Annotated in this window: 45 protein-coding genes and 1 pseudogene (1 of these 46 running past the window's edge); 37 read left to right on the plus strand and 9 right to left on the minus strand. The window is 41.2% G+C overall.

What is annotated here, in order from left to right; genetic code table 11:
• Window positions 1-138: 138 nt before the first annotated feature.
• Complete coding sequence (gene sdaAA, locus E4T79_RS06350; RefSeq protein ID WP_135028721.1) at window positions 139-1,014, minus strand: L-serine ammonia-lyase, iron-sulfur-dependent, subunit alpha; 876 nt, start codon at window positions 1,012-1,014, stop codon at window positions 139-141.
• 12 nt (window positions 1,015-1,026) lie between these two features.
• Window positions 1,027-1,698 (minus strand): L-serine ammonia-lyase, iron-sulfur-dependent subunit beta, encoded by a 672-nt coding sequence (sdaAB, locus tag E4T79_RS06355; protein WP_135028723.1) that lies wholly within the window; start codon window positions 1,696-1,698, stop codon window positions 1,027-1,029.
• A 430-nt stretch (window positions 1,699-2,128) separates the two neighbouring features.
• Between sdaAB and mnmA the strand changes: the two genes are divergently transcribed.
• The 14 genes and pseudogenes from mnmA (at window position 2,129) to nrdI (ending at window position 20,207) form a co-directional block, all read left to right on the plus strand.
• Window positions 2,129-3,250 (plus strand): tRNA 2-thiouridine(34) synthase MnmA, encoded by a 1,122-nt coding sequence (gene mnmA / locus E4T79_RS06360; protein WP_167752641.1) that lies wholly within the window; start codon window positions 2,129-2,131, stop codon window positions 3,248-3,250.
• 716 nt (window positions 3,251-3,966) lie between these two features.
• Entirely contained in the window at window positions 3,967-5,883 is a 1,917-nt protein-coding gene (gene mnmG / locus E4T79_RS06365) for a tRNA uridine-5-carboxymethylaminomethyl(34) synthesis enzyme MnmG (RefSeq protein ID WP_135028727.1), read from the plus strand.
• A 442-nt stretch (window positions 5,884-6,325) separates the two neighbouring features.
• On the plus strand, window positions 6,326-8,287 hold the full coding sequence (locus E4T79_RS06370; RefSeq protein WP_135028729.1) for a DHH family phosphoesterase: 1,962 nt from the start codon (window positions 6,326-6,328) through the stop codon (window positions 8,285-8,287).
• Between the two features lie 11 nt (window positions 8,288-8,298).
• Complete coding sequence (rplI, locus tag E4T79_RS06375) at window positions 8,299-8,751, plus strand: 50S ribosomal protein L9 (protein ID WP_135028730.1); 453 nt, start codon at window positions 8,299-8,301, stop codon at window positions 8,749-8,751.
• Window positions 8,752-8,782: 31 nt separating this feature from the next.
• The gene (dnaB, locus tag E4T79_RS06380) at window positions 8,783-10,138 is read left to right on the plus strand and encodes a replicative DNA helicase (RefSeq protein ID WP_135028732.1); all 1,356 of its coding nucleotides are present in this window, start codon (window positions 8,783-8,785) and stop codon (window positions 10,136-10,138) included.
• Window positions 10,139-10,140: 2 nt separating this feature from the next.
• A complete protein-coding gene (locus E4T79_RS06385) occupies window positions 10,141-10,407 on the plus strand; it encodes a Veg family protein (protein ID WP_135028734.1) in 267 nt (88 codons plus the stop codon).
• A gap of 103 nt (window positions 10,408-10,510) precedes the next feature.
• Window positions 10,511-10,663, plus strand: a complete 153-nt coding sequence (locus E4T79_RS11055) for a hypothetical protein (protein ID WP_167752642.1) — start codon at window positions 10,511-10,513, stop codon at window positions 10,661-10,663.
• Window positions 10,664-11,192: 529 nt separating this feature from the next.
• Window positions 11,193-11,804, plus strand: a complete 612-nt coding sequence (rpsD, locus tag E4T79_RS06390; protein WP_067087439.1) for a 30S ribosomal protein S4 — start codon at window positions 11,193-11,195, stop codon at window positions 11,802-11,804.
• Between the two features lie 749 nt (window positions 11,805-12,553).
• Complete coding sequence (locus E4T79_RS06395; protein WP_135028736.1) at window positions 12,554-14,068, plus strand: flavocytochrome c; 1,515 nt, start codon at window positions 12,554-12,556, stop codon at window positions 14,066-14,068.
• Between the two features lie 778 nt (window positions 14,069-14,846).
• Entirely contained in the window at window positions 14,847-15,860 is a 1,014-nt protein-coding gene (locus E4T79_RS06400; protein WP_135028738.1) for a glycosyltransferase family 2 protein, read from the plus strand.
• A 9-nt stretch (window positions 15,861-15,869) separates the two neighbouring features.
• Entirely contained in the window at window positions 15,870-16,784 is a 915-nt protein-coding gene (locus E4T79_RS06405) for an aldo/keto reductase (RefSeq protein WP_194183798.1), read from the plus strand.
• 201 nt (window positions 16,785-16,985) lie between these two features.
• The gene (gene aspS / locus E4T79_RS06410) at window positions 16,986-18,737 is read left to right on the plus strand and encodes an aspartate--tRNA ligase (protein ID WP_135028742.1); all 1,752 of its coding nucleotides are present in this window, start codon (window positions 16,986-16,988) and stop codon (window positions 18,735-18,737) included.
• Between the two features lie 61 nt (window positions 18,738-18,798).
• Window positions 18,799-19,665, plus strand: a pseudogene (locus tag E4T79_RS06415) (YitT family protein); the annotation flags it as partial.
• Window positions 19,666-19,757: 92 nt separating this feature from the next.
• Window positions 19,758-20,207: a class Ib ribonucleoside-diphosphate reductase assembly flavoprotein NrdI gene (gene nrdI / locus E4T79_RS06420; RefSeq protein ID WP_135028746.1), complete on the plus strand. Its 450-nt coding sequence runs from the start codon at window positions 19,758-19,760 to the stop codon at window positions 20,205-20,207.
• A 57-nt stretch (window positions 20,208-20,264) separates the two neighbouring features.
• On the opposite strand, the gene pulA is transcribed toward nrdI, so the two are convergent.
• From pulA to E4T79_RS06450, 6 genes are all read right to left on the minus strand, one after another.
• Entirely contained in the window at window positions 20,265-22,316 is a 2,052-nt protein-coding gene (gene pulA / locus E4T79_RS06425; protein WP_135028748.1) for a type I pullulanase, read from the minus strand.
• A gap of 17 nt (window positions 22,317-22,333) precedes the next feature.
• Window positions 22,334-23,317, minus strand: a complete 984-nt coding sequence (locus E4T79_RS06430) for a LacI family DNA-binding transcriptional regulator (protein WP_135028750.1) — start codon at window positions 23,315-23,317, stop codon at window positions 22,334-22,336.
• A gap of 9 nt (window positions 23,318-23,326) precedes the next feature.
• Window positions 23,327-24,076, minus strand: a complete 750-nt coding sequence (locus tag E4T79_RS06435; protein WP_245168066.1) for a hypothetical protein — start codon at window positions 24,074-24,076, stop codon at window positions 23,327-23,329.
• Between the two features lie 356 nt (window positions 24,077-24,432).
• The gene (locus E4T79_RS06440; protein WP_135028754.1) at window positions 24,433-25,275 is read right to left on the minus strand and encodes a sugar ABC transporter permease; all 843 of its coding nucleotides are present in this window, start codon (window positions 25,273-25,275) and stop codon (window positions 24,433-24,435) included.
• Between the two features lies 1 nt (window position 25,276).
• On the minus strand, window positions 25,277-26,569 hold the full coding sequence (locus tag E4T79_RS06445; protein WP_135028756.1) for a sugar ABC transporter permease: 1,293 nt from the start codon (window positions 26,567-26,569) through the stop codon (window positions 25,277-25,279).
• Window positions 26,570-27,048: 479 nt separating this feature from the next.
• Entirely contained in the window at window positions 27,049-28,302 is a 1,254-nt protein-coding gene (locus tag E4T79_RS06450) for an extracellular solute-binding protein (protein ID WP_135028758.1), read from the minus strand.
• 298 nt (window positions 28,303-28,600) lie between these two features.
• On the opposite strand from E4T79_RS06450, the gene malQ reads away from it, so the two are divergent.
• Together malQ and E4T79_RS06460 are read left to right on the plus strand one after the other, a co-directional pair.
• Window positions 28,601-30,127, plus strand: coding sequence for a 4-alpha-glucanotransferase (malQ, locus tag E4T79_RS06455; RefSeq protein WP_135028760.1), 1,527 nt, complete (start codon window positions 28,601-28,603; stop codon window positions 30,125-30,127).
• A 142-nt stretch (window positions 30,128-30,269) separates the two neighbouring features.
• Complete coding sequence (locus E4T79_RS06460; RefSeq protein ID WP_135028762.1) at window positions 30,270-30,716, plus strand: hypothetical protein; 447 nt, start codon at window positions 30,270-30,272, stop codon at window positions 30,714-30,716.
• Window positions 30,717-30,757: 41 nt separating this feature from the next.
• Here the strand turns inward: E4T79_RS06460 and argS are convergent, their stop codons facing one another.
• Window positions 30,758-32,446, minus strand: coding sequence for an arginine--tRNA ligase (argS, locus tag E4T79_RS06465; RefSeq protein WP_135028764.1), 1,689 nt, complete (start codon window positions 32,444-32,446; stop codon window positions 30,758-30,760).
• A gap of 116 nt (window positions 32,447-32,562) precedes the next feature.
• Between argS and argR the strand changes: the two genes are divergently transcribed.
• The 21 genes from argR to glf form a co-directional block, all read left to right on the plus strand.
• A complete protein-coding gene (argR, locus tag E4T79_RS06470) occupies window positions 32,563-33,003 on the plus strand; it encodes an arginine repressor (RefSeq protein ID WP_135028766.1) in 441 nt (146 codons plus the stop codon).
• Window positions 33,004-33,013: 10 nt separating this feature from the next.
• Window positions 33,014-35,545 (plus strand): DNA mismatch repair protein MutS, encoded by a 2,532-nt coding sequence (mutS, locus tag E4T79_RS06475; RefSeq protein WP_135028768.1) that lies wholly within the window; start codon window positions 33,014-33,016, stop codon window positions 35,543-35,545.
• Between the two features lie 678 nt (window positions 35,546-36,223).
• Window positions 36,224-38,164, plus strand: coding sequence for a DNA mismatch repair endonuclease MutL (mutL, locus tag E4T79_RS06480; protein ID WP_135028818.1), 1,941 nt, complete (start codon window positions 36,224-36,226; stop codon window positions 38,162-38,164).
• 13 nt (window positions 38,165-38,177) lie between these two features.
• Window positions 38,178-38,768: a Holliday junction branch migration protein RuvA gene (gene ruvA, locus E4T79_RS06485; protein WP_135028770.1), complete on the plus strand. Its 591-nt coding sequence runs from the start codon at window positions 38,178-38,180 to the stop codon at window positions 38,766-38,768.
• A gap of 11 nt (window positions 38,769-38,779) precedes the next feature.
• Window positions 38,780-39,331, plus strand: a complete 552-nt coding sequence (locus tag E4T79_RS06490) for a DNA-3-methyladenine glycosylase I (RefSeq protein ID WP_135028771.1) — start codon at window positions 38,780-38,782, stop codon at window positions 39,329-39,331.
• Window positions 39,332-39,833: 502 nt separating this feature from the next.
• On the plus strand, window positions 39,834-42,716 hold the full coding sequence (locus E4T79_RS06495; RefSeq protein WP_135028773.1) for a SpaA isopeptide-forming pilin-related protein: 2,883 nt from the start codon (window positions 39,834-39,836) through the stop codon (window positions 42,714-42,716).
• 489 nt (window positions 42,717-43,205) lie between these two features.
• Window positions 43,206-44,408, plus strand: a complete 1,203-nt coding sequence (locus E4T79_RS06500; RefSeq protein WP_135028775.1) for a competence/damage-inducible protein A — start codon at window positions 43,206-43,208, stop codon at window positions 44,406-44,408.
• A gap of 35 nt (window positions 44,409-44,443) precedes the next feature.
• Window positions 44,444-45,589 (plus strand): recombinase RecA, encoded by a 1,146-nt coding sequence (gene recA, locus E4T79_RS06505; protein WP_135028777.1) that lies wholly within the window; start codon window positions 44,444-44,446, stop codon window positions 45,587-45,589.
• A gap of 201 nt (window positions 45,590-45,790) precedes the next feature.
• Entirely contained in the window at window positions 45,791-46,189 is a 399-nt protein-coding gene (gene spx / locus E4T79_RS06510) for a transcriptional regulator Spx (protein WP_075099515.1), read from the plus strand.
• 186 nt (window positions 46,190-46,375) lie between these two features.
• Window positions 46,376-46,642 (plus strand): IreB family regulatory phosphoprotein, encoded by a 267-nt coding sequence (locus E4T79_RS06515; RefSeq protein ID WP_135028779.1) that lies wholly within the window; start codon window positions 46,376-46,378, stop codon window positions 46,640-46,642.
• Window positions 46,642-47,061 carry a Holliday junction resolvase RuvX gene (gene ruvX / locus E4T79_RS06520; RefSeq protein WP_135028781.1) on the plus strand — a complete coding sequence of 140 codons (420 nt, stop codon included), beginning with the start codon at window positions 46,642-46,644 and terminating at the stop codon, window positions 47,059-47,061. Before E4T79_RS06515 ends, ruvX begins: the two co-directional genes overlap by 1 nt.
• Before the next feature lie 10 nt (window positions 47,062-47,071).
• Window positions 47,072-47,383, plus strand: a complete 312-nt coding sequence (locus E4T79_RS06525) for a DUF1292 domain-containing protein (protein ID WP_135028784.1) — start codon at window positions 47,072-47,074, stop codon at window positions 47,381-47,383.
• 1,068 nt (window positions 47,384-48,451) lie between these two features.
• On the plus strand, window positions 48,452-49,363 hold the full coding sequence (locus tag E4T79_RS06530) for an XRE family transcriptional regulator (RefSeq protein WP_135028786.1): 912 nt from the start codon (window positions 48,452-48,454) through the stop codon (window positions 49,361-49,363).
• Window positions 49,364-49,662: 299 nt separating this feature from the next.
• Entirely contained in the window at window positions 49,663-50,112 is a 450-nt protein-coding gene (locus tag E4T79_RS06535) for a GNAT family N-acetyltransferase (RefSeq protein ID WP_167752643.1), read from the plus strand.
• Between the two features lie 382 nt (window positions 50,113-50,494).
• A complete protein-coding gene (locus E4T79_RS06540; protein ID WP_135028790.1) occupies window positions 50,495-51,745 on the plus strand; it encodes a folylpolyglutamate synthase/dihydrofolate synthase family protein in 1,251 nt (416 codons plus the stop codon).
• A gap of 192 nt (window positions 51,746-51,937) precedes the next feature.
• Window positions 51,938-53,485 carry a quinol oxidase gene (locus E4T79_RS06545; RefSeq protein WP_135028792.1) on the plus strand — a complete coding sequence of 516 codons (1,548 nt, stop codon included), beginning with the start codon at window positions 51,938-51,940 and terminating at the stop codon, window positions 53,483-53,485.
• Window positions 53,486-53,764: 279 nt separating this feature from the next.
• Window positions 53,765-55,975: an anaerobic ribonucleoside-triphosphate reductase gene (gene nrdD / locus E4T79_RS06550; RefSeq protein WP_135028794.1), complete on the plus strand. Its 2,211-nt coding sequence runs from the start codon at window positions 53,765-53,767 to the stop codon at window positions 55,973-55,975.
• Window positions 55,953-56,090, plus strand: a complete 138-nt coding sequence (locus tag E4T79_RS11060; RefSeq protein WP_167752644.1) for a hypothetical protein — start codon at window positions 55,953-55,955, stop codon at window positions 56,088-56,090. The genes nrdD and E4T79_RS11060 overlap by 23 nt, the downstream gene beginning before the upstream one ends.
• A gap of 48 nt (window positions 56,091-56,138) precedes the next feature.
• Complete coding sequence (locus E4T79_RS06555) at window positions 56,139-56,642, plus strand: GNAT family N-acetyltransferase (protein ID WP_135028795.1); 504 nt, start codon at window positions 56,139-56,141, stop codon at window positions 56,640-56,642.
• Window positions 56,639-57,235 (plus strand): anaerobic ribonucleoside-triphosphate reductase activating protein, encoded by a 597-nt coding sequence (gene nrdG / locus E4T79_RS06560; RefSeq protein WP_135028798.1) that lies wholly within the window; start codon window positions 56,639-56,641, stop codon window positions 57,233-57,235. The genes E4T79_RS06555 and nrdG overlap by 4 nt, the downstream gene beginning before the upstream one ends.
• A gap of 250 nt (window positions 57,236-57,485) precedes the next feature.
• Window positions 57,486-57,671: the start of a UDP-galactopyranose mutase gene (gene glf, locus E4T79_RS06565; protein WP_135028800.1), read on the plus strand. Its footprint extends 918 nt past the window's final position; only the first 186 of its 1,104 coding nucleotides appear in the window; the start codon lies at window positions 57,486-57,488; its stop codon lies off the right edge, out of view.

The raw sequence follows: 57,671 nt of genomic DNA on the forward strand, positions 1-57,671 counted from the left end.
TATTGAGTTTTACAATACACGACGCTATCAGACCAAATTAAATAACCTGACTCCTATAGAATTCAGGAATCAGGTTGCTTAATATCTTTTATTATTTGACTGTCTACTTGACAGGGAGCCGTTCATATTCCAACCTTTTTAGTCATTTCCAAAGATATGTTGAGCGAGGCGTTTTCCAGTCGGAGTAATGGCAAGTCCACCTTCTGCTGTTTCTCGAAAGGCAGTGGGGAGGCTAGATCCAACTTGGTACATGGTAAGAATGACCTCGTCTGCAGGAATTTTTGACTCGATACCGGCTAGTGCCATATCAGCTGCAACGAGCGCATAACTTGCCCCCATGGCATTTCGTTTAACGCAAGGAACTTCAACGAGTCCAGCGACAGGATCACAAATCAGACCGAGCATGTTTTTGATGACAAGGCAGATAGCCTGGCTCGCTTGAAAGGCATTCCCACCTGCGGCTAACGTGAGTGCTGCAGCAGACATGGCTGCTGCAGATCCCACCTCAGCTTGACAGCCTCCCTCTGCTCCAGAAATTGACGCATTATTTGCGATGACCAGTCCAAAGGCTCCTGCGGCAAAGAGAAAATCAAGTTGTTCTTTTTCTGTTAGTCCAAGTTTATCAATAGCTACCCCTAAGACAGCAGGTAAGCAACCAGCAGAACCAGCAGTTGGTGTGGCACAGACCAATCCCATTTTGGCATTTAATTCATTCACAGCGATAGCATTGCGAGCGGCAGAGAGAATCGTTTTGTCTGATAGGGTTTTACCATACTGGATATAGCGTTCGAGTTTGGCTGCATCGCCTCCTGTTAGCCCAGATACAGATTTACTTTCGGATAGACCATCGATAATAGAAGATTTCATAACTGTCAAGTTTCTTGACATAATTGTCACTATTTCTTCACGAGAGCGCCCTGTGAGTTCAATCTCAGTTGCAATCATGAGTTCAGCAATGCTTCCTGAAAATCTTTCATCAGCCTGCATGATCAGTTCTTTAATTGTATAAAACATAGTTTTCTCTTTCTAGTTAAAGAAGTTGACATTGTGTAAATGTGGAATTTCTTCAATTTCAGCGATGGAGTCACCACATTGTCTAGAATCGACTTCAATAATCATAATCGCTTTTTCTCCAGCACTTTCACGGGTCACATTCATTTGTGCGATATTGATGTCATATTTTGAAAGAATATCTGTCACTTTTGCAATCATTCCAGGAACATCTTGATGGACAATGATGATAGTTGGTGTATTCATATTGAGGTTCACTGCAAAGCCATTTAGTTCAGTTACCTGGATATTTCCTCCACCAATAGACACACCTGTTGCAGAAATGAATTTGTGATCATTTTTGATGATAATGCGGGTCGTATTTGGATGTGGGGCATTGCTGTCCTTCTTGATTTTCCAGTAGACCTTAATTCCTCTTTCGCGGGCAATATCAAGAGAGTCTGGAATACGAGAATCATCGGTATCCATTCCTAAGATACCTGCTACCAGAGCAACATCTGTCCCATGCCCCCGATAGGTTTTGGCAAATGAATTGTAGAGTTGAAATTCGACCTCTGTCGGTGTTTCTCCAAAGATTGATGAGACAATTTTTCCGATGCGGACAGCTCCTGCTGTATGGCTAGATGACGGGCCAATCATGACAGGTCCAATAATATCAAATACAGATTGAAATTTTAAATTTGTCATAGGTTTTCCTTTAGTTTTTCTTATCTGTATTATACCAGATAAAGGTGGGAAAATCTGCTTCTTGATTTTATTTAAATAGAAAATGCTTTGGGATATGGTATAATACTGTCTGTGCCGTGAGGTACTTCAAAATCGACCTTCAATCGTTTTTTGAAAATAGCAGATACTCTATAAAAATCAGCATCTGACTAGCTTTTATACTTGAGAATTGTAAAAGGTTGGAGATAGGATAATAAGGCTCTTCTCCTCTAAATCAAAGGTAGAACAGAAGTTCAGTAAGGTGAGCTAATGACAGAAAAAGTTGATTTTTGGCGAGTATAAGGTTAGGGTAAAAGTATCTAACCTTGTGGGAAGTGGGACTATAAAATCAATTTCTCAGAAATCATGATTGTGCCCTACTCCGTAGATTAAATTGATGGGAGAATAGATAATGGATGATAACGCAAAGATACGTGTCGTCGTTGGGATGAGTGGAGGGGTTGATTCCTCTGTCACGGCCTTGTTGCTAAAAGAGAAAGGCTATGATGTGATTGGTATCTTCATGAAAAACTGGGATGATACAGATGAAAATGGCTTTTGTACGGCGACAGAAGACTATAAAGATGTGGCAGCTGTTGCGGATCAAATTGGAATTCCGTACTACTCTGTTAATTTTGAAAAAGAGTATTGGGACCGAGTGTTCGAATATTTTCTTGCTGAGTATCGTGCAGGACGGACACCAAATCCAGATGTCATGTGTAATAAGGAAATTAAGTTTAAAGCTTTTTTGGACTATGCAATGAATTTAGGAGCTGATTACGTGGCGACAGGCCACTATGCTCAGGTCAAACGAGATGAGAACGGTGTAGTTCACATGTTACGTGGTGTGGATAAGGGGAAGGATCAGACTTATTTCCTTAGCCAATTATCACAAGAGCAACTGCAGAAAACGCTGTTTCCTCTAGGACATTTGCAGAAGTCAGAAGTCCGTGAAATTGCAGAAGGTGCAGGTCTTGCGACAGCTAAGAAGAAAGATTCGACAGGGATTTGTTTTATTGGTGAGAAGAATTTTAAAGCATTTCTCAGCCAGTATCTGCCAGCCCAGAAAGGACGCATGATGACTGTTGATGGTCGAGATATGGGCGAGCATGCAGGACTCATGTACTATACAATCGGTCAGCGTGGGGGACTTGGTATCGGTGGACAAATTGGTGGCGACAATGCCCCTTGGTTCGTTGTTGGAAAAGATTTGTCGCAAAATATTTTATACGTAGGTCAGGGATTTTACCATGAATCATTAATGTCAACGAGCTTGACAGCTAGTCAAGTTCACTTTACACAAGCCATGCCTGAAACCTTTACACTGGAGTGTACAGCTAAGTTTCGCTATCGTCAACCGGATAGTAAAGTTACAGTAAAGGTCAGAGGGGACAAGGCAGAAGTTATCTTTTATGAACCACAGCGTGCTATCACACCAGGTCAAGCTGTCGTTTTCTACAATGGAGAGGAATGTCTAGGTGGTGGCATGATTGACTTGGCCTTTAAAGATGGAGAAGTGTGCCAGTACATTTAATTTGAAGTAACAAGTATAAAAATCCTCATATTACACTATCATTCTATTGAAAAATAAAGAAGTTTTTGCTAAACTGAATCTAGCAATATTCATGATGGTCAAAGCTCATGGGAATTGTACGTCTTTTGGTGTACAATTTTCGAGGGTTTTGGCTCTTTTTGTGTAGAAATGAGGTATGGTGTGGATGTGCAAACAAAAAACGAGTATCGGATTTTGGATGCTTGAACGATAAAGCGGACTATGAAACATAACAAACTCTTTCTTGCCTGCTCTTGAGAACGGTAAGAATACTACACGGATTGGTTTGGTTATCAAAGTTGAGGGCTTCCCAGAAGCTGTGTTTATTCGTGAAAGAGAGTTATTTAGTTTATCTTTTACTACTTCGTTCACTCGCTTTGCCGTACTCTAGTACAAGCTGCAGCTCGTTGTCTAGTACTAAAAGACTATAGCGGAAGACTTGGACCTTGTTGTAGCAGTGAAACCCGTAGACTTTACTTTTGAAAAATAGTTTACAGAAGTTGACAAGAAATGGTTGATTTTCATGCCCTTGAATAAGTGTCGGGTGGACGTAGAACTCCTTTCTTATCAGTTAGTCCACACCATTTATTCGGCAACGGTTGACAAGTTTGTCAACATAGATGTAGTTATGGTTTTTTACACACTCACCAAATTTCGTCGGAAAATATTGAATAGATTTGATTAAGGAGATTGAGGAGATGACAGATAGATTTACAGAAGAATATGATGTAATTGTAATTGGTGCAGGACATGCTGGTGTAGAAGCAGGTCTTGCAACCAGTCGTATGGGGTGTAAAACCTTGCTTGCGACAATCAACTTGGATATGGTGGCCTTTATGCCTTGTAATCCATCGATCGGTGGTTCGGCGAAGGGCATCGTGGTTCGCGAAATCGATGCCCTTGGTGGTGAAATGGGTCGTAATATCGATAAGACCTACATTCAGATGAAAATGTTGAATACAGGAAAAGGGCCTGCTGTGCGAGCTTTGCGAGCTCAAGCGGATAAGGCAAAATATTCGCTAGAGATGAAACGGACGGTCGAACAGCAGGAAAATTTGACCCTGCGCCAGACCATGATTGATGAAATTTTAGTTGAAGAGAACCGAGTGATTGGGGTTCGGACAGCAACCGACCAGTATTTTGCGGCAAAAACCGTGGTGGTGACAACGGGGACTGCCCTGCGTGGCGAAATTATTATCGGTGATTTGAAGTATTCGTCTGGTCCAAACAATAGCTTGGCCTCTGTCGCTTTGGCAGATAATTTGAAAGATTTGGGACTTGAAATTGGGCGGTTTAAAACAGGAACTCCGCCTCGTGTGAATGCGCGAACGGTTGACTATGCAGCGACAGAAATTCAACCTGGAGATGAGGAGCCGAATCATTTTTCCTTTTTATCAAAAGATGAGGATTATTTGAAAGAGCAGATTCCGTGCTGGCTGACCTATACCAATGTGACTAGTCATGAAATCATCAATAGCAATCTGCATCGTGCGCCCATGTTTTCAGGTGTGGTAAAGGGGGTTGGACCGCGCTATTGTCCCTCTATTGAGGATAAAATCGTACGCTTTGCTGATAAGGAACGGCATCAACTATTCTTAGAACCTGAAGGGTACGACACGGATGAGATTTATATCCAAGGTCTTTCAACCAGTCTTCCAGAAGATGTGCAAAAGGACTTGGTTCACTCTATCAAGGGGCTTGAAAATGCTGAGATGATGCGGACAGGCTATGCGATTGAGTATGATATGGTTATGCCACACCAATTACGGGCTACTCTTGAAACCAAGAAAATTTCGGGATTATTTACTGCAGGCCAGACCAACGGGACTTCTGGTTATGAAGAGGCTGCTGGTCAGGGAATTGTTGCAGGAATAAATGCAGCACTTAAAGTGCAGGGCAAACCTGAATTGATTTTGAAGCGTAGTGATGGGTATATCGGTGTGATGATTGATGATTTGGTGACCAAGGGAACGGTTGAGCCTTATCGTCTTTTGACCAGTCGGGCAGAATATCGTTTGATTTTGCGCCATGACAACGCAGATATGCGTCTCACAGAGATTGGTCGTCAGGTTGGTTTGGTTGATGATGAGCGCTATCAAGTCTTTCAGATTCACAAAAATCAATTTGAAAATGAAATGGCTCGCCTGGCTTCAATCAAATTGAAGCCAGTTAAGGAAACCAATGAGAAAGTTGTTGCTATGGGCTTTAAACCCTTGACCGATGCGTTGACAGCCAAGGAATTTATGCGTAGACCTGAGGTAACCTATGCGGATGTGGTTCAATTTGTCGGAGCAGCAGCTGAGGAGTTGTCTGATAAGACCATTGAACTGATTGAAACTGAGGTCAAGTATGAGGGCTATATCAGTAAAGCCTTGGATCAGGTTGAGAAGATGAAGCGTATGGAAGAAAAACGGATTCCAACGGATATTGACTGGGATGATATTGATTCGATTGCAACAGAAGCTCGTCAGAAATTTAAGCTGATTGCTCCTGAAACGATTGGACAAGCTAGCCGTATATCAGGAGTCAATCCGGCAGATATTTCCATTCTAATGGTTTACTTAGAGGGGCGGAGCCGCTCTATTTCAAAGAATAAGATGAGCAAGAATGAGTAAAGGTTGGACGGTTGTCTGATCTTTTTTATTTTGAGTAAACTATAAGGACCTGCAAGCGCTAAAGCTGGAATAGTCGCCTTTTCTAAGAGCAACTCAGTTGTAACTACTACCCTATAACAATCAACCTCTAATCGGGAATTGTGAAAGGCTGGGGGTATAGCTAGCTCGGTCAAACTGCAGTTCACTAGGGTGAGCAAATGACGGAAGAAGTTGATATTTGACAAGTATAAAATGGTTGTTTCTTTCTTTTTTAGGTTCGAGGTTCAATTTTGCATCTTAGTGGAAACGGAATGACGATTTTTCTTTTACCTCGAGGTATAACACTTGTAAATACAGGTTCTATTTTTCTGCCTAGGAATACAGGTATTTTGTAAACTCTGTTTGGAAATAGAAGCTAGCATTTTCAGCGGTTTTATGGTAAAATGGCAAGCAGAGGTTAGTGATGAAAAAATTTCGATTTTCAACGATTCATTTTGTGATGATTGGGGTAATCCTTTTTGGATTATTAGCGTTCATCCATGGTTTATATCCTGAGTCAACAATTACCTATTTATCTATATTTGTAGCTTTCTTTTTGTTGATATTACTTTTTATTTTTCAAAAGCATTCCTACGAAGTGAGTGAGGTAGAGCAGATTGAGTATTTAAATGCTCAAGCGGGTTCTGGGCTGATGCGTCTTTTGGCTCACATGCCGGTCGGGGTGATTAGAGTTCGTTTAGAAAATAATCAAGTAGAGTGGTTTAATCCTTACGCAGAACTTCTTTTTGTCAAGGAAGACGGAGAATTTGATCAGCAGAAATTGCGAGAAATCATTGAAGCGGGCTTGGATGAGGACAGAACTTATGTTACGCTTGCTGACAAGCGTTATGCAGTCTATGTCGATTCTGAGCAAGGGCTCTTTTACTTTTTTGATGTCTCGACAGAATATTATGCCACTTCTAATCTAATCGGTAGTAGACCCGCAATTGGGATTATTTCTATTGATAATTACGATGAACTAGAAGATACCTATTCCGATTCCCAGATTAGTCAGGTGAATAGTTTCTTGGCTCAGTTTGTGTCTGATTTTGCAAATGAAAATGGGATTTACTATCGCCGTGGGACCATGGATCGCTTTTATTTCTTCACAGACTATGCGGTTTTAAAAAGATTGATTGAGGATAAATTTTCAGTTATCAATCGTTTTCGTGAAGAAGCTAAACAGCTGGACTTGGCTTTGACCTTGAGTATGGGAATTGCCTATGGGGTCAATAATCATCAACAGATTGGTCAGATTGCCCTACAAAATCTCAACATGGCTGAGGTGCGCGGTGGTGATCAGGTTGTTGTCAAAGAAAATGATGAGCGTAAGCAACCCCTCTTTTTTGGCGGGGGATCTGCTTCGTCGGTTAAACGGACAAGAACCCGTACTCGCGCGATGATGACAGCTGTCTCTGATAAGTTAAAGACGGTCGATGCGGTATTTGTCGTTGGACACCGAAATCTAGACATGGATGCTCTGGGATCTGCTGTCGGAATGCAGTATTTTGCACAGAATATCATGAATAATGCCTATACTGTCTATAATGAAAAGGACATGGGAGCCGATATTCAACGTGCGATTCAGAAATTGAGTCAGGAAAATTGTTCCAACTTGATAACCGTTGAGGAGGCGAAAAAGCAGGTAACAGCACGATCGTTATTGATTATGGTTGATCACTCCAAGATTGGTTTGACCTTGTCGAGAGAATTTTATGACTTGTTTAGTCAAGTAGTCGTGGTTGACCATCATCGCCGTGATGTAGACTTCCCAGACAATGCAGTTTTAACTTATATTGAAAGTGGTGCAAGTTCTGCAAGTGAGTTGGTAACAGAGCTGATCCAATTTCAAAATGATAAGCATCATAAGCTCAATCGAATTCAGTCCAGCCTTTTAATGGCAGGGATTATGCTAGATACTAAGAATTTTACATCTCGTGTGACGAGTAGAACCTTTGATGTGGCTAGCTACTTAAGAAATCGCGGTAGCGATAGTTCAGAAATTCAGCAGATTGCTGCAACAGACTTCAGCGAATATCGCCAGATCAATGAGTTGATTTTAAGAGGCCAGAAGACCTCTGAGCATATTGTTATTGTTTGTGGTGATGAGGAAGCTGTCTATGACAATATTGTTCCAAGTAAGGCAGCAGATACGATTCTTGAGATGGCTGGAATTGAAGCAGTATTTGTCATTACGAAAAATATCAATGACTATGTTGCTATTTCAGCGCGGAGTAGGAGCAAGGTCAATGTTCAGCGGATAATGGAAGAGATGGGCGGAGGCGGTCATTTTAGTCTTGCAGCAGCTCAGATTCACGATCAATCGCTCGAACAGGTTCAGGCAAGATTACGTCAAGTGATTCAGGAACAATTAACAGAAGAATAGGAGGAGTTCTCATGAAAGTTATTTTTTTAGCAGATGTTAAAGGCAAGGGAAAAAAGGGGGAGATTAAAGAGGTTCCAACAGGTTATGCCCAAAATTTTTTAATTAAGAAAAACCTTGCCAAGGAAGCGACCAACCAAGCGATTGGTGAATTGCGCGGGAAACAAAAGTCTCAAGAAAAAGCACATGCTGAGATGTTGGCCGAGGCAGAAGCTATCAAAGCTACATTAGCAGAAGACGCAACACTTGTGTCTTTTGTCGAAAAAGTAGGTCCAGATGGGCGGACTTTTGGTTCAATTACGAGCAAGAAGATTGCTGAAGAATTGGAAAAACAATTCGGTATCAAGCTTGACAAGCGCAATATTCAATTAGATCATCCGATTCGTGCAGTTGGTTTGATTGATGTACCTGTTAAAATTTATCAAGATGTGATAGGTGTCATTCAGTTGAGCATCAAGGAAGCTTAGTGGAAACGCACAGAGATAGGAGGTGAGAATCTTGGCAGAATTAGATGAATTGCGTGTGCAACCGCAGGATATTTTAGCGGAGCAGTCGGTTCTCGGTGCGATTTTCATTGACGAGGGGAAGCTGGTTTTTGTCCGTGAATATATTGAGGCCGCTGATTTCTTCAAATATGCCCACCAGTTGATTTTTAAAGCCATGATTGCCTTATCTGATCGACATGAGGCCATTGATGCAACGACGATGCGCAACCATCTGGCTAACCATGGTGATTTGGAAAATATTGGTGGACTCAGTTATTTAGCCGAGGTCATCAATTCGGTGCCGACTTCTGCCAATGCGGAATACTATGCCAAGATTGTTGCTGAAAAATCTAATTTACGCAAATTAATTGCTCGTTTGACAGAATCGATCAACCAAGCCTATGATGGTGCGGAAGAATCTGATGAAATCATTGCGCGTGCAGAAAAAGCCTTGATTGATGTCAGCGAAGGGACTAGTCGGAGCGGTTTCAAACAGATTGAAGATATTTTGAATATCAACTTTGAAAACCTTGAACTTCGTTCGCGCCAGACGTCTGATATTACAGGAATTGCGACAGGCTATCCAGCCTTAGATGCTATGACGACGGGTTTGCATGAAGAAGAATTGATTATTCTGGCAGCTCGTCCTGCGGTCGGAAAAACAGCTTTTGCTCTAAATATTGCGCAAAACATTGGTACAAAATTAGGCAAGACGGTTGCAATCTTTTCTTTGGAAATGGGGGCAGAAAGTCTAGTTGATCGGATGCTAGCTGCTGAAGGGATGATTAACTCGCGCTCTATTCGTACAGGTCATTTGACAGATGAGGAATGGCAGAAGTTAACCATGGCGCAGGCTAATCTGGCCAATGCCAGTATATATATAGATGATACGCCAGGTATTAAGATTACAGAGATTCGTTCTCGCTCCCGTAAATTAGCACAGGAAACAGGGAATCTAGGTTTGATTTTGATCGATTACCTGCAGTTAATTACAGGAACCGGTCGGGAAAATCGTCAGCAGGAAGTTTCTGAAATTTCACGACAATTAAAAATTTTAGCCAAGGAATTAAAAGTACCTGTCATTGCCCTCAGTCAGCTTTCGCGTGGCGTGGAACAACGCCAGGATAAGCGACCTGTCTTGTCAGATATTCGAGAGTCAGGGTCAATCGAGCAGGATGCAGACATCGTTGCATTCTTGTACCGTGATGACTACTATGAACGTGGAGAGCAAGAAGACGGTGGCATTCCCAATAATACCGTTGAGGTTATCATTGAAAAAAACCGTTCAGGAGCGCGTGGGACTGTTGAGTTAATGTTCCAAAAAGAGTATAACAAGTTTTCAAGCATTTCAAAGAGAGAGGATGGATAAGAATGAGTGATGCATTTACAGATGTTGCGAAGATGAAGCAAATTAAAGAAGATATAAAAAACCACGAGGGACAAATTGTTGAATTAACCCTTGAAAATGGTCGTAAACGTGAGAAAAACAAACAAGGTCGGATTACCGAGGTATACCAATCCCTCTTTATCGTGGAATATCAAGATCCCAACAATACCTATGTGGAATCCTACACCTACTCGGATGTGCTAACGGAAAAGATTTTGATTCATTACTTGAATGACGGGATGGGGGAATAAGTTCTTTCAAAAAAACTTCCTAATGCCTCAGTGTTTGTTAGTTTGAAACACAAAGGTAATATCATTGATGAATTTCAGTGATACTAGGATGTTCATTTAACAGATGACTATCTTAATAATCTGGGGGGAGAGCCAGAAAGAGGCAGGAGAGTTGTTAGAACGCGTATTCTATGAATATTCTGTTCCTGAACTGACAGAGCTTCAAAAGATAGAAGGTGTGAAAGTTGACGTTTCTTTTCCTAGAGATAGGGTCTGACAACGGATGATTGCAATCACCCCTAAAACGACTGATTTTATAGTCATTTAGTTTATATTTTTATTATTTCGTTCACTCGTCTTGCTGTACTATTGAGAAAAGTTACACTTTTCTTATCTGTCACTTGAAATAGTTATCAACTATTTCAACTACCTGCGACTCCTTGCCTAGTACTAAAAAGAAACGAAACGGCTATAAGAAAATTTCACAGGCTGTTGGAGATGGGAATTTGGAAATGTTAGGAGATATTGGAACACACTCCCTAAGCGACTATGCAATAATATAGGACATTCTCGGATTAAAAAAGTAAGGAAGTAATCCTTGCGATCAAAAAAATAAAAAGGCTTTACAAAGCCTTTTTTCTATGCTATACTATCTTTCGTGTGAAATAGCAGCAGAGAAATATGAAGCTCGTCAACAGGTACTTTGAAATAGAAGTAACCTTAGCTGTTTAGGCGAAGGGTATCTGCACGAATCAGGATTTCTCAAAGACTATTTCCATAAAATACATTTTATGGAGGACATTATTATGTCACGTTATACAGGACCATCTTGGAAACAAGCACGTCGTCTTGGTTTATCACTTACAGGTACAGGTAAAGAGCTTGCTCGTCGCAATTATGTACCAGGTCAACATGGACCAAACAACCGTAGCAAGTTATCAGAATATGGCTTGCAGTTGGCTGAAAAGCAAAAACTTCGTTTTTCCTACGGTGTAGGTGAAAAACAATTCCGTAACTTGTTCGTACAAGCTACTAAAATCAAAGGCGGAATCCTTGGTTTCAACTTCATGCTTCTTCTTGAGCGTCGTTTGGACAACGTTGTATACCGTTTAGGTCTTGCAACTACTCGTCGTCAAGCACGTCAATTTGTTAACCACGGTCATATCCTTGTTGACGGAAAACGCGTTGACATTCCTAGCTACCGTGTTGAAGTTGGTCAAGTGATTTCAGTTCGTGAGAAATCATTGAAAGTTCCTGCAATCCTTGAAGCTGTTGAAGCAACTCTTGGCCGTCCAGCATTCGTATCATTTGATGCTGACAAACTTGAAGGATCATTGACTCGCCTCCCAGAACGCGACGAAATCAATCCAGAAATTAACGAAGCACTTGTCGTTGAATTCTATAACAAAATGCTTTAATTTCAAAGATTATCTTTCAAAAAGCCTACTTTGGTGGGCTTTTTTGCTGCCATAAATACATCATTTCAGAGCGTCTTTGGTCTGTAGAAAAGTTGTTATAGTCATTTCGTTTACTTTTAGTACTAGGCAAGGAGCTGCAGGCTGTACTAGAGTACGGCAAAGCGAGTGAACGAAGGAACAAAAGATAAACGAAATGACTATATAGCCGTTTCGTTTATTTTTAGTACTAGGCAAGGAGTCGCAGGTAGTTGAAATAGTTGATAACTATTTCAAGTGACAGATAAGAAAAGTGTAACTTTTCTCAATGGTACAGCAAGACGAGTGAACGAAGTAATAAAAAATAGAAACTAAATGACTATATACTCGACCACCATCACCTTTTTCCGTCGTTTGTTCATCTTGCGGGACCTCCCTTTTACCTTTTCGTTTAGAGGAGGCTAGCTTGGCCATTCTTATCTCCAATCTTTCACCATAGAGAGTTGCAAAAGTTCGTCAGATGTTGATGGGTATAGAGTGGGGGATGAATGATTGCCTCATTTCAAGTAGCAGCCTATCCTGTTTGAGGAAAAGGTGGGCTTTAGGCAGTAAATTTCGGATAGTTGATGTCTTTACTTATTTTTTGATGTCATCAATGGATACGGATAAAAGTCTAGATTCATTACTTGTGAAAAATTTTACAAAATTGTTGCAACTGTTTCTCAAATAGGGTACAATAGGACGGTAACCAAAAGAAAAGGAGACGGTTTATTATGAAGAAGAGAGTTTGGCTAAGTGCCTTACTTAGTTTGCTTGCTGTAGTTTTTTTGATTGCTTGTGGAAGTAAAGCAACCAATACAGCAGAATCATCAATTTCTGCTTCATCTTCTAAAGAAGATGCAGTTTCAGGAGCATCAGAGAAGGTCTATACAGATCCAGCAGAATTGAAAGATAGCTATGATGTTGTCATCATCGGTTCAGGTGGTGCAGGTATGGCTGCAGGAGTTTCTGCCCATGATGCAGGAGCGAGTGTAGCTATTTTTGAGAAAATGGGAGAAGTCGGAGGTAATACTGCGAAGTCCTCAGCAGGTATGAATGCCTCTCAAACAAAATTCCAAGATAAAGAAGGAATCAAAGATTCAAACGATAAGTTCTATGAAGAAACCCTTAAGGGTGGTGGCGGAACAAACAACCCAGAGTTGCTTCGCTACTTGGTAGATAACTCTGCTTCTGCGATTGACTGGTTGGATGGAATGGGAATTACCCTCAGCAATATTACAACCACTGGTGGTATGAGTGAAAAGCGTACTCACCGCCCAGCAGACGGTTCAGCCGTTGGTGGTTACCTTGTAACAGGTCTTTACCACAACTTGGTAGAGCGTAAAATTCCAATGTTTGTCAATGCAGATGTGACAAATCTTGAGGAAAAAGACGGCAAGATTTCAGGGATTGAAGTAGTAATTGACGGCAAAACCAAAAAAGTTGCAGCAAAAGCAGTTGTAATTGCAACGGGTGGTTTTGGTGCTGACTTAGATAAGGTTGCACAGTTGAATCCAAAATTAAAGGGTTACGTCACAACAAACCAGCCGGGATCAACTGGTGACGGTATTGCCCTTGCAGAAGCAAAAGGTGCCGCAACAGTTGACATGGAACAAATCCAAATTCACCCAACTGTAGAACAAGAAAAATCTTACTTGATTACAGAAGCAATTCGTGGTGAGGGTGCTATCTTGGTTAACTCAAAAGGTGAGCGTTTCTTTAATGAATTGGAAACTCGTGATAAGGTTTCTGCAGCAATCAATAGTTTAGAGCCAAATTACGCTTATGTAGTCTTTGATTCAGCCTTGAAAGATCGTGTAAAGGCTATCGCTCAATATGAGAAAAAAGGTCTTGTGAAATCAGGTGATACGGCAGCAGATCTTGCAAAAGCTATCGATGTTCCAGCAGACGCTTTGCAAACAACCTTGGATACATGGAACAAGGCTGTTGCAGATAAAAACGATTCAGCTTTCGGTCGCTCAAGTGGTATGGATCATGCTCTAGATACAGCTCCTTACTATGCAATCAAAATTGCACCAGGGGTACACCATACAATGGGTGGTCTTAAAATCAATACCAATACAGAAGTATTGAATAAAGAAGGTCAAGTAATCTCTGGTCTTTACGCAGCAGGTGAAGTTACAGGAGGTGTTCATGGGAACAACCGTATCGGTGGTAACGCTGTTGCAGATATTATCGTATTTGGTCGTCAAGCAGGTGAACAATCTGCCAAATTTGTGAAACAATAATCTATGAAGAAGCTGAGGGAGCGATACCCTTAGCTTCTTATTTTTATAGTTAGTCATCAATTAACTGCCGTTATCCCTACCGCTCGTTGCTTATCCCTGTAAAAAAGAAAATGTGAATGCCGATACCAAGGAAATAGAAGATTGTTCGGAGGATAAACAAACCTACTGGTCGAATTCTGAAAGGAAAAGCTGTGATTGCTTTGGGTAGAAACGTCATTGGTGATGTATTGCAACCCTTTAAGAAATAAGAGAGTATAGTCATTTCGTTTATCTTTGATTACTTCGTTCACTCGCATTGCCGTACTCCAGTACAGCCTGCAGCTCCTTTCCTAGTACTAAAAGTAAACTAAAAGACCATAAAAATAAGGATAGAAAACTCTTTGTATCCACAAGTTATCCACAGATTGTGGATAACTTGTGGATAGCGTGTAAGGGAAGTGATGAGTCTTGAGCTATTAAAGATTTTTGTGGGACAAGTAAACCTGCCATTTTTTAGTCGGGAATCTGCAGGAGGTAAATGGACACACACTTCAGTAGGTAGGGATGGATATGCCGACTGTTCAAAAGAGAATGGGAAATTATTTCGCAACTAATTAAGTGAGAATTTCTATAGAGGATTTGTAAGTATTAACGGATATTTGATCATAAATGTTGGTCAAATATGGAGCTTCTTTCGTGTTAAACAAAGTTATCAACAGCAACTTTCCTAAAATTGTGGTAAAATAATAAAAAATTTGTCAGCTGAAACTGGCAAATAGTCGTTGATAGGGAGTAGGAGATGACCTTATTAAGTATTGCAATTCCAAGCTATAATGCAGAAGCATACCTACAGTATGCAGTGACATCACTGGTCGTGGGTGGCGATCAGGTAGAAATTTTAATTATCAATGATGGCTCAAGCGACAGTACACAAGAAATCGCTGAGCAGCTGGCTGCTAAGTATGCCAATGTCCGGGTCATTGAGCAAGAAAATAGGGGGCATGGTGGTGCGGTCAATACAGGCATTCAGGAAGCCCAGGGACGCTATTTCAAGGTGGTAGACAGCGACGACTGGGTGGATACCAGAGCCTATCTTAAGATCATTGAAACCTTAGCCAGTTTAGAAGAACACGGGCAGTTAGTTGATGCTTTCATTTCAAATTTTGTCTATGAAAAAGAAGGACAATCTCGCAAAAAAAGCATGGATTATCAGAATGTCCTACCGACGAACCGGATTTTTACATGGGATGATATCGGTACTTTTTCAAAGGGTCAATATATGATGATGCACTCGCTCATTTATCGTACAGACTTGTTGAGAGAAGTAAATTTGGTCCTACCAGAGCATACCTTTTATGTAGACAATATTTTCGTCTTTACCCCATTGCAAGCAGTTGAGACAATGTATTATCTACCAGTGGATTTTTATCGTTATTTTATCGGTCGAAATGACCAATCGGTCAATGAATCAGTTATGATTAAGCGAATTGATCAACAGCTCAAAGTCAACCGGATTTTGGTGGATAGTTTGGATTTGAATGCGATTCACCAGCCCGATTTGCGTAGCTATTTACTCAATCATGTGGAAATTACGACCATCATTTCTTGTGCTTTGCTCAATCGAGGTGGAACGGCTGAGCATATGATGAAAAAGCAGGAATTGTGGCAGTATATTCAAGAACACAACCCAGCCCTCTTTAAGATTGTTCGTAGCGGGTTACTAGGACAGTTGACCAACTTATACGGCTATCCAGGACGGAAGATTTCAAATGCTGTTTACAAGATTGCAAAGAGTATTTACGGATTTAATTGATAGGAGATAATCGTGCAAGAATTAGGAAAGACAGGTCTAGGGGTATCACGGATCGCCTTAGGTTGTATGCGTATGGCGAGCTTAGACGACAAAGCAGCGCAGGCAGTTGTAGAAACAGCCTTGGAACAAGGTATTACCTTTTTTGATCATGCTGATATTTATGGCGGTGGTGCATCAGAACGCCGATTTGCAATGGCTATGAAAGGGTTAAAAGTAGACCGTGAAGCTATCATGCTCCAGTCCAAGTGTGGCATTCGTAAAGGGTACTTTGATTTTTCAAAAGAACACATTGTAGCTTCTGTAGATGCGATTCTCTCGCGCTTAGAAACAGATTATCTGGATGTCCTAGCTCTGCATCGTCCAGATGCTTTAATGGAACCAGAAGAAGTAGCAGAGGCTTTTTCAGAATTAAAAGCAGCAGGAAAAGTTCGCTATTTTGGTGTCAGCAATCAAAATACCTACCAGATTGAGTTACTCCAATCCTATCTGTCAGAACCCTTGGTGGTCAACCAGTTGCAGTTGTCACCTGTCCACACTCCACTGATTGATGCAGGCTTGCACGTCAATATGAAAGAAGCAGCTGCAATAGTTCGAGATGGTAGTGTCCTAGATTATTGTAGATTGAAAAAAATGACCATTCAGGCTTGGTCACCGTTTCTGATTGATTTACAAAAAGGGACTTTTATGAATCATCCAGACTATGGTCGACTAAATCAGACCATAAGTCGCTTGGCAGATCAATACCATGTTTCACGTGAAGCAATCGTTGTCGCTTGGATTATGCGTCACCCCGCCAAGATTCAGACAGTTGTAGGTTCGATGAATCCAGCGCGGTTAGAAAAGATTGCAGAAGCAGAAAAGATAGTGCTCACTCGAGCAGAATGGTATGAGATTTACACTAGCGCAGGAAATAGTTTACCTTAAACAAGCCTATAATAAGAGGAGCGAGACCAAGGCTTTTAGCTCCTTTTCTATCGAGCAAGGATTTTCGAGAAAATTCACTCGAATTGTTCCCGATTTACCTGCTTTTGTGATAGAATAGTTAGGGTATAAACTAGGAATAGATGGAATGCGGAGGTGTCTAGTTTTCACTTCGGTTTTCCAAACTATCAAAGAGAGGAAAATATGAAACGTTCGATGTATGCAGGATGTGTTCGGAAAGAACATATGGGTCAGGAACTTACTTTGAAAGGCTGGGTTAGTCGTCGTCGTGACTTGGGTGGCTTGATTTTCATTGATTTGCGAGATCGTGAAGGAATCATGCAGTTGGTCATCAATCCCGAAATTGTATCAAAGGATTTGATGATACAAGCTGAGAAGGTGCGGAGTGAATTTGTCCTTGAAGTAACAGGTCAAGTTGTAGCGCGCGAACAGGCAAACTCTGCTCTACCAACAGGTGAAGTGGAGTTGCAAGTGTCTAACCTAACAATTTTAAATACAGCTAAAACAACACCGTTTGAAATCAAGGATGGAATTGAAGCGAGCGATGATACCCGTCTTCGTTACCGTTATTTGGATCTGCGTCGTCCTGAGATGCTCGCCAATTTTAAATTGCGAGCTGCGGTAACACATAGCATTCGAAATTACCTGGATGAACTTGAATTTATCGATGTAGAAACACCGATGTTAACCAAGTCCACACCTGAGGGAGCACGTGATTATTTGGTGCCAAGTCGTGTCAACAAGGGGCATTTTTATGCCTTGCCACAAAGCCCACAGATTACCAAGCAGTTGCTGATGAATGCGGGTTTTGATCGCTACTACCAAATCGTGAAATGCTTCCGTGATGAGGATTTGCGAGGGGATCGTCAACCCGAGTTTACACAAGTTGACTTGGAAACCTCATTTTTGTCTGAACAAGAAATTCAAGATCTAGTAGAGGGGTTACTTGCCCGTGTTCTGAAAGAAACCAAGGCAATAGAGGTGAGCTTGCCGTTCCCGCGTATGAGTTACGACCATGCCATGAATACCTACGGAAGCGATAAGCCGGATACCCGTTTTGATATGTTCTTGCAAGATTTGACACATCTTGTCAAGGATGTTGACTTCAAAGTCTTTTCGGAAGCGATGGCTGTCAAAGCGATTGTTGTCAAAGATGCTGCAGATACCTATTCACGAAAAGATATTGATAAATTAACGGATTATGCCAAACAATTTGGAGCAAAAGGTCTAGCCTGGATTAAAGTTGTAAACGGAGAGTTGACAGGTCCGATTGCTAAATTCTTGACAGATATTGCAAGTAAGTTGACAGATACTTTACAGTTGTTAGATAATGATTTAGTCTTGTTTGTCGCGGATGAATTAGAAGTTGTAAACAATACCCTTGGAGCTCTTCGGACTCGTCTTGCAAAGGAACGAGGTCTGATTGACGAAAGCAAGTTTAATTTCCTTTGGATTGTTGATTGGCCGATGTTTGAATGGTCGGAAGAAGAGGGTCGCTTTATGAGCGCTCACCATCCATTTACACTTCCGACAGAAGAATCAGCTCATCACCTGGAGGGTGATTTGGCAAGTGTTCGTGCAGTTGCTTACGATATTGTCTTAAATGGTTATGAGTTGGGTGGAGGAAGCCTGCGAATCAATCAAAAAGATATGCAGGAGCGCATGTTTAAAGCACTTGGCTTTAACGCTGAACAAGCTCATGAACAATTTGGTTTCCTTTTGGAAGCCATGGACTATGGTTTTCCGCCACATGGTGGGCTAGCGCTTGGTTTGGATCGCTTAGTGATGCTCTTAGCAGGTAAGGATAATATTCGTGAAGTTATTGCCTTTCCTAAGAATAACAAGGCCAGCGACCCGATGACCCAAGCCCCAAGTATGGTGGCTGATAGCCAATTAGAAGAATTAGCACTTCATATCCAAACAACTAATGAATAGGTATTTTAGAAAACTTCGAATTCAGTTTTTGAGAAGGGCTAGACGGAATCGTTTTTGGTCTGTTATCTCAAGTGTTTCACGGGAGAGGTATGCCGAGCGTATCTCAGGCTCCATTATCTACGGGATTTTGTCCAGTATAGCCGTTAACTTCTTTTTTCAGTCGGGAAATGTTTACTCGTCAGGGGTGACAGGAATTGCGCAGATTATTTCTGCTATTTCTGTCACCTATTGGGGGGTTAAAATTCCCCTTGCGCTGGTTTACTACGGCTTGAACCTCCCCTTGCTCATCATTGCTTGGTATAAGATTGGTAATAAATTTACTATTTTTACCTTTATCACGGTTACCTTTAGCTCTTTCTTTATCCAGTTTATGCCTCATATTACCTTGACGACAGATCCAATAGTCAATGCGATTTTTGGAGGTCTTATGTTGGGAACAGGGATTGGATTTGCCCTCCGTAACAACGTGTCAAGCGGTGGAACGGACATCGTCAGCATCTTGATTCGGAAAAAGACAGGACGTCAGGTAGGGAGTACTTCTTTCATTATCAATGTCTTGATTATGTTTGTAGCAGGTATTACCTTTGGCTGGAAATATGCTCTTTATTCCATGATCTCCCTCTTTGTGTGTAGCCAGATGACGGATGTGATTTATGTCAAGCAAAAACGTATGCAGGCTATGATTATCACCAGTCATCCCAATCGTGTCATTAAGATGATTCAAAAGAAATTGCACCGGGGCGTTACCATTATCAACGGTGCAGAGGGTGCCTACAATCATGAACAAAAGACCGTCTTGATTACCATTATCACGCGAGCTGAATTTAATGATTTTAAGAGCATTATGAAAAAGACAGATAAGACCGCCTTTGTATCTGTCGCAGATAATGTCAATATTATTGGACGCTTTGTAGAAGCTGATGAATAGTGAGATGTTAGCTATAAATTGACAAACACAACATATAGATTATATAATGGTATATGTAATCTATATGTTGTGTTTTTTTGAATGGAGAAGAGATGAAGAAAGTATATCTTGTTTATATCAGTTTGAGTGGAAATACGGAAAGTTTTGTGAAACGCTTGACAACCTTTTTACAGTTTCAGTCCGATCTGCAGGTGGAGCAGGTTCATGTGAAGGACTTGGTCAAACAGGACATTCCATTTTATGAACTTGATGCACCTTTTGTGGCTTTTTTACCGACCTATTTAGAGGGTGGAAATGGTGTAGATAATGGTGACGTTGAGATTCTAACGACACCGTTGGGGGATTTTATTGCTTATGGCAACAATGTGGCGAAATGTCTCGGTGTTGTTGGATCTGGCAACCGTAATTTTAATAACCAATACTGTCTAACAGCTAAGCAATATGCTGAACGCTTTGGCTTTTCAGTCCTTGATAATTTTGAACTCCGTGGTCTTACGAATGATATTGAGCGGGTAGGGAAAAAGATTATAGACTTGGTCTAGTGCGGCGAGATAAAAAACTCAAATCAGTTGAATACTGGTTTGAGTTTTTTTGGATTATTAGGCGTTACTTTCTAAGATACACATACTCTGACCTGCGATGATAATCTGATGACGATCATCGACCATTGGTGGGAAAGTAAAGCGGACGATTTGATTCGCTTCTTTTTCATAGGTGAAATCACTATTTGAGAAGTTGATAAGAAATTGAATTTTCTCACCATTTGATATGACCGTGTAGCGCAGGACATATTCTGTCAACCAATAAAAGTCGCACGTTTTTTGAATCGTTGCATAATTGCTCTGGCTCAAGATTGGGTGTTCTTTACGAAAGGCAATCAAGTCACGGATAAACTGGATATGTTCGCGATAGCGAACTGCCCGTGTCCAATCAAGGCGGTTAATACAATCAGGGATATTATAGGTGTTGTCGATTCCATCCTTGGTACGGAAAAATTCTTGACCACTGTGGATAAAGGCCATGCCTTGCGAAATGAGGATCAGTTGGAGTCCGAAGCTGGCGGCACGTTTTTGCTGATGCAGTGACCAGTTAGGATTTTCGATGTGGAAATAGTCAAAGGCAGTTGCATTATCATGGCATTCAATGTAGTTGACGGATTGTGTCGGACTGAGGAAGTGGCTGAAACGGCTCCCTGTCAGCAAATGCTGGATTTTCTCATGGAGTTGTTTCTCCACCAAACTTTGTGGGTCCAGCAGGACTTTTTTGATAGTATCGCGGTAATCATCGTTGAAAAAGCCGAACGTTGGTAGCTTTTCAGCATTGTATTGGTGGGCTAGCTCGTCAAAATCAAGGGCAGTTGCCATTTTCCAACCCTCGCCATAGAGATAAATATTGTCATGAAGTGCACTTAATTCTGCTTCAATTTGATTCATAGTTTCCACATCAAGAATCCCCATGAGGTCAAAGCGGAATCCGTCAAATCCATAGAGCTTGGTCCACTGGCGGAGGGATTGCTTGATATAGTTGCGAACCATGCTGCGTTCGCTTGCTACATCATTTCCACAAAAGGTACCGTCTGTACGAAGCCCATTTTCTTGATAACGATAGAAATATCCAGGAACGATGCGCTCAAAGGCATACTCTTCAGCATGGTAGACATGATTGTAGACAACGTCCATAATGACGCTGATATTGGCATCGTGGTAGGTTTGAATGGCTGTTTGCAATTCGCAAATTCGTACGTAAGGATCGTCTGGTTGGCTGGCAAAAGAGCCTTCGGGGACATTGTATTGTACAGGGTCATACCCCCAGTTATACACAGCTTGTGGATAATTTTCATCTACACTTCCAAAATCATAAAGAGGCATGAGTTGAATGTGGGTCACACCAAGCTCTTTGATATAGTCTATCCCAAGTTTCATCTCTTTTTGTTGAGGAGATTCTGTCAATCCAAGGAACTGGCCGGCATGCTTGAAACCTGCGTCTGCTTGTTGGGAGAAGTCACGAACACTCATTTCATAGATGATAGCTTGTGCAGGCGGTAGCTGGGTGCGCGCACGGCGGGGGATTGAGAGTTTAGCAAGATTGATGACATAGCTATCTCCTGCGTTGGCTTTAGAAGAAAGTGCGTAAGGATCGTGGACAGAAATCCATTGTCCATTGACCTTGTGGAGGTAGTGGTAACTGGCTCCGTCTAAATCGCCCGCTACCGCCACCTGCCAGACCCCTTTTTCTTGCTTTTTCATTGTGTAGGGTGTGCCGTCAAGGATTAAAAAGACTGCTTTTGAAATTGGAGCCCAGAGTTTGAACTGGGTTTCAGTAGGGGTGTAGTGAGAGCCTAAATCTTGACCGTCATAGGTAAAGGTCTGCTCAAATAGACGAGAGCGGACAATGTGTCCATAAGCTAGTTCAGATGTGTTTCGATCTTGATCATAAATGATGTAGTCGCTTGTTACATTGAGCTGGTGAAGACTAGAGAGGTGATAGATGATTGTTTGTTCTTGCTCAATACGGTTTTGGAGAAGGAGTTTTTCTTCTCCAAGCTCAGATGTAATAGTGAAAATCATGTCTGGATGATCGAAGCGTTTTTCAAGAAGAACTCGAATGCTTGTCTCGTCATCAAGATAGGCTTTAAATTGTCGTAAGGCCATGAGCCAAAGGCTCCTTTCTAAAGTTCAGTAATGGTGTGCTGAATGACACGGCGATAGCAAATCTGTTTGTCTTCCTTGCTATCATTGATAATTTGAAGTAGGGTATCGCATGCGACACGTCCTAATTGAATGGCATGAACATCTACATAGGCATCAATTGCGAGTTTTGGTTTGACAGAGTCAAAGGAAATGATTGGTAGTCGCGCATTGACTTCATTAAGATAGTGTAAGATTCCCTCTGCTACCATAGTATCGGTTGTGACAATAGCGTCTGGTTTTTGCTTCATGAGTTTTTTCATAACCTTGTAACTACTGTCCTCTAGGAGGAAGCCAGAGCTGAATTTGACCTTGCTGTCATCAAGAGGGATATGATAGGCTTTGAGAGCTTTTTTATAGCCCTTATAGCGGTCTTGAGATACCACAAGTTCCTTGTTTCCGGCTACAAAAGCGAGATTTTTATAGCCTTTTTGGATGAAATAACTGGTTGCTTCAAAGGCTGCTTGGATATTGTCATTATCTACTAGTGAGATAAAAGGGGAGGCAGCTTTTCCTAAGATGAGAAAGGGGAAATTGTGCTGAATTGCCAGTTGTACCAACGGATCATCCGGTTTGGAGTAAAGGAAAATCAATCCATCAACTCGTCTGCCGTATACCATTTGGGAAATGGCTTCTAGCCGCTGTTTTTCATCTTTTCCAGTGCTGATTTGAATAGCATAATTATGGTCAGCTGCTACCTGTGAAATACCGCGTAAAGCAGTTGGGAAGAATGGATTTTGATAGAAAATATCCGAATCATCTGGTAGGACTAGCCCAATCACTTGGGTGTAGCTACTAACTAAGCTGCGGGCGTTAAGATTGGGATGATAGTTGAGTTCTGCCATAGCCTTGCGGACGCTATCTTTGGTCTTTTGGCTAATAGCAGAGCTGTTTTGAATGACACGAGTGACGGTTGAGGGAGAAACCCCCGCTAATTTTGCAACATCTTTGATGGTAGCACGCATACAAACCTCCTAAGCATAGTCCCGAAATTTTGTGGTGAAAAAGACCCAGAGTAGGACAAGTATAAACAAGACATTTTGCACGGTCATGACGGTTGTCACCGTTTGACCAAAGAGACCGACAAAACAAGCTATCATTGTTGGTAAACCAAGACAGTTGAGAGCTAGATTGTAGCACTCTTTGACGGATTGTAGATGAAAGAGTGCAGATTTCTTCGTCAGATAAAGGAAGAAAGTGGCTCCAAGAACAATAAATAGCAGATTAGCGCCCAAGAGGCAGGTGGAAATGAGAGTAAGAGTGAGACTAATCGGAAGCCGATTTTGCTGGTACCAAGCCTGCGAAATCGTAGCTGTTAAGCTTTGTTTATCTTGGAAGCTATCGGCATTAAAGCCTTGATAAGTCATGTCAACCAAGGTCGTTTTACCTTTCCGAACGGTCAGCTGTTCAGTAGCGAATTGATAGGTGAAGCCAGTTCCTTGAGGCACCTCTTTACCGAATGTGACATCTTGATGGTGCCTTGATCCTGTATAGGTCAACTGTCCGTTTGCAAACTGGCTATGCTGCGCTAAATCCATCACGACTTGCTCTGTCAAGGGGGCATAAATTCCGTCAATGAAATTCTCTAGAGGGTAGGTGGTTAGCTGAGTGGTTTGTAAAGAGGAAGGAATGACCAAGAGAGCAATCAGAAACACAGTTGTAAACAAGCGCTGCCAAAGGGTCATGGCATGACGATTGGCAAACATTTTTTGCGGTTTTATCATGCTTGAAAAATAAGAAAAGGGATAGGGTAACATAGGGACCTCGTTTCTGCTGTCTGTTTGATTGGAATATTCGTTTTCTGCTGAGCGATGTTAACGTTTCCATTTTTTGAGCCTTACAAGTGCATATAATCAGTAGTATCTTTGGGTTTTAGATTTCAAAGATGCTTCTCTTAGTTATTTTTTCACTCTTGGTAAGAGTGCTACTTGCTGCGAAAATACAATCGTTAAGCCCATTCGGGATGTTCTTTCTCTAAGCTGAAAAGCAAGGATATCAATGAAACGTCATTGTCAGTATGTTCACTCGGCTTCCTCGTACTTGTTCATCACTGCGACTATAAGAAAAGGTGGGACAAAGACTATCCCTTGTCACCACCACTCGTTAAACCAGATACAAAGTTCTTTTGGAGGAAGAAGAATAGGGTACAGATGGGTAGAGCAATGAGAATTGCACCAGCTGCGAAGTATGCGATTTTCAAGTTTTTCGCGTCGTTGACAAAGGTCTGAAGACCAACAGCAACGGTATAATATTCTTTCTCACGAAGCAAGAACTTAGATAAGATGTAATCGCCAAACGGTCCCATAAATGCCCAGAGAGCTTGTACTGCAATCATTGGACGAACGAGGGGAAGAACGATTTGCCAGAAACGTCTGAAGTGTCCAGCACCGTCTAGTTTTGCTGATTCATCAAGAGAAATTGGTACCGTATCAAAGTAGCCTTTCATCAACCATGCGTTCATAGGAATTCCACCACCGACATAAAGGAAGATGAGGAACCAGCTTTGGTTGAGGGCATTGAGCATCAAGGCCATGACAAAGAAGGCTGTAAGGGCAGCCATGGTTGGCACCATTTGGATAATCAAGAAGAAGACCAAACTTTGTTTACGAGCGAGGAAGTTGTAACGACTATAAGCGTATCCTGCTAGTACCACTATACTGGTTTGGACAATCATTGTCAAGAGAGCAATGACTAAGGTGTTGAGATACCAAGTGCCATAGAGGGTTTCGCTGAAAAGTTTGCTAAAATTCTCGAAAGTAAAGTTGGTATTTCCATCCAACTTGAAAGCCACAACGTTGCCGGATTTGAAAGCAGAGGTAATGGTAATCAGGAGTGGATAGATGATAACAACAGACAAGACAATCAAATAGAGATAGGTCAAGGTCTGACTGAGACGACGTTTAAATTTTACGGAAAGTTTCATCTTACACATCCTCCATGTCAAATGCATTTAATTTTTTGAAAGCAATCATGGAGATACTGATGACAATCATCGAAATGATCAAGGTCACGGCTGCTGCCATTGAATATTGAGGAGATGTTCCTGTGGTCAATTTATAAATCCATGAAATGAGGATATCTGTTGAACCAGCTCCCCCACCAACACTGCCCGGTCCACCATTGTTAAAGAGGTAGATAATCGAGAAGTTATTGAAGTTGAAAGTGTATTGGCTGATGAGCGTTGGTGCAGCAACCGCAAGAATCATTGGGAAAGTGATATTGCGGAACTTCTGCCAAGGGCTAGCCCCATCAATATAAGCTGCTTCGTACAGATCGTTTGGAATGGATTGCAAAATTCCTAAGGTCAATACGTAGATATAAGGGAAACCAAGCCAAGCCTGCATCATAATCAAAGCGACTTTTGTCCAGAAAGGGTCTGTTTTCCATGGAATGAGGAAGTTGTCAATAAACGGTAAGAATTTGCTCAAGAATGGGAGGACCTGCGTGTTAATCGCACCGACACTATCGTTGAACATGTTACTAAAGGTCAAGATTGTCACGAAAGCAGGAACTGCCCACGGAAGCAAGAAGATAACACCGAAGAGGCGCTTCCCCTTGATAAATGGCTGGTTGGCTACAATGGCTGTCAAAATACCAATCACAATTTGTGCGGTTGAGGCACAAAGAGCCCAAATGATGGTCCACGACAAGACAGAACCAAAGGCACTACGGAAAGTGCTTAATTGCCAGATGTTAGAGAAGTTTGCTAACCCTACCCAGTCTAACAAGGAACCCGGTGGTAAATGCTGGAAGTCGTAGTTGGTAAAGGCAATTAAGAGCGTTACTACAACAGGGAAGATAATCGCAAAAGTCATTGCGATGTAAGAAGGAATAATCAAGAGATAAGGAAAACCATTCTCGTAGATATTTTGAACCATTCCTTTTAGGCTTGTAGTAACAGGAATGCCACTGTTCCAACGTTTTGCGGTGTCCTTTGCATCTTTCAGGTTTAAGATATAAAAGAAAAGATAGACTGCAATGATAATGAGGTGGAAAGAGCCACGAATCAGCATAAAGAGGGAGTTATCGCGTCCGCGTTGGCTTCCAAGTGTGATAAGATTGGCAATCTCTCCAGAAGCAATGGTGATTAAGTAGAGGAGAAAAGCAATGGCTACTCCGAGGAAAATCCCCCCTTTTGCTTTTTGTTTGTTATACAACTGTCCAAGACCAGGAATCAGGGACAAAAGTAGGGCTTTACTAGGATTTTGTTGGGTCATCCTAAAATTTCCTTTCTAGTAAGCGATAGTTGAGTATCTGTTTTGAACAAAAGAGGTTGGGATTAAGTTCCCGACCTCGTTCATTTTTATCGATTGAACTGTTTGACGCATATCCATCGTCAGGGAAGTGATGAGGGATACCTGAGCCTAGAACTCAAAAAGCGAGGATTATCTAGCCTGTAAAATACTGCTACAGCAACATTTTGCTAGAAGATATCAGCTCTATTTCCAAGGTCAACAGCATTACTAGAGCTATTGAACTAGCTTTGCTAGCTCCATTTCTAACTTTCATAAACGTTGTAAGGCATGAACTGTCAGGGAAGTGATGGTTCATATCAAGTTTAAAAACTGGAGAGTAAGGGTTAAAATAATCCTATAGATTATTTTAACCCGAACTTTAGAAACAAAGGAGTGAGGAAAATCGAGACCTTTTCTAGCTATTTCTGTTTCATTCCGCCGTCAGTCAATCTACTTACTGCTTATTGGCCGTATTTTTGTGAAATAGTATCTTGAATTAATTTCACAGCATCGTTTGCAGCTGTTTTTGCATCTTTTTTACCGCTTGCAGCTTCAAAGAGCATATTGGCAGCTGGTTCCCAAACTGTACTCATTTCAGAGATGTTTGGAAGTGGTTGTGCAGAAGTGAATTGGGCTACAACAGCACTTGTCAATTCATCGTTTTTGCTGACTGCATATTCACGAGCTTCCGTATTTGCTGGAACTTCGTTTGTCATATCGTAAAGTGCTTTTTGTTGTTCGGTTGAAGTCAAGTAGTCCACGAAGTTTTGTGCCATATCAGGATTTTGTGATCCAACTGGGATAACCCACGCCTTACCACCACCAAATGCTTGGTAATCTTTTCCGTTTGGAAGAGTTGGAATCGTTGCAACACCATAATTCACTTTTGCCTCTTTGTAAGAAGCTGCTTGCCATGGTCCATCAATGATGGCTGCTGTTTTACCCTCAGTGAATTGTGTTTTAATCAAGTTTGCAGCAGCAGATGTATCTTGCAAACCTTGAGGCCATTGACCATACCATGTTTTTGCATATTCGATGGCTTTGATTGCGCCGTCATTGTTCAAACCAATATCTTTTGGATTTGTACCATTGTCACCAAAGACATAGCCACCATATCCAGCCAGCAGACCATAAGTATAGTAGAAGTTTGTCCAGTCAGCAAGGAAAGCAGTTGTTTTACCGTTTTCACCTTCAAAGGCATATTTGCTGTCTTTTGCCATTGCTTCTAAGTCTGCAAATGTTTTGGGTGCTTCTGTGATAAGATCCTTGTTGTAATAAAGAACGAGCGTTTCAATCACAGCTGGCGAACCGTAGACTTTTCCACCGTTTGTTACGAGTGCTTTGGTAGTGTCATCTGTCATGCTCGTTTCAGCAAGTTTTACCTCTGACAACTGACCTTCTGAACCAAGGCTACCGACACGGTCGTATGGAGCCATCATCACATCAGGGGCGGATCCTGATTGGTTGTCAAGAGAAAGATTATCAAGTCCTCCGAGAGCGTCACCTGTTTTGACTGTAACTTTGACACCCTTATCTTCTTCAAACTTTTTAGCTGCGGACTCAATGTAGTCTTTGTATCCTTGGTCAACATAGACAGTCAGTGATTTTCCGTCAGCAGATGAATCATTAGAAGCTGATTTATTTGAAGAACAAGCAGCTAATACGCTTGTTGTGGCAGCAAGAAGAGCAACGCTCTTGAGCAATTTGTGTTTCATATTATCCCCTCCAAGAATAAATATAATAAGGTGAGAAACGCCTGCATACAGCGAAAACGTTTGCTTTTGATATTATTATATCTCAAAATGAATGCGTTTGCAAGTCTTTTTATCAAAAATTTTTAAAATTTCGAAAGAATATGTAAATTCTCTAATTTACGGATAAAAACAGAGAAAAGAGAGATTATTTTTGAATAAGCCTTGATTTGTGAACGTTAACATTATATAATGTTAGCGAGAAAACGTTTGCGGTTAAAGCTGCAAATAATGACTACATTATTCAAAAGGAGTTAGTGATATGAAAGAACGACAAAGTGGAGTCTTGCTCCACATCTCCTCCTTACCAGGAAAATATGGAATTGGAACCTTTGGGCAGTCAGCTTATGATTTTGTTGATTTTTTGGTGCGCACTAAGCAGCGTTATTGGCAGATTTTACCATTAGGAACAACGAGTTATGGGGATTCGCCTTATCAGTCTTTCTCAGCTTTTGCGGGTAATACTCATTTTATCGATTTTGATTTCCTAATAGAAGAGGGATGGCTAGAAGTTCATGAAGTAGAGGGGATTGATTTTGGAGAGAATCTGACAGAAGTGGATTATGCCAAGATTTTCCATGGTCGCCGTCCAGTCTTAGAAAAGGTAGTTGCTCGTATGAAAGAGCAAGGATTACCAGTGGACTACCAGACTTTCTTAGAAGAACAGGCTTCTTGGTTGGATAATTTTGCGGAATATATGGCAATTAAGGAGCATTTTAATCTCAAAGCCTGGACAGAGTGGGAAGATGTGGCTGTTCGTAGACGAGAAGAAGTGGCTTTAGCCTCTTATCGTGAACAATTAGCAGACAGAATCGATTATCACCGTGTGACCCAGTATCTGTTCTTCCGTCAATGGCATGCCTTGAAAACTTATGCCAACGACCGTGGTATTGAGATTGTTGGAGATATGCCAATTTATATCGCAGCAGATTCATCTGATATGTGGGCTAATCCACAATTCTTCAAGACAGACGAAGAAGGACGTCCAAGTGTTGTGGCGGGTTGTCCACCAGATGCCTTTTCAGAAGTCGGTCAGTTATGGGGCAATCCAATTTATGATTGGGATAGAATGAAAGCAGATGGTTTTTCCTGGTGGATTGCACGCTTACGTGAGAGTTTTAAATTGTACGATATGGTGAGGATTGACCACTTTATCGGCTTTGCTTCTTTCTGGGAAATTCCAGCCGGTGAGGCCACGGCTGTCAATGGCTCTCGCATCGAAGCACCTGGTTTTGAATTATTTGCAGCTATTAAAGAAGCTTTAGGTGATTTGAATATCATTGCCGAAGACTTAGGTTCGGTGACCGACAAGGTGATTGAATTGCGTGAAACGACAGGTTTCCCTGGTATGAAAGTGTTGCAATTTGCCTTTGATCCGTATGGAGATAGCATTGAAATTCCGCACAACCACCGCCACAATGTCGTTGCGTATACTGGGACGCACGATAATAGCACCATTCGTGGCTGGTATGAAAATGAGGTCAGTGATGAAGCTAAGGCATACTTAGATTCCTATAGCAATCGTCATCCTGATGAGTCTATCAACCATGCCATGCTCCGCATGTTATTTGGTTCAGTTGCCTTTATGGCTGTTGTGACCATGCAGGATTTACTCGAGTTGGACGCTTCAGCGCGAATGAATTTGCCCAATACACTAGGTGGCAACTGGACCTGGCGCATGACAGCGGAGCAGCTAACTCCAGATGTAGAAGCTAATTTGCGGGACTTAACGATTACCTACCGCCGTCAGAATGTGAAACACTTAGAAAATAATGAGAAGAATCGTTAGTAAAAAACAGTAGGATAACGATTACATTTCTTGAACACAGACGGAGAAAGCGCTCTAAAATTTCTGAAATTTAGTTGACAAGTCAGAAATAGAGGAGTATAATCAACTGTAACAACACAATCATACAAAAGGAGATAGTGCTATGAAAAAACCGATTCATTTATATATCTTAGTAGTATTGTCAGTGATTTCTACTTTGGTTAAGGTGTGGATGACATTTATTCTTAAATTTAACGAAGAGAGTATGAGTGCAGCCTTTGATGCTGAAACAGTCAATTCGTTAAGAACAGCTTTTGCCTTTGAGACAAATCTGGCGAACAAAGTTCTCGTTATCATCTTATTTGCACTTCTTGTTCTAACAATAGTCTTTCTTTTCCAAAAGAAAAACCAGTATGCTTCCTATAGCTATATTGCTTATCTTTTTGGCACTCTCTTGCGTTCAACTTATTTTTACATTGGGGAACACATTTTAATGAATTATATCATAGGCATCGTCTTCTTTGCGATTTTCCTCGGCGTAACTGTCTTCTTCTTGCTTCATAAGCCAAAAGAAAAACCGTCTGTGGCACAGACAGCTACCGATATTTAACGAACAGAAAACTCCTTGAACATTCAAGGAGTTTTATTTGTTTACATTTTCTCAGGAGCTTCAACGCCAAGAAGCCGAAGGGCTTCTTTTAGGACGATGCCTGTCGCATAGGCCAAGGCAAGGCGGCTATCGCGTTCAGGGCTTTCATCAAGAATGCGGGTGTGTGCGTAGTATTTGTTGAAAGCTTGGGCAAGGTTGATGGCGTATTTTGCAATCAAGGATGGGTCGTACTTGTCTGCTGCTTTTTCGATGACGTTTGTGAAGTGCTGGAGATGTTTGATAATCTCCCAGCTTTCTGTATCGGTCAACTGGTACTGGTTGTCAACAGCAGGTGCGAAGTTAGCCTTGTAAAGAATGGATTGGATTCGTGCGTAAGCATATTGGACATAAGGTCCAGTCTCACCTTCAAAGGATACCATGGCTTCTAAGTCAAAGTCATACCCGTTTTCGCGATCTGATTTGAGGTCAAAGAATTTCACAGCACCAATTCCAACAGCTTCTGCGACTGCTTCCTTATTTTCCAAGTTCGGATTCTTTTCTTCGATTTGGCTGAGGGCACGAGAGACAGCTTCGTCAAGGGTTGGTTCTAAGAGGATGATATTGCCTTTACGGGTAGACAATTTTTTCTTATCTTTTGTTACCAGACCAAAGGCAATATGGAGCATATCATCGCTCCAGTCAAATCCCATTTTCTTAAGAACAGCTTTTAACTGTTTGAAGTGATTGGCTTGTTCTTGTCCAACAACATAGATATTTTTCACGAAGTGGTAATGCTCTTTGCGATAGAGAGCTGTTGCAATATCGCGAGTAATGTAGAGGGTTGCACCGTCTGATTTCATGATGAGGGCTGGTGGCAGATTGTAGTCGTCAAGGTCGACAATCATCGCTCCTTTTGATTCTAGCAAGAGGTTTTTCTCTTTAAGAATCTCAATCCCTTGGTCCATTTTATCGTTGTAGAAAGCTTCTCCTTGGATATAGTCAAAGCTAATGTTTAGCTTGTCATAAATCCGGTTAAACTCGACCAAACTCTCATCGCGGAACCATTGCCATAGGGCAAGAGCTTCTGCGTCACCGTCTTCTAGTTTCTTAAACCATTTGCGTCCTTCTTCATCCAATTCAGGATGTTCGTCGGCTTCAGTATTGATGCGAACGTAGAGTTTGAGCAATTCAGAGATTGGATTTGCTTCAACAGCAGCCTTATCTCCCCAACGTTTGTAGGCAACGATTAAGAGACCAAACTGCTTACCCCAGTCACCCAAATGGTTGATACGAAGTGCTTTGTAGCCTATTTTTTCATAGATGTTTGCAAGGGCATCTCCGATAACGGTAGAGCGCAGGTGACCAACAGAAAAAGGTTTTGCGATGTTTGGGCTGGACATATCAATCGTGATGTTTTCTCCCTGACCACGATCTTGTTGTCCATAGTGTTCTTTTTGTTCGATGACCTGGGTCAAGGTTGTGTGTGAAATGGTAGCCTTGTCTAGGAAAAAGTTGACATAAGGTCCAGTTGCAACCACCTTTTCAAATCCCTCAGTGTCAAGCTTTTCAACGATAGCAGCAGCAATGGCTTGAGGTGCCTTGCGTTCGACTTTTGCTAATGAAAAAGCTGGGAAAGCAATGTCTCCCATTTCAGATGATTTTGGTTTTTCTAATAGTGCGTAAATGGTTTCTAGATCGAGACTAGGAATGGTCGTTGCCAGTTTTTCAGCAACAAGCATTTTTTGATTCATAATAAACCTCCAGACTTATTCACTCTATTTTAACATATTTCTGCCTTTACGCATGAGAAAACGGCTAAAATTTGTTATAATATTCATAATGTATCGAGTTAGTTAGAGGTAGATGAGTGAATAAGGCAGAACGACAACAGTTAATTCAAACGATGATTCGTCAGGAAAAGATTCGAACTCAGGCGGAAATCAAGCAGGGGCTCGAACGGCACGGAATTTCTGTGACCCAAACTACCCTGTCGCGAGACTTGCGAGAGTTGGGCCTGGTGAAAGTACATGAAAAGGGAAGTTCCTATTACAGCTTACCAACGAATGAAGCAGAAGTGGCTTTTAGTCAGTTACTGGCCCAGTATGCCTATAAAGTAGAGCGGGCAAGCTTTATTTTAGTGCTTCATTCGGAATTGGGAGAGGCAGCCTTAATGGCAAATATCATTGATATTGAAAAGCCTGCGACCATTTTAGGGACCTTGGCAGGTGCAGATACCTTGCTTGTCATCTGTCGTGATGAAGAGGCAGCTAAGCAGGTCGAAGTTGAGATAAATTCTTATTTGGATTGAGAGGGGCGAGATGATAAAAGAAAAAATTTCACCCGGTATGCAGCAGTATCTGGATATAAAAGCTAATTATCCAGATGCTTTTTTGCTATTTCGTATGGGTGACTTCTATGAATTATTTTATGACGATGCGATAGAGGCGGCACAGATTTTAGAGTTGGCCTTGACTAGTCGCAACCGCAATGCGGAAAATCCGATTCCAATGGCAGGTGTACCTTATCATGCGGCTCAGCAGTATATTGATACCTTGGTTGATTTAGGGCATAAGGTGGCGGTCGCAGAGCAGGTGGAAGATCCAAAGACAGCCGTTGGGGTTGTCAAGCGGGAAGTGGTACAAATTATCACTCCTGGAACCGTTGTGGACTCATCAAAGATTGGCTCTGAGAGTAATTTTTTAGTTGCTATTGAGCGGCAGGGAGTAACCTACGCTCTGTCTTATATGGATGTAGCGACAGGTCAATTCTTTGTGACCAGCTTAGATGATTTTATGAGCTTGTGCGGTGAGGTTCGCAATTTGCGGGCGCGTGAGTTGGTCATTGGCTACCAACTATCAGAAGAGGAGGAGCAAATCCTGACTAGTCAGATGAATCTTCTCTTGTCTTATGAGGATACGGTGGCAGATGACGTTCAGTTGATTGATGCCTCTCTGATTGAAGTGGAAAAAAATGCCGCAGGAAAGTTGCTTAGCTATGTTTTGCGGACGCAGTTGCGTGATTTGGTGCATTTGCAAAGGGTCCAACACTATGAGATTAAGGATTATCTGCAAATGGATTATGCAACGAAGTCCAGCCTTGATTTACTGGAAAACGCTCGGACAGGGAAAAAACACGGTAGTCTTTATTGGCTCCTTGATGAAACTAAGACAGCTATGGGCTTACGCTTGTTGCGTTCTTGGATTGACCGTCCCTTAATTGATCGGACGAAAATCGAATCACGCCAGCGTGTTGTGCAGGTCTTCCTTGATTACTTTTTTGAACGTAGTGACTTGATTGAGGGGTTAAAGGGTGTTTATGACATTGAGCGCTTAGCCAGCCGCGTTTCCTTTGGTAAAACCTTGCCTAAAGATTTGCTGCAACTGGCTCAGACATTGGCAAATGTTCCTGCGATTAAGAACATTTTAGAGCAGATAAATGAGCCGGCTCTTGCCCCATTGATTGCAGGGCTAGATTCTATTCCAGAACTGCATACTCTGATTAGCGAAGCGATTGATCCAGAAGCACAGGGCTCGATTACAGACGGCGACATTATCAAAACGGGCTTTGATGCGACTTTAGATCAATACCGTCTGGTCATGCGGGAAGGGACAGGCTGGATTGCTGAAATTGAAGCCAAGGAACGGGCAAATTCAGGCATTAACAATCTGAAAATCGACTACAATAAAAAAGACGGATACTACTTCCATGTGACTAATTCAAATCTTCATAATGTTCCAGACCATTTTTTCCGTAAGGCGACTTTGAAAAATTCGGAGCGTTATGGCACAGAGGAATTAGCGAAGATTGAAGGACAGATGCTGGAAGCACGGGATGAATCGGCTCATCTAGAGTATGAAATTTTCATGCGTATCCGCCAAGAGGTGGAAAAATACATCGGTCGCTTACAACGTTTGGCACGGGTCATTGCGACCATTGATGTGCTTCAATCCTTTGCGGTTGTAGCAGAGAATCAGCGCTATGTGTGTCCGCATTTTACAGATAGTCGCCAGTTGACCATTGAGCAGGGACGGCATGCAGTCGTTGAAAAAGTCATGGGCAAGCAGACCTATATTCCCAACTCGATTGTCCTTGATGAAGCAACCAATATGCAGCTGATTACAGGACCCAATATGAGTGGTAAGTCTACTTATATGCGCCAGTTAGGTATGATGGTTATCATGGCGCAAATGGGGTCTTATGTACCTGCAGAACATGCGACCTTACCGATATTTGATGCTATCTTCACTCGGATTGGGGCAGCAGATGATTTGGTTAGCGGTCAATCTACCTTTATGGTCGAGATGATGGAGGCTAATAAAGCAGTTCGTTTGGCTAGTCAACGTTCATTAATTCTCTTTGATGAATTGGGACGCGGGACTGCGACCTATGACGGAATGGCACTAGCTCAGTCCATTATTGAATATATCCATGACCGTATTGGAGCCAAGACACTTTTTGCGACCCATTATCATGAATTAACGGACTTGAGTGAAACCTTGCTTCATTTGGAAAATGTCCATGTTTCGACTTTGGAAAATGATGGTCAGGTGACCTTTTTACATAAGATTGCAAAAGGACCAGCTGATAAATCCTACGGGATTCATGTGGCGAAAATTGCTGGTATGCCTGATGATTTGTTGAAGCGTGCAGATACTATTTTGAAATACTTGGAAAACCAAGTTCAAGTACCACAGGAAGTTGAGAAAGTAAATCAGGCAGAAACGGTGGGACAATTAGATCTCTTTACGGAGCAACATCCAGCACTAGAGCAGTTAGCGACACTTGATGTTTACAGCATGACCCCGCTTGAGGCCATGAATGCTTTAGCGGAGCTAAAGAAATTACTGTAAGGGCAGAAAAAGCGAAGAAACCTATCGTTTTCACGAATCATCTGAATAGGGCTAAAACGGTCTATTCCCAGACCGTTTTAGCCCCCCGCATAGCTCCAACAGGCAGAGTGGTGCCTGTTGGAGGTTGGAATTGAAGCCAACGAGTTTGCATCAGTCGTAGAGGTCAGATGTGGAGTGGGAAACACGAACAAATACGACTAAAAAGCTCCACTGGAGCTTTTTAGTCTGCTCCCTGAAAAAGAGCAGCATGTCATTTCCAACCGTCAACGGCATGATAGCTATTGAAGCCATCAACCACTGTGTCAACGTCATTCGGTTCATAAAGTGAGAAAGCTGGGACTTTTTGTCCATGGAGTACGGCAAAGCGAGGTAACGAAGTAATAAAAGATAAACTAAATGACTATATCTTTTAATTGTTATAGGTTTAATGGGTGTGTTTGCCTTGGGGCTACAACTGATGAAAGGTCAAGTTGACTACAGCCTGTTAGTTCCTGTTATAGGAATGTTAGGAGTTGGAATTTCTTTCAGAATTTTGCATCTAGCTTATCAGCAAATGAAGCACATGGCGGGTGTTGATGATGAATGCTAGTTTAGAAAGGTATAGTAGGGACTCCTACCTGTGGGTTAAACGATGGACTTTATGGTATAATAGGGTCATTAGAAAGGCAGGAATAGATGATGGCAACTATTATTGAATTACCAGAAGTCCTAGCCAATCAGATTGCAGCAGGAGAAGTCATCGAGCGCCCGGCTAGTGTGGTCAAAGAATTGGTAGAAAATTCGATCGATGCAGGTTCTACCCAAATTAGCATCAGTATTGAAGAATCAGGACTTAAAAAAATTGAAATTAGCGACAATGGGGAAGGGATAGCGCCTGATCAGGTATCACTGGCTCTCCGTCGTCATGCAACCAGTAAAATTAAAAGTCAATCCGACTTGTTCCGCATTCGGACCTTGGGTTTTCGTGGGGAGGCTCTGCCGTCTATAGCTTCTGTCAGTAGGATTCGGATTGAAACTGCGACAGAAGCAGCAAGTCATGGCCTTGTCCTTGAGGCAGAAGCAGGGCAGGTAACGGGAGAAGAGGCCATGAGTCGTCCTGTCGGTACACGAATTGCTGTGGAGGACTTGTTCTATAATACACCTGCACGGCTCAAGTATGTGAAGAGCCAGCAGGCGGAATTATCCCATATTGTGGATGTTGTCAATCGGTTGAGTTTAGCTCATCCGGAGATCGCGTTTAGTTTAATCAATGAGGGGCGGGAATTGATTCAAACAGCGGGTACGGGAAATCTCCGTCAGGCTATTTCAGGTGTTTACGGTATCGCATCCGCTAAAAAAATGGTAGAGATTGCCGCTGAGGATTTAGATTTTAAAGTGTCAGGTTATGTGTCCTTGCCAGAATTGACGCGAGCCAACCGCAATTATATCAGTATCTTTATCAATGGGCGCTACATCAAGAATTTTTTACTCAACCGTGCTATTTTAGACGGATATGGAAGCAAACTCATGGTGGGTCGTTTTCCGTTAGCTGTGATTGATATTCAGATTGATCCCTACTTGGCGGATGTCAATGTTCATCCAACTAAGCAGGAAGTGCGGATTTCTAAAGAAAAGGAATTGATGGCTCTCATCCGTGAGGCAATCGCAGCAGCGCTCAAAGAGCAAGACTTGATTCCAGATGCCTTGGAAAATCTTGCTAAATCAAGTACCCGAACCAAGGTCAAGACCGAGCAAGTAACCCTTCCCCTAAAAGAAAGTAATCTGTATTATGACACGGTTCGGCAGGATTTCTTTGTCAAGCCTCAAACGATTTCTGAAGAGACCAAGGAATTTGAAGCTGTCAAGCAAATTGACGAGAAAATGGACACAGAAGTTGACAAATCAGTCAACATTAAATTTGCCCAAAGAGAAGAAATTGTAGTAGATGACGTAGAACATCCAAGTCTCGGGAGAAAAGAAGTCGCAAAATTAGCTGACCGATTAGAAAATGAGGAGAGCTCAACCTTTCCGGAATTGGAATATTTCGGCCAAATGCACGGGACCTATCTGTTTGCTCAAGGTAAGGCAGGACTTTATATCATTGACCAGCATGCAGCCCAAGAACGGGTCAAGTATGAAGAATATCGTGATAGTATTGGAAATGTAGACAGTTCTTCTCAACAGCTTTTGGTTCCTTATATCTTTGATTTTCCAGCAAATGATGCTCTGCTGCTCAAGCAAAAATTGGAAGCCTTGTGTCAAGTTGGTGTCAACTTAGAGGAATATGGTGTTCACCAATTCATTCTGCGGGAACACCCGATTTGGATGAAAGAAGACGAGATTGAGTCAGCGGTCTATGAGATGTGTGATATGCTTTTGTTAACAGATGAGGTATCCATCAAGCGTTATCGAGCAGAACTGGCGATCATGATGTCTTGTAAACGGTCGATTAAGGCCAATCATTCCTTGGATGATTATTCGGCTCGGCATTTGTTGAGCCAATTAGCGACCTGTAAAAATCCTTATAATTGTCCGCACGGGCGACCAGTTCTTGTTCATTTTACAACGTCAGATATGGAGAAAATGTTCCGACGCATTCAGGAAAATCATACCAGTCTGCGCGAACTAGGTAAATACTAAAGAGAAAGAACATATGTACGATTATATCAAAGGAATATTAACAAAAATAACTGCCAAGTATATTGTGGTTGAAGTAGGGGGGATTGGTTTTACCTTGCAAGTTGCCAATCCCTACACCTATTCGGGATTTATGCATCAGCAGGTAACGGTTTATATCCATCAAGTCATTCGAGAAGATGCCCATCTCTTATATGGATTTCGGACAGAGGTAGAAAAATCAGTTTTTTTGAGCCTGATTTCTGTTTCAGGGATTGGTCCGACAACGGCTCTAGCTATTATTGCAGTTGATGATAATGATGGTTTGGTAGGGGCAATTGAACAAAAAAATATTACCTACTTGACCAAGTTTCCAAAGATTGGCAAAAAAACAGCCCAGCAAATGGTGCTAGATCTGGAAGGCAAGTTTGTGCTTTCCAATCAGACAGAAAGTCCAAGCTTGGCTGTGGAAGAATCGGCCAATACTGCTCTTGATGAAGCAATGGAAGCAATGGAGGCTCTGGGATATCGTCCAGCTGAATTGAAGAAAATCAGGAAGTTCTTTGATGGAACAACAGATACGGCTGAAAATTATATCAAGTCAGCCCTCAAGATGTTACTGAAATAGGTGGAAAACGAATGAAACGATGTGGCTGGGTCAAAGAAAGCAACCCCTTATATGTAGCCTACCATGATCAAGAATGGGGGCGAGTGGTTAAAGAAGATCAACCCCTTTTTGAACTCCTCTGTTTAGAAAGTTACCAAGCTGGCCTATCTTGGGAAACCATTCTCAATAAGCGACTAGCTTTTCGCCAGGTTTTTTATGAATATGATGTGGAAAAAGTTGCACGAATGACCGACCGTGAATTGGACAAGCTACTAGAAAATTCAGCTATTATTCGCCATAGAGCCAAGATTTTTGCTACTCGGCAGAATGCTCAAGCCTTTCTTGAAGTTCAGAAAGAATATGGTACGTTTGCAGAGTATCTCTGGTCTTGGGTTAACTTTACACAGATTGACAATCTTGTAAAGGATTATCGACAAGTTCCTAGCAGGACAACCTTGTCGGAGCAATTATCTAAAGACTTGAAAAAACGAGGTTTCACCTTCGTTGGACCAGTCTGCATATACTCCTACATGCAGGCGGCAGGCCTTGTCAACGATCACGAAGTGGCATGCTTTGTCCATTAATATAGTTTTGGAAAAGCATGTTAGCATGGACTGCCGTAGGATTTTAGCTCGACAGTTTTTTCTGACTACTGTAAGCTGAGGAGGAACCATGACGATAGGTCAAGCGATTAGAAGCGGGGCATTCTTACGATCCTCATGAATTTTTTGTTGGTAGAAAGAATTATTTTCGGAATGTATATGTATCTATTGTTTTGAAAAAATATTTTCAATATTGTTACTTTATTTCTTTAAAGAAACAAGCTAATATGGTAGAATGGATACTTAGGTGCAAATTTACTGATTGTTATGCCCTCTCAGTGATAGCAGAGTAAATTTTTCTAAACAATCTTTATTATTTTTATGAATAATAATAGGATTTTTTATAGAGGGAGGTATTTTTAGAAATAGGGATTTTATCCTTATTGGATAGTCTATTTCTTTTTTGTTGCGATTTTGAGAGGGATAGCAGCAGAAAATGAAATGTTTAATATAGTAGAAAGTAACACATTATGAAGGAGAAATAATGAACAAAGGTACAACGAAAAATGTTTACACTTGGTTAAGCTTGTTGTTGCTCTTTATCGGTCAAATCGTGCCACTAGGTAGCCTGAAAGTCTCTGCTGCTGATTCGGGAGACTACAGTTATGAAGCCTATGTGAAGCCTACAGAATATACAGACTACAGTAATCCTATCTATGTCAGAAATATAGCAACAAGTGAAGAACGAGTTGTTTACTGTTTTAATTACCATTCTGAATGGCCGAATAACGAAGGAACAACCCCTTATCCTAAATATAAAAAAGAATTAGGAAATGCTGATAATTTTGCTGAGTTAGCGACTTCAGAAGCATTGACAGGTGCTGATTTAGAGGCGGCCATTTTAAAAGTTATTTACAATGGTTTTGGAAATGATGCAGCTCGTTTACAAGCAAAATACGGTCTAAGTAACGGTGTTTTCCGTCGGGTGACCCAATACGCTATCTGGTATTTTACAGATCATACGGATTTTCCATCTGCGGATGTATCACCAATCACTAACTTTACAGCTGAAGAAAAGCTTGTATTTAAAGCTTTGATTGGTCAAGGCGATGCTTTGGAAACTCCACCGGCAAATTCAACCTTGGAAGTCTATCGTACAGACGGATCTAAGCCAAATAACGACAGTGCCAAGGCAAAATATCAAAATCTTCTTGGCGGTCATTTTGTAAGCAAAGACACAGGAACAGATGTACCAGTTGTTAAGAAAAAAATTTCTATTTTTGCAAAAAAAGTCTGGGATAGGGCAGACGACGTTGCCAATAAACCAGAAATTAGCTTTCAGTTGAAAAATAAACAAACAGGTGAAGCTGTTGGTGAAGCTAAAGTTATACAAACTCAAGCTGGACAGAGTGAAGCAACTGTTCAATGGGATGACTTGGCAGGAGAAGTTTCTGACTATACCGTTGAAGAGCTAACACAACTGGATGGATATACTACATCACCTACTCAAGGAAGTGGTACAGAAGACAATCCATTTACCATTACAAATACGAAACGTTCTACAGTTCCAGAGTATGTTCAGACTATTCAAGTAAATAAAGCATGGACAGGAGAGGGTCTCCCAGCAGCCAAACCAGATGTTTATTTTGCTCTTTATAAACGGACAAACGGGGCTGAATCACTGGTAACAGCTACGGATGTTCCGGCTGTTAAAGTGAACCCACAAAAATGGCAAGGTAGTCCAGTTGTGTGGAGAAATATCTATGCTCCTGGTCAAGACCAAGTAACAGGAGCTACCATTGAGTACTTCGTTAAGGAAGTTAATGCAGACGGTAGTGACTGGTCTGCACCAAATTACTTAGCTCCTACTTCAACATATGCGCTTTCAGGAACAAACTCATTGGTGTTTAACTTTACAAATACATACCAACCAACAGCTCCGAAACCGACGACCCATGATGTTGTTATCAGTAAGACAAACCTCGGTGGCCAAGAAATTGCGGGAGCACAAATCGAAATCCGCAAAGGCGATCAAAAAGTCGAAAGTTGGACCTCCGAAGCGGATAAGTCCCACACTGTGAAGTTGGAAGCAGGCGAGTATGTCTTCCATGAGGAAGCTGCACCAGCAGGATACTTGAAAGTGACAGATATTACATTTACTGTTGACGATGATGGCAATGTGACTGTCAAAACAGATACGACTACAACAGAAAAATCAAAAACAGAGGGTAACAAGCTTACTGTCGTTGATGAAGCTGAAGTTGTAAAACCGGTGACCCACGATATTATTATCAGTAAGACAAACCTCGGTGGCCAAGAAATTGCGGGAGCACAAATTGAAATCCGCAAAGGCGATCAAAAAGTCGAAAGTTGGACCTCCGAAGCAGACAAGTCTCACACTGTGAAACTCGAGGCTGGTGAGTATGTCTTCCATGAGGAAGCTGCACCAGCAGGATACTTGAAAGTGACAGATATTACATTTACTGTTGACAACGACGGCAATGTGACTGTCAAAACAGATACGACTACAGCAGCCAAATCAAAAACAGAGGGTAACAAGCTTACTGTCATTGATGAAGCTGAAGTTGTAAAACCGGTGACTCACGATGTTGTTATCAGTAAGACAAACCTTGGAGGCCAAGAAATTGCGGGAGCACAAATTGAAATCCGCAAAGACGGTCAAACAGTTGAAAGTTGGACCTCTGAAGCAGACAAGTCCCATACTGTGAAATTGGAAGCAGGCGAGTATGTCTTCCATGAGGAAGCTGCACCAACAGGATACTTGAAAGTGACAGATATTACATTTACTGTTGACGATGATGGCAATGTGACTGTCAAAGTAGATACGACTACAGCAGCCAAATCACAAACAGCAGGAAATAAATTGACTGTCGTTGATGAAGCTGAAGTTGTGAAACCGGTGACTCACGATGTTGTTATCAGTAAGACAAACCTTGGAGGCCAAGAAATTGCGGGAGCACAAATTGAAATCCGCAAAGACGGTCAAACAGTTGAAAGTTGGACCTCCGAAGCAGACAAGTCCCACACTGTGAAACTCGAGGCTGGTGAGTATGTCTTCCATGAGGAAGCTGCACCAGCAGGATACTTGAAAGTGACAGATATTACATTTACTGTTGGCACCGACGGCAATGTGACTGTTAAAACAGATACGACTACAGCAGCCAAATCACAAACAGCAGGAAATAAATTGACTGTCGTTGATGAAGCAGAGTCTCAACCGGTTGAACCAAAACCAACCCCTACTTCAAAAGAAGAGGCGCCAACACAAAACGGTGGTACGAATACGACTACTACGAAGAAGATTTTACCACGTACTAATTCAGAAAATGCGACCATCTTAACAATGGTTGGTTTCGGATTATTAGTTGTACTAGGTTTCTCTTATTTGAAAAAAGTAAACGACTAAGTCGTTGTATGTAACATGAAGACACTAGGTTTCTAGTGTCTTTTTTATGTCTATGTTATAATAGCACTGTGAGTGAATATATTGCATTTAAAGAACCGTTTGGTTCTTTTTTGTGTTATGATGGTATCATGAAGTATTCGAAAAAAATCAAAGACAAACATATTGAAGATGGGCAAAAATCTTGGAAAAAGAAACATGGCTGTTGAAGATTGGGAATAAAGGGAGTGGGAAAGAACTTGATAGGTCAAAAAAAGAGTTGGTTTTTACCTTATTTCCTGCATTCTAGCTTCAGGCTGAAACGGTCTATTCCCAGACCGTTTCACTCTCCCCGCATAGCTCCAACAGCATGATAGCCATTGAAGCAAGTAACTACTGCGTCAAGGTAATTCGGTTCATAAAGTGAGAAAGCTGGGACTTTTTGCCCAACCTCGTCTTGGTTTGAATGTGATTTTTGTAGCATATTACGAATAATAAGATGAGGAGGTTTACATGAAAGCAGAGTTGATTGCAGTTGGGACTGAAATTTTGACAGGGCAAATCGTGAACACCAATGCTCAATTTTTATCGGAAAAATTTGCCGAAATGGGTATAGATGTCTTTTTCCATACCGCAGTGGGAGATAATGAAACGCGCCTCTTGTCTGTTTTAGATATTGCTAGTAAGCGCAGTGATTTGGTTGTTCTCTGCGGTGGATTAGGACCGACTGAAGATGATTTAACAAAACAAACGTTGGCCATTTTTTTAGGGAAAGAATTGGTCTTTGACCAGGTGGCCTTGGATAAATTAGACCGCTTTTTTGCAAGCAGAAAAGGTCGGATTCGGACTCCGAATAATGAACGACAAGCCCAGTTAGTAAAAGGAAGTACCGCACTCCACAATCCAGCAGGTCTAGCAGTGGGTGGTTTGATTGAGCAGGATGGTGTGACTTATATTGTCTTGCCTGGTCCGCCTAGCGAATTAAAGGCCATGTTTACAGAAAGTTTACAGCCGTTGCTAGTTCATTCAAGCGAGAAATTGTACTCTCGCATTCTACGATTTTTTGGAATTGGTGAAAGTCAGTTGGTAAGCATTTTAGCTGATTTAATTGAAAATCAGACAGATCCAACTTTGGCACCTTATGCCAAGATAGGAGAGGTTACCTTGCGTCTATCTACAAAGGCTGAAGAGGAAGCCACAGCCAATCAGAAATTAAATCAATTAGAGCAAGCAATCCTAGCTCGAGAACACCTTGCTACGTGCTTATATGGATATGGTGAAGATAATAGTTTATCTAGGATTGTAGCTCGTGAATTAGAAGTACAGGGTATTAGCTTTGCAGTTGTAGAAAATGTAACGGCTGGAGCATTGCAAGCTGACTTGACACTTGCTTTACACAGTTGTCACCTATTTGCAGGTGGTTTAGTTGTTAGAGATGAGATGATAACTGCTAAAAGAGCAGAGGAGCTGTCACGTTTTATATGTAAAGACCTAGAAGCAGGTTTAGGTCTAGCCCTGTTAGGGCAAGTAAAGCCAGAATCTCAGATTGATAATGTTGTGGCAAGCTATTTTATTGCTATTTGTTTGAATGGTCAAGTGACAGTCACGGAAGTTGATTTAGGTGGTTATACAGAACAACACATGCGTCACATTGCTTGTTTACATGCCTTGAATGTTATGCGTAATATTTTGTCAAACCGTAAAGTTTTGCTATAATGGGTTAAGAAATTAGAAGTAGAGGAGAAAGAAAGTTGGCAAAAAAGTCAAGTAAAAAATTAGAGGACATTACTAAAAAATTTGGAGATGAGCGTAAGAAAGCTTTAGATGATGCTTTGAAAACGATTGAAAAGGATTTTGGTAAGGGGGCAATTATGCGCCTTGGAGAGCGTGCTGAACAAAAAGTGCAGGTTATGAGCTCAGGAAGTTTGTCTATTGACATTGCCTTGGGAGCGGGTGGTTATCCGAAAGGACGGATCATCGAAATCTATGGTCCAGAAAGTTCGGGTAAGACGACAGTGGCTCTCCATGCAGTCGCTCAAGCGCAAAAAGAAGGTGGCATTGCAGCCTTTATTGATGCAGAACATGCACTTGATCCCGCTTATGCCCAAGCCCTTGGTGTCAATATCGACGAATTGCTCTTGTCTCAACCGGACTCTGGAGAGCAGGGACTTGAAATCGCTGGTAAATTGATTGACTCAGGTGCAGTTGATCTTGTGGTTATTGACTCAGTTGCCGCTCTTGTTCCGCGTGCAGAGATTGATGGTGAGATTGGCGATAGTCATGTTGGTTTGCAGGCACGTATGATGAGCCAAGCGATGCGTAAACTATCTGCTTCTATCAATAAAACGAAGACGATTGCCATTTTCATTAACCAACTGCGTGAAAAAGTCGGAGTGATGTTTGGGAATCCTGAGACAACTCCTGGTGGGCGTGCGCTTAAATTCTACGCATCTGTTCGTATGGATGTACGTGGAAATACCCAAATCAAAGGTAGTGGTGATCAAAAAGACACCAATGTCGGAAAAGAAACGAAGGTTAAAATTGTTAAAAACAAGATTGCTCCTCCGTTCAAGGAAGCTGTTGTAGAAATCATGTACGGTCGAGGTATCTCACAAACAGGCGAATTAATTGAGATTGGTAGCAATCTGGGGATCATAAAAAAAGCTGGTGCTTGGTATTCGTATAACGATGAGAAGATTGGTCAAGGATCAGAGAATGCCAAAAAATACTTGGAAGATCATCCAGAAGTATTTGCGGAAATTGACCGCAAGATCCGCGTTCATTATGGTCTAATCGATGATCCAGAATTAGCTGAAGTTGTTGAAAAGACAGAAGTTCCAGCAGACATTCAAGATGTTGTTCTTGATTTAGACGGTGGGATTGAATTAGAAGATTAGAAATTGAGAGGGGCTGGGATTTTAGAGAGTGGCCATCATCCCCCCTCTTTTTGCATTCAAACACCCCCAATTTGCGAATGTTTTTGTTATATTTTACAAAATAATGAGATGAAAAATGAAAAATAGGTCTTTAGACTGAAGCCTTTCTGTGGTATAATGGAGTATAATTTGTTTAAGAAAATGTAGCAAAGGAGAGACTACATGATTAAAATTTATACAGTTTCAAGTTGTACAAGTTGTAAAAAAGCGAAAAATTGGCTTAATGCTCACCAATTATCATATAATGAGCATAATTTAGGAAAAGAATCAATCAGCAAGGAAGAGATTTTAAATATCCTAACCAAGACAGAAAATGGGATTGCAAGTATTGTATCCTCTAAAAATCGATATGCAAAAAATCTTGACTGTGACATTGAAGATTTAAGTGTTAATGAAGTGATTGAATTGATTACAGAAAATCCACGTATTTTAAAAAGTCCTATTTTGATCGATGAAAAACGCCTTCAAGTAGGCTATAAAGAAGACGACATCCGTGCTTTTCTACCTCGTTCTGTACGCAATGTGGAGAACGCACAAGCTCGTTTACGTGCAGCTCTATAAAGGAGAGCACATTAATAGAGGGAAAAGTTTGATTTTTCAAGTCAAACTTTTTTGTTTCAATAAGGTGTGATAAGAATAAAATGATGTGTACAAAAGTTTGTGAAATAGGCCGTAACATAGGGGCGAATCATTGATAGTACAGAGTAAATATGGTATAATAAGTTAATAAGGAAAGAAGGTGTAAGTATGGGATTCACAGGAGAAACTGTTCGTTTTCGTTTGGATGATGTCAATAAACAAGAAATCAGCGAAACCTTGACAAATGTGTACCGTTCTCTTGATGAGAAAGGTTACAATCCAATTAACCAAATCGTGGGATATGTATTGAGTGGAGATCCAGCTTATATCCCTCGTTACAATGATGCGCGTAATCAAATTCGTAAGTATGAACGTGATGAAATCGTAGAAGAGTTGGTGCGTTTTTACTTGAAGGGAAATGGGATTGACCTTTGATGAGAATAATGGGATTGGACGTAGGTTCCAAAACAGTTGGAGTAGCAATTTCTGACCCTCTTGGTTTTATAGCGCAAGGATTGGAAATCATTCCGATTGATGAGGAGAAGGGCGAGTTTGGCTTTGAGCGTTTAACAGAGTTAGTTCAACAATATAAGGTTGATACATTTGTTGTAGGCTTACCGAAAAATATGAATAATACCAGCGGACCACGTGTGGAGGCAAGTCAGGCTTATGGTGACCGTTTGGTAGAATTATACGGTCTACCAGTCAAGTATCAAGATGAACGTTTGACAACAGTAGCTGCAGAGCGCATGTTGATTGAGCAAGCAGATATCAGCCGTGGCAAGCGAAAGAAAGTCATTGATAAGTTAGCTGCACAGCTCATTTTACAAAATTATTTAGATAGAACATTTTAAGGAGTAACACATGGCACATAACCACGAACATGATCATAACCATGATGAACGTGAATTTATCACTTTAGTAGATGATAATGGAAATGAAACCTTATTTGAAATTCTTTTGACTATCGATGGTCAAGAAGAGTTTGGTAAAAATTACGTTCTCTTAATTCCTGCAAGCGCAGAAGAAGATGAAAATGGTGAAGTTGAAATCCAGGCATATTCATACATTGAGAATGAAAATGGGACAGAGGGTGATCTTCAACCAATTCCAGAAGATGCAACAGCTGAATGGGATATGATTGAGGAAGTCTTTAATAGCTTTATGGAGGAGTAAAATAGCCCAGTGGGCTATTTTAGCTTCACTCTACAAGTTTTAGACTAGGGGTTTGCCCAGTGGGCTATTTTAGCCCTGCCCCTCGAAATTTAGATAGGGCAGGTAGTTGGTAGTGGACGTTTTTAGCTTCATTCTACAAGTTTTAGACCAATAGTTTGTTCAGAGGACGTTTTTAGCTTTACTCTAAAAGCTTTAGACTAAGGGTTTGCCCAGTGGGCTATTTTAGCCCTGCCCCTCGAAATTTAGATAGGGCAGGTAGTTGGTAGTGGGCGTTTTCAGCTTCACTCCAAAAGCTTAAGACCAATAGTTTGTTCAGAGGACGTTTTTCAGCCTCATTCTAACAAACTTAGAACGAATGCTTATGTCCAGAACAGGAATGCGGATAATGTACTGCTAAAGAATAATAGAAGATACGAGAGTGGTATACCATATCTCGTATTTTTTATTTTTAAAGTGTTTGGATCTGATATGCAACAAAAGCTAAGAGTTTCATTTTGGCAGTGTTTGATACTTTTCACCTTTGGAAGAATACCAATGCAGGGTTCAAAAATGATTTTTTCATAGGGAGTTGACTTTTTAGGACGGAGAAATTCGTTATTAAATATTGGTCAAATATAAACGTTTCCGCTGTGATATAGTCATTTCGTTTATCTTTTATTACTTCGTTACCTCGCTTTGCCGTACTCCAGTACAGCCTGCAGCTCCTTGCCTAGTACTAAAAGACCATACTTTGTAAACATCAACTTTAAACAGCTCTTATCTTAGATTTAACTCATTTACTGGGCATTGGCTCACTTTCTGAACTCCAGCTCTATCTTGGCTTTGGAGGGCTATCCTTATCTTTTAGCAAATTGTGAATGCTAGTCGGACATTGGTTTTTACAGAGTATCCATTCGTTTCATCGAATGAGGGAAATAGAATAAAGATAAAACATCAGCCTTAATATCGTACTTCCTCACGACTTAATAAACTATCAAAAGAGAAGTTTTGATAGTTATTGAGTGAAAGAAAGTTGTCATACTTTATTATTTTTGGTATAATATATAGATATTTCTAGGAGAGTGAAGAATGAAAGAGGAAGGATTTGGAGATAAAGTTCGTAGGCTAAGAGAGGAACGTGGCTGGACTAGAGAACAGTTTTGTGATGAGGAGCAGGATTTAACGGTACGACAGTTGACGCGGATTGAGTTAGGTATATCAAAACCAACCTTGACAAAAATATTTTTTATTGCGCACCGTTTGGGCTTATCTCTGTTTGAAGTGATGCCCGACTATATTGATTTGCCTGATCAATATTTAAAACTCAAGTATGATATTTTGCGCACTCCAACCTATGATCAGCTCGATTTGATTGAAAGGCGCAATGCGAAGTCGCTCGAAATCTATGACCACTTTTACGATATGTTACCAGATATCGAGCGGCTTGCCATAGATGCACTACAGTCAACCATTGATGTGTTGGAAACCCAATCAGATATTTTTGGTAAAGATATCATTGAAACCTATATTCCTCGAATAGTATGGAAGCAAAAATACGATGTGAATGATTTACTGATCATTCATCTCTTTATTGAACATACTTACTTGTCAAGGATGACAAAGTGTTCAGCGAGCAGAAGAATGTTTTTAAAGCTAGTGTCAGAGTTACCTAGACAAGTAGTGGTGATGGAGCCGGAGGAGCTTTTTGTTCTGCGAAATGTCATCTTTGCTGCTATCCGTGTATTAGGAGCAAAGGGAATCTGTGAACCTATTCCAACCTTATTTCAAGGGATTCATCATATCATGCAGATTACACAAGATTTTCAAAAATACCCGATTTTTAGTATGTTACAGTGGAAATATGAGCTCTTGGTACACCGAGATGTCCAACGTGCTTATAGCTATTGTGAAGAAGCAATCATTTTTGCGAAATTGATGGGAAATCAGCATCTGATGGGACAACTGCATGACCAGTGGCGGATTGATACACTTGATACCTAAGTGAAAAATGTTTAGAATAAACCTAAGTAGGATACGGTCTTGCTCGAAAAGAGTTCAGGTCAATCAACATGCAGCTGGAGAAAGATTAGATGCTTCCAAATGAGGCTGCAACACTTTATAAGTGAAAGGCAAGTCAGGGAGGAATACAGAGTGCTCAGACTTACAGAGATTAAAGACAGGCATCTTCTAGGTTCATCTGACAGAGAAAACCTACATCCTCCCCTTTGGTTGACGTATCGTTTGATAGTTGCTTATGGTATAATCGGAGTTGGTACACCAAGGATAGGGGAGGGAATGAAGTGAACATCATCGAATATTTCAGTACAGATAATAAAGCATATTGGCTTTCAAAGATAAAAGAAAGTGATTGGGGGGCAGGCCAGTTTCTATATGAATTATTAAAAAACCAGAAGTCAAAGGAGTATATTGGTGAAAATACAAAGGTGCTTCTGTTGGTAGATGGAGAAAATCTGATTTCTTTTTGCACCTTTGCTGAAAAGGATGCGATTCAACCAACAGAATTGACACCGTGGATTGGGTGGATATATACTTTTCCGCATTATAGAGGACATCGTTATGTTGGAAAGTTGTTAAGCCATGCTGAAGCATTGGCAAAAGCAGATGGAATGAATAGTATTTATATTTCAACAACTCATAATGGACTATATGAGAAATATGGGTATGAATTTTTTGAAATGATGAAAGATATGCGCGGAGAAGATTCAAGAGTATATGTAAAATATCTATAGTGTCCAATTCGCATAGAAAAAAGGGAAAATAAAAGGATTTAGAAACAGAGATCATTTGTTAATCAATGGATAAATGAACTCTGTTTTCTTGCTATTTCTGGCTTAAGTGAGTCCGATTAGGAAGTGAAATCAATCCAGATGCGTATTTTTCTTGATTTCTTATGACAAAGGATCATCTAACAGATTTTATGACATTTTTGTCCTGTTGATTTTTAGTATGGTCTACTATACTAAGATTATCAAGAGAAAGGGAGGTAAGAATAATGAGACCAATGCATCCTGTTGCTACTGTTGACTGGTCAGATTGGTGGGTGAAATAACCCATCATTTTTTTGATTTTTTAACGGAAAGTTGCTACTATGGAAAAAGCATGGAGGTAGAAATGACAAGATTAGATAGATGGTTGCAAATGAAGCAGGGACAGGTTTATCGTTATAAGATAGAGAAAGTACAGTATAGTCTAGATTTGTTGGGACATCCCGAGAAAGCTTTGCCCGTTGTTCATGTAGCTGGCACTAATGGAAAAGGTTCTACCATAGCCTTTTTAAAGAACTTACTAGAATCGCAAGGTTTTTGTGTTGGAGCTTTTGTGTCTCCGCACATGGTAACGGTTCATGATCGTATTTGTGTTAATGGCGAGCCCATTCCAGACGCTATTTTTCAAGAATTGCTAGAGAAGATTTTCGTGTTGGAACAAGAAGTGGAACGAGTCTACGAGCCTTTTCGGTATTTTGAGGTACTGACCTTGGTCATGTTGCTCTATTTTAAGGAGCAAGCGTTGGACTTTGCCCTGATTGAGGCGGGGATAGGTGGTTTGCTGGATACAACCAATATCGTAGAGCCTATGGTGACGATTATCACCTCCATCGGTTTAGATCACCAAGATTTACTCGGTTCTCGCATAGAAGAGATTGCAGAGCAAAAAGCAGGTATTATAAAATCGGGAGTTCCGATATTAGTCGGTCCTGTGGATTCTGTAGCTCTTGAAATTTGTCGTAGAAAGGCAGCCCTCTTGCAAGCACCGATTTATTGCGAAGGAGTCGATTTTTCCCTGACAGATGGCTTATTTACAAATAAGATGAGTAGGCTTGAAGGACTTAGGCTAGGATTGGCGGGTCAACATCAAGAAGAAAATGCAGCTCTTGCTTTGCAGGCTTTTCATTTACTCATGGAAGAACGCAAATTGCCAATAGAGCAAACATTTGTACGACAATCCTTGGAAATAACAACCTGGGCAGGACGTTTAGAAAAAGTCGGGCAGCAGGGACAGATTTATTTGGACGGAGCTCATAATCTTCCAGCCATTGAACGCTTGGTGGAGTTCATACAGTCTCTTTCTGAGCACAGGGTAACCATTCTCTTTTCAGCTTTAAAACGAAAGGATTTCAGAGAAATGTTGGGGTATATCCAAAAAAGGATACCGCACGCTGAGTTGATATTAACCAGTTTTGCCTATGATGGCAGTATGGAAGAAAGGGATTGCCTAGATGAGTTACCCTACGTAGCAGATTATGTACAATTTATTCAAAAATGGGAAATGAATGCCAAAGCTGATGAGTTATTATTTATCACAGGTTCACTCTACTTTATTTCAGAAGTTCGGAAATATATAAAAATAGTCAACACTCTCTAAAAATGTTTTCGCTTTACGAATAAATAGGTATGACAGACGAAGAAATAATGATTTTTTTGAGGAGTTAAGAGGTGAATTCATCACCGTTTTCAAGAGTGAGGGTGCTCTGTTTTGATTGTGTATCTTCGAAATAAGAAATGACAGACGGTGTACTTTTTGTTATAATAAAATGAATTGTGTAAGGAGAATCCAATGACAGAGACAGAAGTGACATACAGTCGTTCAGAGAGTTACTCAAGACGCGGTCGTCGTGTTCATCAAGAAAGGCAGCCGCTATCCTTTAATGAAGATTTTCAAAAAAATATACAAAAAACCAAGATAATCCCCTCCTTATTGTGGAGTGTAATCTTGAGTCTTCTTAGCGTTGCGAATCCGTTTTTAACCTCGTTTGCTACGAATATGCAGTCACAGGATTTGTATGCAGGCTTTGCCATGCATGCTGGTCAGAATCCTTATGGACAATTTTTTGGTACGAGTGGGGTCTTGTATTATTTATTGGTGTACGTTGGTTCCGCATTCGGGACGACAGTAGGCCTTGTTTTCTTACAATGGCTTGCCTTATTTGTTGCAGGTATTTATTTTTATAAAATTTGTAACTACATCAGCCAATCAAGTCGTGTGGCTGTGAGCTTACAGCATTGGTTTTACCTGTTTATTATAGCGTTGAATAGTGGGGGTGTCCAAGCAAGTTTATTTGCACTACCGTTTGTTCTGGCTGGTTTGTGGTTTGTACTGCGTTATGTTGAACGAGCAACTCGTGATGAAGGATTCATTTTATACGGCATTTACGCTGCTATTGCTTTTATGATTTATCCTAAGAGTGTCTTGCTATGGGTGGTGTCAGCTGTTGTATTGACCGTTTACAATGTAGCACAGCGTCAGAAAGCAAGAGGTGTGTATCAAGCCTTAGCAACCATCTTTGGTTTTCTTCTTATCGTTTATTCGGTGGGGTATTACACTTTTGTAGAGCAAGTCTTAGGGGCTGCCATCCAACAGACATTTTTTTATGAGTTTTCTTTGAAGATTTCAGATAATCGTCTGGTTTGGACCCTTATTCAAGTTTCTTTGTTCTTACTTTTGTCGGGATTTTTAAAGAATCTGTTTTATTTATTGCTATCAATGGGACAGGGGAAATTGGTTTATTTTAAGAGTCTCATTGTAGTGGCTTTTGTCTTGCAGCTCTTATTTCTAGTAGCAGGTGGACGATTTGAACAGAGTCATTTGGTGCTGCTTTTACCATATGGTTTTATCATGGCCTTACTGGGACTTTCGTCTATCACTGAAAATGAAGCATTACTTGCTAAAAAGATGAGTCATTACTCTTACCTCCAATCTCATATCTATCTGCCATTGCTAGGGCTTTTATTACTCTTATTGGTGAAACCGGCTGTTGCCTACTTTATTGTTAGTGATGTGCTAAAGGATCGCCAAGAAGTGGCTTACTATATCAAGGAGCATTCGCAAAGTTCGGATAAAATTTATGCCTGGGATGATAGCGCTCAGATATATCTTCAGAGTGAACGCCTATCAGCAGGAGAAATTTTGACAGCTAGTCCTTATTTAGATACGAAGACCAATCAGGATGGTCTTGCCTTTGATTTAAATAAGAATGAGGCGCGCTATATTGTCGTCAATACGCAGCTTCCACTTTTTGATAGCATTCAATCAAATTTAGAAAAGAATTACGAAGAGGTAGAGCTAGAGACGAGGCAGCTCGCTGTATATGAGAAAAAAGAATAAAATGATTGCGAAAGTAATCATTTTTTAGTGGGAGAGGTATCTATATATTGTGTTTTTGAAGAAATAATAAGCAAAATGATACTAGATGTTGATTTTATATTTGTGAAGTGATACACTAGAGAAAGACGAATACGCAATGAAAATCAAAAGCAGGCTGAAAGTAGTTGATAACTATTTCAAGCGGGGATAAGAAAAGTAATGACTTTTCTCACTAGTTCACCGAGTCAAGCTGACGAAGCATTGTTTTAATTTTTGAAGAGAATCGGAAAGGAGAGTGAAATGTTGGTAGAAACAAAACAGATAATAATGCCGGATATTCTTGTTCTAAAGCGAGACGGACGTGCTGTTACATTTGATGCAGATAAGATTTTGGGAGCGCTTGGTCGAGCGAGCAATGAGCTAGAGCATCCTTGCTCAAGAGAGAGGCTCCAACAGGTTGTAGAGGCTGTATTAGCTGAGATTAGTCGTCGTTTTCATCAGGATATTCAGATTTATGAAATTCAGACGATTGTTGAGCAAGAATTGCTGAAAGCTCACCTGTATGAATTAGCAGAAGTCTATATTCAGTACCGAACCAAGCGGGATTTTGAACGTCACCAAGCCATGGATATCAACTTTACCATTGAAAAGCTCTTGACTAAGGATCAAACGGTGGTCAATGAAAATGCCAATAAGGATAGTGATGTTTTTAATACTCAGCGTGATTTGACAGCTGGTATTGTTGGAAAATCCATTGGTCTCAAACTATTGCCAGCCCATGTGGCTAATGCCCATCAAAAGGGAGATCTTCATTTTCACGATTTGGATTATAGTCCCTATACGCCGATGACTAATTGCTGTTTGATTGATTTCAAGGGTATGCTGGCCAATGGCTTTAAGATTGGCAATGCCGAGGTAGAGAGTCCAAAATCCATTCAGACGGCTACTGCTCAGATTTCACAAATTATTGCCAATGTTGCTTCAAGTCAATATGGTGGTTGTACGGCAGATCGGGTAGATGAGTTACTAGCCCCTTATGCAGAGCTGAATTATCAGAAGCATTTGAAAGAGGCAAGCCAGTGGGTTTTGCCTGAAAAGCAGGAAGACTACGCACGTGAAAAGACCCAAAAAGATATTTATGATGCCATGCAGTCGTTGGAATATGAAATTAACACCTTATTTACCTCAAATGGGCAGACGCCCTTTACGTCTTTGGGATTTGGATTAGGAACTTCCTGGTTGGAGCGTGAAATTCAAAAAGCAATTTTGCGGATTCGAATTGAGGGCTTGGGCAGTGAAAAACGGACAGCTATTTTTCCTAAGTTGATTTTCACCCTGAAACGGGGGTTAAACTTGGAAGAAAGTAGCCCCAACTATGACATCAAGCAGTTGGCCTTGGAATGTGCGACCAAGCGGATGTATCCAGATATCTTGTCTTATGATAAGATTATTGACCTAACGGGCTCATTTAAAGCGCCGATGGGGTGTCGTTCTTTCTTACAGGGATGGCTAGATGAAAATGGGGAGGAAGTCAATTCTGGGCGAATGAATCTTGGGGTTGTGACCCTCAATCTTCCTAGAATTGCCATGGAATCTGGAGGTGACATACTCAAGTTTTGGGATATTTTTGAGGAACGGATGGGAATTGCTAAAGATGCTCTGGTTTATCGCATGCATAGGGTCATGGAGGCACGTCCAGCTAATGCTCCGATTCTCTACCAGTATGGAGCTTTTGGGAATCGCTTAGCTAAAGATGAGGAAGTGGGAAAACTCTTTATCAACCGCAGGGCAACGATTTCTCTAGGCTATATTGGCTTGTATGAAGTTGCTACTGTTTTTTATGGAGGCGCTTGGGAGACAAATCCAGCTGCCAAAGAATTTACGCTGGATATAATTCGTGTCATGAAAGAGCAGGCAAGTGTCTGGTCAGAGGAGTATGATGTCCATTTTTCGATTTATTCGACACCCTCTGAGAGTTTGACAGATCGTTTTTGTCGTTTGGACCGGGAAAAATTCGGTATGGTCAAGGACATTACGGATAAGGACTATTATACGAATTCATTCCATTATGATGTGCGTAAAAATCCAACGCCTTTTGAAAAATTAGCATTCGAAAAAGCTTATCCAGAGGCAGGTGCGACAGGAGGCTTTATCCATTATTGTGAATATCCTGTCTTGCAACAAAACCCTAAGGCTTTGGAGGCCGTTTGGGATTTTGCTTATGACCGTGTAGGGTATCTGGGAACGAATACCCCGATTGATCGCTGCTATCCATGTCATTTTGAGGGTGATTTTACCCCGACTGAACGGGGATTTAAATGTCCAAATTGTGGCAATACAGACCCTAAAACGGTTGATGTGGTCAAGCGTACCTGTGGCTACTTAGGTAATCCGCAGGCGAGACCTATGGTCAACGGTCGTCACAAGGAGATTGCTGCGCGTGTCAAACATATGAATGGCTCAACGATACATGTAAAAGGAGATACAAATGGGGAAATACCAACTAGATGATAAGGGAAAAGCTCTTGTCGAGCGGTACCACGAAAAATATTCTAAGGGTGGTATGAATAAAAAGGATAAGATTGCCCAGTTAAGGGAACAATTTTTGAAAAAACAAGGGAAATAAATGATAGAGGGAGGGCATTGGTCCTCCCTCTATCATCAGGAGGAAACGATGGAATTGAGAAGACCAACTCTAGCAGATAAAACAGCCATTTTAGAGATGATAGAGGAATTTCGTAGCATGGATAGTCCTATGGATGGTTTTTGGGGTGAGGAGGATTTTGACTATGAGAGCTGGTTAGAAAGAAATGTGACTGCGGAAATGGGAGTGGGGCTCCCAGCGAATGTTGTTCCGTCAATCCAGTATGTCTCCTTTGATGATAGCAATCAGTCACTTGGTTTTTTGAATTTGCGCTTGAGTCTTAATGAATCCTTGCTACAGCACGGAGGTCATATCGGCTACAGCATTCGTCCGAGTGAGCGTGGCAAAGGCTATGCCAAGGAACAGTTATATCTTGGCTTGTTAGAAGCAATGTCTAAGAATATTTCCCGTGTACTAGTGACCTGCCATGTGGGGAATGAAGCTAGTCGTCGTACTATTCTGTCACAAGGTGGACAGTTGGAAAATCAAGTTGGGGAAACGGAGCGCTATTGGATTGATGTGGAGGAGTTATGAATAATCCGAAGCCACAAGAGTGGAAAAGTGAAGAGTTGAGCCAGGGACGAATTATTGATTATAAGGCCTTTAATTTTGTAGATGGAGAAGGGGTGCGCAATTCTCTCTACGTTGCAGGCTGTATGTTCCATTGTGAGGGCTGTTATAATGTCGCGACATGGTCCTTTAAGGCGGGTATTCCTTACACAAAGGAGTTAGAAGAACAAATACTACAAGATCTTGCCCAGCCATATGTACAGGGATTGACTTTGCTAGGTGGGGAGCCGTTTTTGAATACGGGCATTCTCATTCCTTTGGTTCACAGAATTCGTAGGGAGCTACCTGACAAGGATATTTGGTCCTGGACGGGGTATACTTGGGAAGAAATGATGCTAGAAACACCTGATAAATTGGAATTGCTACGTCATATTGATATCCTGGTCGACGGACGTTATGACCGAACCAAACGCAATCTTATGTTGCAATTTCGTGGTTCGAGTAACCAGCGTATTATCGATGTGCAGAAATCTCTTTCACAAAACCAAGTTGTCATTTGGGAGAAACTGCGGGATGGAACGAGCCAATATGAGCAGATAAGACGGGATGAACAATAGACTACGATTTGTGATATAATGGGAACATGATGTTTGTAGGGAAATCTGATAGATAGATTGTCCAGTGTAACTAGTTATACTCAAAGAAAATTAACATTAGACGAGGAAACGTAATTGAAGGTAGAAGGCTGTTCCTTTACATTTTAAAGGAACAGGCTGAAAGCTTCACTGGAGCTTTTGACTCATCAAGTTAAGTTGATAAAGTATCCTTTTGATTTTCAAAGAGTAGTTAGATGAAAGAAGAGAGAACATGTACGATTATCTGGTTGTGGGAGCAGGTTTGTCAGGAGCGGTGTTTGCCTATGAGGCGACCAAGCGTGGCAAGAAAGTAAAAGTGATTGATAAGCGAGGCCACATTGGAGGTAATATTTATTGTGAACTAATTGAAGGGATTAAGGTTCATAAATATGGAGCACATATTTTCCATACATCCAAT

Source organism: Streptococcus sp. LYSM12, assembly GCF_004569635.1.
Taxonomy (GTDB): domain Bacteria; phylum Bacillota; class Bacilli; order Lactobacillales; family Streptococcaceae; genus Streptococcus.

What these genes read in the sequence shown, in the direction of transcription:
- E4T79_RS06540 (WP_135028790.1), top strand. Translation starts at nt 50,495, where the DNA reads ATGACAAGATTAGATAGATGGTTGCAAATGAAGCAGGGACAGGTTTAT.
- mnmA (WP_167752641.1), top strand. Translation starts at nt 2,129, where the DNA reads ATGGATGATAACGCAAAGATACGTGTCGTCGTTGGGATGAGTGGAGGG.
- E4T79_RS11055 (WP_167752642.1), top strand. Translation starts at nt 10,511, where the DNA reads ATGACTATCTTAATAATCTGGGGGGAGAGCCAGAAAGAGGCAGGAGAG.
- ruvX (WP_135028781.1), top strand. Translation starts at nt 46,642, where the DNA reads ATGAGAATAATGGGATTGGACGTAGGTTCCAAAACAGTTGGAGTAGCA.
- mnmG (WP_135028727.1), top strand. Translation starts at nt 3,967, where the DNA reads ATGACAGATAGATTTACAGAAGAATATGATGTAATTGTAATTGGTGCA.
- rplI (WP_135028730.1), top strand. Translation starts at nt 8,299, where the DNA reads ATGAAAGTTATTTTTTTAGCAGATGTTAAAGGCAAGGGAAAAAAGGGG.
- E4T79_RS06440 (WP_135028754.1), bottom strand. Translation starts at nt 25,275, where the DNA reads ATGAAACTTTCCGTAAAATTTAAACGTCGTCTCAGTCAGACCTTGACC.
- spx (WP_075099515.1), top strand. Translation starts at nt 45,791, where the DNA reads ATGATTAAAATTTATACAGTTTCAAGTTGTACAAGTTGTAAAAAAGCG.
- sdaAA (WP_135028721.1), bottom strand. Translation starts at nt 1,014, where the DNA reads ATGTTTTATACAATTAAAGAACTGATCATGCAGGCTGATGAAAGATTT.
- E4T79_RS06450 (WP_135028758.1), bottom strand. Translation starts at nt 28,302, where the DNA reads ATGAAACACAAATTGCTCAAGAGCGTTGCTCTTCTTGCTGCCACAACA.
- E4T79_RS11060 (WP_167752644.1), top strand. Translation starts at nt 55,953, where the DNA reads ATGGGGAAATACCAACTAGATGATAAGGGAAAAGCTCTTGTCGAGCGG.
- pulA (WP_135028748.1), bottom strand. Translation starts at nt 22,316, where the DNA reads ATGGCCTTACGACAATTTAAAGCCTATCTTGATGACGAGACAAGCATT.
- nrdD (WP_135028794.1), top strand. Translation starts at nt 53,765, where the DNA reads ATGTTGGTAGAAACAAAACAGATAATAATGCCGGATATTCTTGTTCTA.
- E4T79_RS06490 (WP_135028771.1), top strand. Translation starts at nt 38,780, where the DNA reads ATGAAACGATGTGGCTGGGTCAAAGAAAGCAACCCCTTATATGTAGCC.
- E4T79_RS06435 (WP_245168066.1), bottom strand. Translation starts at nt 24,076, where the DNA reads ATGATAAAACCGCAAAAAATGTTTGCCAATCGTCATGCCATGACCCTT.
- E4T79_RS06555 (WP_135028795.1), top strand. Translation starts at nt 56,139, where the DNA reads ATGGAATTGAGAAGACCAACTCTAGCAGATAAAACAGCCATTTTAGAG.
- malQ (WP_135028760.1), top strand. Translation starts at nt 28,601, where the DNA reads ATGAAAGAACGACAAAGTGGAGTCTTGCTCCACATCTCCTCCTTACCA.
- E4T79_RS06385 (WP_135028734.1), top strand. Translation starts at nt 10,141, where the DNA reads ATGAGTGATGCATTTACAGATGTTGCGAAGATGAAGCAAATTAAAGAA.
- E4T79_RS06460 (WP_135028762.1), top strand. Translation starts at nt 30,270, where the DNA reads ATGAAAAAACCGATTCATTTATATATCTTAGTAGTATTGTCAGTGATT.
- sdaAB (WP_135028723.1), bottom strand. Translation starts at nt 1,698, where the DNA reads ATGACAAATTTAAAATTTCAATCTGTATTTGATATTATTGGACCTGTC.
- argS (WP_135028764.1), bottom strand. Translation starts at nt 32,446, where the DNA reads ATGAATCAAAAAATGCTTGTTGCTGAAAAACTGGCAACGACCATTCCT.
- E4T79_RS06400 (WP_135028738.1), top strand. Translation starts at nt 14,847, where the DNA reads ATGACCTTATTAAGTATTGCAATTCCAAGCTATAATGCAGAAGCATAC.
- E4T79_RS06370 (WP_135028729.1), top strand. Translation starts at nt 6,326, where the DNA reads ATGAAAAAATTTCGATTTTCAACGATTCATTTTGTGATGATTGGGGTA.
- rpsD (WP_067087439.1), top strand. Translation starts at nt 11,193, where the DNA reads ATGTCACGTTATACAGGACCATCTTGGAAACAAGCACGTCGTCTTGGT.
- aspS (WP_135028742.1), top strand. Translation starts at nt 16,986, where the DNA reads ATGAAACGTTCGATGTATGCAGGATGTGTTCGGAAAGAACATATGGGT.
- mutS (WP_135028768.1), top strand. Translation starts at nt 33,014, where the DNA reads ATGATAAAAGAAAAAATTTCACCCGGTATGCAGCAGTATCTGGATATA.
- E4T79_RS06515 (WP_135028779.1), top strand. Translation starts at nt 46,376, where the DNA reads ATGGGATTCACAGGAGAAACTGTTCGTTTTCGTTTGGATGATGTCAAT.
- E4T79_RS06500 (WP_135028775.1), top strand. Translation starts at nt 43,206, where the DNA reads ATGAAAGCAGAGTTGATTGCAGTTGGGACTGAAATTTTGACAGGGCAA.
- nrdI (WP_135028746.1), top strand. Translation starts at nt 19,758, where the DNA reads ATGAAGAAAGTATATCTTGTTTATATCAGTTTGAGTGGAAATACGGAA.
- E4T79_RS06395 (WP_135028736.1), top strand. Translation starts at nt 12,554, where the DNA reads ATGAAGAAGAGAGTTTGGCTAAGTGCCTTACTTAGTTTGCTTGCTGTA.
- E4T79_RS06495 (WP_135028773.1), top strand. Translation starts at nt 39,834, where the DNA reads ATGAACAAAGGTACAACGAAAAATGTTTACACTTGGTTAAGCTTGTTG.
- E4T79_RS06545 (WP_135028792.1), top strand. Translation starts at nt 51,938, where the DNA reads ATGACAGAGACAGAAGTGACATACAGTCGTTCAGAGAGTTACTCAAGA.
- E4T79_RS06430 (WP_135028750.1), bottom strand. Translation starts at nt 23,317, where the DNA reads ATGCGTGCTACCATCAAAGATGTTGCAAAATTAGCGGGGGTTTCTCCC.
- E4T79_RS06445 (WP_135028756.1), bottom strand. Translation starts at nt 26,569, where the DNA reads ATGACCCAACAAAATCCTAGTAAAGCCCTACTTTTGTCCCTGATTCCT.
- nrdG (WP_135028798.1), top strand. Translation starts at nt 56,639, where the DNA reads ATGAATAATCCGAAGCCACAAGAGTGGAAAAGTGAAGAGTTGAGCCAG.
- ruvA (WP_135028770.1), top strand. Translation starts at nt 38,178, where the DNA reads ATGTACGATTATATCAAAGGAATATTAACAAAAATAACTGCCAAGTAT.
- E4T79_RS06525 (WP_135028784.1), top strand. Translation starts at nt 47,072, where the DNA reads ATGGCACATAACCACGAACATGATCATAACCATGATGAACGTGAATTT.
- mutL (WP_135028818.1), top strand. Translation starts at nt 36,224, where the DNA reads ATGGCAACTATTATTGAATTACCAGAAGTCCTAGCCAATCAGATTGCA.
- E4T79_RS06530 (WP_135028786.1), top strand. Translation starts at nt 48,452, where the DNA reads ATGAAAGAGGAAGGATTTGGAGATAAAGTTCGTAGGCTAAGAGAGGAA.